This window comes from Rhodococcus aerolatus (assembly GCF_054783215.1).
Genome location: NZ_BAAGQZ010000025.1, coordinates 1 through 56,451 on the forward strand (window position 1 = coordinate 1; position 56,451 = coordinate 56,451).

The following is a 56,451-nucleotide window of genomic DNA, read 5'->3' on the forward strand; positions in this document are numbered from 1 at the left end:
CACCGCCGAACAACCATTCCCGGAAAGGGGACCCCACCACCAGGGGTCCCCTTTCCGGCGTTTCAGGGGCTTTTCGTCCAGGCGCCCTCCCGAGGGGGCCGGCGCCGCTCGTGCAGCAGCAGCAGGGCGTACGCGGCGAGGGACTGCGCGTCGCTGATGCGTCCGTCCGCGACCGCCGCCTCCACGTCGGCGCGCTCCCACCAGGCGCTGCGCATGTCCTGCTCCTCGACCTCCCGGGCGGGCTCGCCGTCCTGCACGTCGCGAGCCAGGAAGACGCGGCCGCGCTGGCTGCTCATGCCCGGCGCCACGTCGAGGGTGCCGAGCAGGGTGAACGTGCCTCCGTGCAGACCTGTCTCCTCGGCCAGCTCGCGGCGGGCCAGCTGCTCGGCCCCGGGCACGTCCGGCCCCGGGGCCGTCCCCTGCGGGAACTCCCAGCGCCGCCCGCCCAACGGGTAGCGGAACTGCTCGACGAGGTGCACCCGGGTGCCGCGCTGCGCGATCACCAGGGCGTAGTGCGGCTTGTCGATCACGCCGTACAGGCCGTCCGAGCCGTCGGCCCGGCGCACCCCGTCCTCCCGCACCGTCATCCAGGCGTTGCGGTACACCGTCTCGCTGCTCGTCTGCTCCACGTCCCCAGCGTGCCGGACGGGACGGACCCCGTGGTGCCCTACCCTCGCGGCGTGCGTCTCGTCATCGCCCGCTGCCAGGTCGACTACGTCGGCCGGCTGACGGCCCACCTCCCGCTGGCCACCCGGCTGCTGCTGGTCAAGTCCGACGGGTCGGTGAGCATCCACGCCGACGACCGCGCCTACAAGCCGCTGATGTGGATGAGCCCCCCGTGCTGGACGGTCGAGGAGCCGGCGAGCTGGACGGTGACCAACAAGGCGGGCGAGCAGCTGGTCATCGGCATCGAGGACGTCCTCAGCGACAGCCACCACGAGCTCGGGGTCGACCCCGGCCTGGTGAAGGACGGCGTCGAGGCGCACCTGCAGGAGCTGCTGGCCGAGCACGTGTCCACCCTGGGGGAGGGGTGGTCGCTGGTGCGCCGGGAGTACCCGACGGCCATCGGGCCCGTGGACCTGCTGTGCCGGGACTCCGACGGGGCGACGGTGGCCGTGGAGATCAAGCGCCGCGGCGACATCGACGGCGTCGAGCAGCTGACGCGCTACCTCGAGCTGCTCAACCGCGACCCCCTCATCGCCCCGGTCAGCGGGGTGTTCGCCGCGCAGCAGATCAAGCCGCAGGCCCGCACCCTCGCGGTGGACCGCGGCATCCGCTGCCTCACCGTCGACTACGAGGCCCTGCGGGGCACCGCGAGCACCGAGTTCCGGCTGTTCTGACCGAGCCCGCCCCGCCTCGTACCGCCGGTCGGCCACGCTGCGGGCCTGTGGCACGATCGGCGCAACCTACCCGGCGGTAACCACCCGTCGGACCCTCGGCGAAGCGGGAGCAGGACGTGGCTCGGGAGTTCTCCACCATCGGCGTTGTCGGACTCGGCACCATGGGCGCGGGCATCGCCGAGGTGATGGCCCGCTCCGGCCTGGACGTGATCGCCGCCGAGGGTGACGAGGCCGGCGCGCAGCGCGGCCGCGACCACCTGCGCCACTCCACCGACCGGGCCGTGGCGCGCGGCAAGCTCGACGCCGCCGAGGCCGAGGCCCTGCTGGCGCGCATCACCATCACCACCTCGCTGCAGGACCTGGCCGACGTCGACCTCGTGGTCGAGGCCGTGCCGGAGCGCATCGAGCTCAAGGCGCAGGTGCTCGGCACGCTCGACTCCGTGGTGCGCCCGGAGGTGATCCTGGCGTCGAACACGTCCTCGCTGTCGGTCACCGAGCTCAGCGTCAAGACCTCCCGGCCGGGCCGGGTGGTGGGGGTCCACTTCTTCAACCCCGCCCCGGTGCAGAAGCTCGTCGAGGTCATCCGGACCGTGGTGACCGAGCCCGAGGTCATCGACGACATCACCGGCTTCGTCGAGCAGCTGGGCAAGATGCCCGTGGTCATCGGCGACCGCGCCGGCTTCATCGCCAACGCGCTGCTCTTCGGCTACCTCAACCACGCGGTGCGGATGGTCGAGCAGAGCTACGCCAGCCGCGAGGACATCGACGCCGCCATGCGGTTCGGCTGCGGCTACCCGATGGGCCCGCTCGCGCTCGTCGACCTCATCGGCCTGGACACGGCTTACGAGATCCTCGACACGATGTACCACCAGTCGCGCAACCGGCTGCACGCCCCGGCGCCGCTGCTCAAGCAGATGATCACGGCCGGGCTCCTGGGCCGGAAGTCGGGGCGCGGCTTCTACACCTACGCCGGGCCCGACTCCAGCGAGGTCGTGGCCGACGCCGCCACCCCGGGGTCGCCCGTCGACGCCGGCGCCACGCTGCGCCCGATCTGGTCGGTGGGCGTGGTCGGCACCGGCACGATGGCCTCGGGCATCGTCGAGGTGTTCGCCAAGAAGGGCTACGACGTCCTCGTCCGCGGCCGCAGCGACGAGCGCAACCAGGCCTCCGTCGGCCTGGTGCGGAAGTCCCTGGAGCGCGCGGTGACCAAGGGCAAGCTGACCGAGGCCGAGCGTGACGAGGTGCTGGGCCGCATCACCGCGACCACCGCGCTGGAGGACTTCGGCTCGGTCGACCTGGTCGTCGAGGCCATCGCGGAGGACCTGGCCGTCAAGCGCGAGGTGTTCGCCACGCTCGACGCGGTCTGCAAGCCCGGCGCAATCCTGGCCACCACCACCTCGTCGCTGCCCGTCGTGGAGTGCGCGGCGGCCACCTCCCGGCCCGGCGACGTCATCGGCCTGCACTTCTTCAACCCCGCCCCGGTGATGAAGCTCGTCGAGGTCGTCCACACCATCGCCACCGACGCCGACGTCGTCGCCACCTCCCAGCAGCTGTGCCTGGACCTCGGCAAGCACCCGGTGACGTGCGGGGACCGGGCCGGCTTCATCGTCAACGCGCTGCTGTTCCCCTACCTCAACGACGCGGTGTCCATGCTCGAGGGGCACTACGCCAGCGCCGACGACATCGACACGGCCATGAAGATGGGCTGCGGGCTGCCCATGGGGCCGTTCCAGCTGCTGGACGTCGTCGGGCTCGACGTCTCGCTGGCGATCCAGCAGACGCTGTACCGGGAGTTCCGCGAGGCCGGGTTCGCCCCCGCGCCTCTGCTCGAGCACCTGGTCACCGCGGGGCGGCTGGGCCGCAAGACGGGCAAGGGGTTCCGCGACTACAGCTGAGCGCCGGCCCGGCACCGGGACGGCCCGCGCGACGTGCCACGACTAGCCTCGCTCGTCGTGGGACGACGCAACCGCCCCCGCCGGCGCACGGCGGTCACGCCGCCGCCCGCGGCGCTCTCGGGGGCGTTGGGCCGCACCGAGGACCACCCCGACGGCACCTGGGCGGTGCGCACGATCCCGGGCAGCCGGGCCGTGAAGACCTACCGGTGCCCGGGGTGCGACCACGAGATCGTGCCCGGCACGGCGCACCTGGTGACGTGGTCGGTCGACGACCCGCACGGGGACGAGGACCGCAGGCACTGGCACACCGGGTGCTGGCGCGGTCGTGCGACCCGCGGGCTCACCCGGCGCTGGAGCTGACCCGGTCCTCGACGTCGCGGGGCTCCGCCGTGGCCGCGCCGGCCGCCGGCGTGGCCCGCGGCTCGGGCCGGGACTGCTCGACGTCGCCCTCGGGGGAGACCACGAACGGCTGCTCGGTGCCGCTCGCTCCTGGGTCCGGGTCGGCGGACGGCACCGCGACCGTCGCGTCCGCGGACGGCTCCGCGGCGGTGAGGACGTGGTCGGCGTCGATCGGGGCCAGCTCGGCGTCCCCGGGCGCGAGCGCCACGGTGAGGTCGTCGAGCTGGGCCCGGACGGTGGCCAGCTGGGTGCCGATGCGGGCCCGTGCCTCGCGCAGCTCGTCGAGGCTGCGGTTGGCGGCGGCGATGCGCGAGGCGGCCTGCTCCGCGGCCCGGGTGAGCCGGCGCTGCGCCTCGGTGGTCGCGTCGCGCACCCGGCGCTCGGCCTCGACCTTGCTGGTGGCCTCCTGCGCCTGCACCGCCTCGATGGCCTCCGCGCGCCGGGCGCCCATCGCCAGCTCGAAGTCCTCCTCGACCGCGGCCCGGCGGCGCTCGCCCTCCTCGTCCAGGCGCTGCTGCTCGGCCCGGGCCGCCCGCAGCAGCTCCTCGGCCTCCTGCCGGACCCGCTCGCGCTCCGCCTCCGCCGCCGTGAGCCGCGCGGCGGCGTCGCGCTCGGCCTCCGCGGCGCGCGCGGCCTCCGCCTCGCGTGCCGCCTCCGCCTCGGCCCGCACGGCGGCGCGGACCTCCTCGGCCGCGGCCTCGGCGCGCGCCAGGATGCCGTCGTGGCTGTCGCGGAGCTGCTGCGCCTCGTCCTGCGCTGCGGCCACCACCGCGGCGCCCTCGGCCTCCGCCCGCGCCCGGACGGCCTCGGCCACCCGCTCGGCCTCGGCCATGCGGTCCGCGTGCGCCACCTCGAGCTCGTCGCGGCGGGCCTGCAGCGCGTCCAGCCGGCGCTGGTGCTCCGCGTCGGCGTCGGCTGCGTCCTGCTCGGCCACGGCCCGGACGTCGGCGGCCTCCTGCTCGGCCCGGGCCCGGATCTCCGACGCCTCGTCCTGCGCCAGCCGCAGCATGCGGGCCATGCGGTCGCTGAGGCCGTCGACGCTGGTCGAGCTGAGCGCGGCGCGGTCGGCCTGGCTGCGCAGGTCCTCCAGCTCTGCCCACGCCTGGTCCAGCCGCCGGCTGAGGTCCGCGGCCTGGGCGGCCGCGGCGTCCCGGTCGGCGGCGGTGACGCGCAGCTCGGCGTCGACCCGGGCCAGGTGGGTGCCCACCGCATCGCGGTCGTAGCCCTTGCGGACGATGGCGAAGTGCGCCCCGGGTGCTGGGTCTCGTCGCTCAGCGGCCATGGGCCCAGGTTACGTGCGGACCCACGGCCGCCGAGGCGACCCGGCCGGGGCTAGACGCCGCGGAACCGGTTGATCTCGGGGAGCAGCCGCTCGCGCATCGCGGTGTCCCGCACGCCGAGGCCCTCCTGCGGGGCCAGGCAGAGCACCCCGACCTTGCCCTGGTGCAGGTTGCGGTGGACGTCGTAGGCGGCCTGGCCGACCTCGTCGAGGGGGTAGACCCGCGACAGCGTCGGGTGCACCAGGCCCTTCTCGATGAGCCGGTTGGCCTCGAAGGACTCGCGGTAGTTGGCGAAGTGCGAGCTGACGATGCGCTTGAGGTTCATCCACAGGTAGCGGTTGTCGTACTCGTGCATGTACCCGCTGGTGGACGCGCAGGTCACGATCGTGCCGCCCTTGCGGGTGACGTAGACCGAGGCGCCGAAGGTCTCCCGGCCCGGGTGCTCGAACACGATGTCCGGGTCCTCGCCGCCGGTGAGCTCGCGGATCTTCTTGCCGAAGCGCTGCCACTCCTTGGGGTCCTGGGTGCGCTCGTCGGACCAGAACTTGTAGCCCTCCGCGCTGCGGTCGATGATGAGCTCCGCGCCCATGCGGCGGCAGATCTCGGCCTTCTCGGGGGAGGAGACGACGCAGACGGGGATGGCCCCGCCGTTGAGCGCCATCTGGGTGGCGTAGGAGCCCAGCCCGCCCGACGCGCCCCAGATCAGGACCGTGTCGCCCTGCTTCATGTCGGCGCCGTTGCGGCTGACCAGCTGGCGGTAGGCGGTGGAGTTGACCAGCCCGGGGGAGGCGGCCTCCTCCCAGGTGAGGTGGGCCGGCTTCGGCATGAGCTGGTTGGACTTGACCAGCGACAGGTGGGCCAGGCCGCCGAAGTTGGTCTCGAAGCCCCAGATGCGCTGCTGGTCGTCGAGCATCGTGTCGTTGTGCCCGTCGGGGCTCTCGAGCTCCACGGAGAGGCAGTGCGCGACGACCTCGTCGCCGGCCTTCCAGCGGCTCACACCCGGGCCGGTGCGCAGCACCACGCCCGCCAGGTCGGACCCGATGACGTGGTAGGGCAGGTCGTGGCGCTTGGAGAGGTCGTTGAGCCGGCCGTAGCGCTTGAGGAAGCTGAAGGTGGAGACGGGCTCGAAGATCGAGGTCCACACGGTGTTGTAGTTGATCGAGCTGGCCATGACGGCGACGATCGCCTCGCCCGGGCCGAGCTCGGGCACGGGGACGTCCTCCACGTGCAGCGACTCCCGCGGGTCCTTGTCCCGGGTGGCGCGGCCGGCGAACATCTCCGCGTCCGCGGCGTGGACGGTGACCGCCCGGTAGGACTCGGGGAGCGGGATCTCGCCGATCGAGCCGAGCTCGTCGGCCTGGATCGCGTCGAGGATCTTCTGCACTGGGGACACCTCCGTGCGCCCGGGGGCGCGGGTTCGTCGAGAGTGCGCTGGCGCGCGTCGTTGCGGTCAGTGGATGTTACTGGGCGGTAACCCCGGTCTCGGCGTGGCGGTGGTCACTCGTGCGGGGTCGAGGCGGGCTCGACGAGCTCCACCAGCACGCCCCCGGCGTCCTTGGGGTGGACGAAGTTCACCCGCGAGCCGGCGGTGCCGCGGCGCGGGGCGTCGTAGAGCAGCCGCAGGCCCTTGTCGCGCAGCTGCTGGGAGACGGCCTCGACGTCGGAGACGCGGTAGGCCAGCTGCTGCAGCCCCGGGCCGCTGCGGTCGAGGAACTTGGCGATCGTGGAGGTCTCGTCGAGCGGGGCGAGCAGCTGGACCTGCGCGTTGCCCACGCCGACCATGGCCTCCTCGACGCCCTGCTCGGTGTTGGTCTCCCGGTGGGTGACCTCCAGGCCCAGCACGTCGCGGTACCAGGCGATGGCGGCGTCGAGGTCGGGCACGGCGACCCCGACGTGGTCGACGGCCAGGACGAGGGCGCTCTCGGCGAGGGGGCTGCTCATGGGCGTCAACCTAGGCGACGGTCCCCGGCGGGGGCACCTGCCCGGACGGCGGGGCCGGGCAGGCGGCGCGTCCGGGGCGTTGACGCAGCGTGACGGGAGAGCGCTCGAGCGGCGGATGTTTCGTGAACGACACCTCCCGGCCCTGGGCAGCGCGTAGTTTGCTCGCGTCACGATCGTGCCCCCGGGGTGCCGAGCACCGGCTCCGGGTCGTTGAGGGGAACCCTGGATGCGTTGGTCTCGAGCTGGAACAACCGTGGCGGCGGCCGCCGCGCTGATGGTGGGGCTCGCGCCCGCCGCCCTCGCGCAGGAGGCACCGCTGCCCCCGGGGGTGAGCGCGGACGCGGTGCCCGAGGTGTCGGCCGCGGCGACCTGCTCGGCCTCGCCCCAGACCTACGTCACGCACCCCGAGTGGGGGGCGGTGCCGGGTGCGTGCGCCACCGGGCCGGGCACCGGGTCCACCGACAAGGTCTTCGTCGACTCCTCCGAGGGCGAGACCATCTTCGACAGCAGCGGCAGGCTGGTGTGGTTCAAGCCCGCCACGACCGGGCTGTCGGAGAACCTGCAGAAGTTCACCTACAAGGGCCAGCCGGTGCTCGTGTACTTCGCCGGCGAGGGCTCGGCGGTGCCCGGCAGCGGCGTGGGCGACTACATCATGCTCGACAGCAACTACAACGTGATCAAGACGATCTCGATGGGCAACGGGCAGCGCGCCGACATCCACGAGTTCCAGATGACGGCGGACGGCAACGCGCTGATGGGCTCCTACCCGACGAAGACGGTGGATGCCTCCTCCGTCGGCGGCCCCGCGAACCAGGTGATCGTCGACTACGTCGCGCAGGAGGTGAACATCGAGACGGGCGCCGTCCTCTTCGAGTGGCGGGCCTCCGACCACGTGGCGCTCACCGACTCGAACTTCCCGCGCGCCGGCTTCCTGCCCTGGGACTTCTTCCACGGCAACTCGATCGACGAGTCCGACGACGGCAACATCCTGATCTCGGGCCGGCACACCTTCGCCACCTACAAGATCAACAAGGCCACGGGGGCCACCATCTGGACCCTCGGGGGCAAGAGCTCGAGCTTCAACCCGATCCAGGTCGCGCCCGGCGTCCCCCAGAGCGAGGCCTACGGCTTCTGCTGGCAGCACGACTTCCGCGAGCAGCCCAACGGGACCTACAGCCTGTTCGACAACGGCAACGCCATCGGGCTCAACGGCCAGCGCTGCGGCCCGAGCCGGGGCCTGGACATCGCACTGTTCCCGGGCAACGGGACCGCCAAGGGCACCGCGTTCATCACCCGCGCCTACCACCACAGCCCGGACATCGACGCCGGCTTCGCGGGCAGCTACCAGCCGTTGCCCAACGGGGACCGCTTCCTCGGTTACGGCCAGTCGCCCACCGCGACCCGTCTCGCCGGCAACGGCACGACGCTGATCGACATGGGCCTGAGCGTGAACTCCTACCGGGCGTTCACCTACCCGTGGACGGCCACTCCCGCCGTCGCCCCCGTCTCCGTCGTGCAGAACGGGTCGGTCTACGCCAGCTGGAACGGGGCGACCGAGGTCGCGTCCTGGCAGGTCCTCGCGGGTGCGACCGACGCGACCGTGGTCCCGGTGGGCGGCCGCCAGCCCCGCACCGGGTTCGAGACCCAGCTGTCCCTCGCCGGGGCGGCGGGTGCGGCGGTGGTCAAGGTGCAGCCGTACGACGCGGCGGGCAACCCGTTGTTCGCGGTGACCAACGCCGTGACCGGCTCGACGTTCATCCAGGGTCTCGCGGTCACCGCTCCGGTCGGGCCCGGGTCGTTCGACGGGTCGACCCTCTCGCTGCCGCCGGTCAACGCGGACTTCCTGCTCTTCGGGTTCGCCCCGTCGCGGGCGACGTTCGCCTTCGACCCGGCCACCGCGATCCCGGTGACGTCGAGCACGTCGGCCACCGGGAGCACGTTCAGCTTCACCACGAAGCTGCGCGCGGCGGACTTCACCGTCGGTGGGTTCTCCCTGTCCGGTCTGCTGGGCCCGACGTGTGAGAGCGGGCCGATCAGCTTCTCGCTCTCCTCGACCGGGGACGCCAGCCAGGGCTCGCCGCTCACGGGGACGTACACGATCCCGCCGTTCACCGGGTGCGCCGGGACCGACGCCGGGCTGACCGCCGTGCTCTCGCGGCCGGGCAACACGATCAGCCTGACGCTGCCCAGCGGCCAGGACGTGACCGCCACCCCGGTGGGGTAGCCGGACAGCACGACCACGGGCGGGGGCCGTGCACCGGACGGGTGCACGGCCCCCGCGCTCGGGTGGGGTCCCGGCCCCCGGCCCGGCGCAGGTAATCTCCGTCCACATCACCGCCCCTGCACCGTCGCTGGAGGACCAACCGTGACCGGATCCGTCATCGTCTCTGGAGCCCGCACCCCCATGGGGCGCCTCATGGGCTCGCTCAAGGACTTCTCCGGGGCCGACCTCGGTGCCATCGCCATCCGCGGGGCGCTCGAGAAGGCGGGCGTCGAGCCCGAGCAGGTCGAGTACGTGATCATGGGGCAGGTGCTCACCGCGGGTGCGGGGCAGATGCCCGCCCGCCAGGCCGCGGTCGAGGCCGGCATCCCCATGACCGTGCCGGCGCTGACCATCAACAAGGTCTGCCTGTCCGGCATCGACGCGATCGCGCTGGCCGACCAGCTCATCCGCGCCGGCGAGTTCGACGTCGTCGTGGCCGGCGGCCAGGAGTCCATGACCCAGGCCCCCCACCTGCTGGAGAAGAGCCGCGGCGGCTTCAAGTACGGCGACGTGACCATGACCGACCACATGGCCCTCGACGGCCTGCACGACGCCTTCACCGACCAGGCGATGGGCAAGCTGACCGACGAGCGCAACGACTCCGACGGCCTCACCCGCGAGGAGCAGGACGCCTTCGCCGCCCGCTCCCACGAGCGCGCTGCCAAGGCGTGGAAGGACGGCCTGTTCGCCGACGAGGTCGTGCCCGTCTCGATCCCGCAGCGCAAGGGCGACCCGATCGAGTTCAACTTCGACGAGGGCATCCGCGGCGACACCACCACCGAGGGCCTGGGCAAGCTGCGGCCGGCGTTCCGCAAGGAGGGCACCATCACCGCGGGCACGTCCTCGCAGATCTCCGACGGCGCCTGCGCCGTGGTCGTGATGAGCAAGGCCAAGGCCGAGGAGCTCGGCATCACCTGGCTGGCCGAGATCGGCGCCCACGGCGTCGTCGCCGGGCCGGACTCCACGCTGCAGTCGCAGCCCGCCCGTGCGATCCAGAAGGCGTGCGGCAAGGAGGGCATCGACCCGGCCGACCTCGACCTCGTGGAGCTCAACGAGGCGTTCGCCGCCGTCGGCATCGTCTCCGCCCGCGAGCTCGGCATCGACGAGGAGAAGGTCAACGTCAACGGCGGCGCGCTGGCCGTGGGCCACCCCATCGGCATGTCCGGCGCCCGCATCACCCTGCACCTCGCCCTCGAGCTCGCCCGCCGCGGTGGCGGCACGGGCGCGGCGGCGCTGTGCGGCGGTGGCGGCCAGGGCGACGCGCTCATCGTGCGCGTCCCCGCCCGCAGCTGAGCCCCACCGCCGGCCGGGGGACCACCGTCGTGGCACCCCGGCGGGTGGATGTCGCGGACCTCGTCGCGCAGGCGCGCGACGGGGTGCCGCGGGCGGTGTCCCGGCTGATCTCGCTGGTGGAGGGCTCGAGCCCGCAGCTGCGCGAGGTGGCCGCGGCGCTGGCCCCCCACACCGGCCGCGCCCACGTCGTCGGCCTCACCGGCTCGCCCGGGGTGGGCAAGTCCACGTCCACCGCCGCGCTGGTGCGCCACCTGCGCGCCCGCGGCGACCGGGTCGGGGTGCTGGCGATCGACCCGTCGTCGCCGTTCTCCGGCGGTGCCCTGCTGGGCGACCGCATCCGGATGGGCGAGCACGCCACCGACGCGGGCGTCTTCATCCGGTCCATGGCCACCCGCGGGCACCTCGGCGGGCTGTCCTGGGCCACCCCGCAGGCGCTGCGCGTGCTCGACGCGGCCGGCTTCGACGTGGTGCTCGTCGAGACCGTCGGCGTGGGCCAGTCCGAGGTCGAGGTGGTGGGCCTGGCCGACACCACCGTGGTGCTGCTCGCCCCGGGCATGGGGGACGGCATCCAGGCGGCCAAGGCCGGCATCCTGGAGATCGCGGACCTGTTCGTGGTGAACAAGGCCGACCGGCCGGGCGCCGACCGCACGGCGCGGGAGATCCGCCAGGTCATGGCCCACGCCCGGCCGCGCGACGCCTCGGAGCGCTGGGACGTCCCCGTGCTGCGGACGGTGGCGACCGGGGACTCCGCGGGCGACGCCACCTCCGGGGTGGCCGAGGTGGTCACCACCCTCGACGCCCACCTGGCCTGGCTCACCGAGCACGGGGCGCTGGCCGCCCGGCGCCGCCACCGCGCGGAGGCCGAGGTCGAGGCCATCGCGCTGCGGGCGGTGCGGGAGCGGTGGACCGGCCGCGCCGGAGCGGCCGCGCTGGACGACCTCGCCGACGACGTCGTCGCAGGACGCACGGACCCCTACGCGGCCGCCGACCGGCTGCTGGCCGAGCACGACCGCTGAACCCGGGCCGGGGCCGCACCCGACGGGCCGGTGAGCGCGCTCACGTCGCACACTGGAGCCATGACCACGGTCCTGCAGCGCACCACCCCCGCCACCCGGTTCCGCGCGGTCGCGGTCGCCGAGGCCCTCACCTGGCTCGGCCTGCTCGTCGGGATGGTGTTCAAGTACCTGGTGGTGATGGACGAGGTGGGGGTCAAGATCTTCGGCCCGATCCACGGCGCGGTCTTCGTGCTCTACGTCGTCGTCGCCGTGCTGACCGCCCGCTCGCTGCGGTGGAGCCCGGGGGTGACGGTGTGGGCGCTGGTGGCCAGCGTGCCGCCGTTCGGCTCGGTCGTCTTCGAGCGCTGGGCCCGCACCCACGGCCGGCTGGGGGAGCTGTCGTGATCGTCGCGTTCAGCATCAGCCCGTCGGGCGGCGACGCCTCCGGCAGCGTCAGCGAGGCCGTGGCGGCCGCGGTGCGGGTGGTCCGGGAGTCCGGCCTGCCCAACGAGACGACGTCGATGTTCACCTCCGTCGAGGGGGAGTGGGACGAGGTGATGGACGTGGTCAAGCGCGCCGTCGCCGTGGTGTCGGAGTCGAGCCCGCGGACCAGCCTGGTGCTCAAGGCCGACATCCGGCCCGGCTTCACCGGCCAGCTCACGGCCAAGGTCGAGCGCGTCGAGGCGCACCTGCGCGACGACTGACCGGCGGCGCCGGCCGTCGGGGCGCCGTGCCAGGATTGGGGCCGTGACCCGTCCCGGCCCCCGCTCCCGTCCCCCCGTGCCCCCCGCCGCCGCCGCGGCGATGGCGGGCGCCGTCGACCTGTCCGGGCTCAAGGCGCGCGCCGAGGCGCCCCCGCAGCCGCCCGCCGGCGCCGCCGGCCCGGCCGGGGCGCCCAGCCCGTACGTCGTCGACGTCACCGAGGCCACCTTCCAGTCCGTGGTCGTCGACACCTCGATGACCGCGCTGGTCGTCGTCGACCTGTGGGCGACGTGGTGCCAGCCGTGCACCCAGCTCTCCCCGGTGCTCGAGCGGCTGGCCGACGAGTACCGCGGCCGCATCCTGGTGGCCAAGGTCGACGTCGACGCCAACCCCCGCATCGGCGAGGTGTTCGGCGTGCAGTCGCTGCCGACGGTCGTCGCCGTCGCGGGCGGTCAGCCGGTGCAGGCGTTCTCCGGTGCGCAGCCCGAGGCCCAGGTGCGGGCCTGGATCGACAGCATCCTGGCCCAGGTCGGGGACCAGCTGCCCGGCCTGGGGGCGCCCGACGACGGCGCGGAGCCGGCCCCGCCGCCGGAGGACCCGCGCGTCGTCGCCGCCGAGGAGGCGCTCGAGGCGGGGGACTACGCCGGCGCGGAGGCGGCCTACCAGGGCATCCTCGCCGCTGAGCCCGCCAACGCCGACGCCACGGCGGCCCTGGCCCAGGTGCGCTTCCTCGCCCGGCTCGAGCAGGTGCCCGCCGACGCCGTGGCCCGGGCCGACGCCGACCCGTCCGACGTGGACGCGCAGCTCGCGGCCGCGGACGCCGAGCTGGCCGGCCAGGAGGTCGAGGCGGCGTTCGCCCGCCTCGTCGCGACCGTCGCCCGCACGGCCGGGGACGACCGGGAGAAGGCCCGCGCCCGGCTGCTGGGCCTGTTCGAGCTGTTCGACCCGGCCGACCCGGCCGTCAGCACCGCGCGACGCAAGCTGGCCTCCGCGCTCTACTGACCCGGCCCGGGCCGGGAGGTCAGCGGGCGGTCAGAGGTAGGTCGAGAAGCACGCGTCGCGGCCCTGCAGCACCCCGGTGCGCAGCGCCTCGACGCGGGCGAAGCCGCTGCGCACCGCGTTGCCCCGGACGTCGCTGGCCCCGGTGGAGTCCGACAGCAGACCCGAGACCGCCTCGTCGAGGTCGCCGGGGGAGAGCCGGATCGACCCGGCGTCGCTGGTGGCCACGGCCCACGCCCCGGCGAGGCAGGCGCTGCGCAGCCCGGTGAGCGGGTCGTCCAGCGCCACCCCGGCGTCCTGCTGCACCGAGAGCATGTACCGCGACGCGAGCAGCACGAAGGCGCTGAAGTCCCCGCGGACCACGGGTGAGAACAGCTGGTCGCGGGGCTGCGAGACGGGGGTGCCCAGCGCGCTGAGCGCCGGCACCTCGACCGCGATGGTGCGGGTGGCGGGGCAGTAGGAGACCGGCGGGGTGTCCGACCCGTCCTGGCAGGCGCCGACCGCGCCGCTGAGGTCGACCTGCACGGGCGCCGAGGCGGCGGGCGGGAAGACCTGCTCCATGGAGTCGACGATGAGGCCGATGCTGCGGTCGTCGACGACGAGGTCCCCGGTGTCCGACGTCGAGCTCAGCTGCGTGGGCACGGTGAACACCCGCTGCGACACCTCGTCGGGGGTGATCTCCGCGCAGTGCGTCGGACCGTCGGTGAACCCGAAGGACAGCGCGGTCACGCGGTCGAACGAGGAGCCGTGGGCATCGCGCTCGCGGGGGTCGGTGCCGACGGGGTCGCGGATGGCGACGGCCGCGGCGAGCACGGTGTTCAGGCCCTGCGAGGTGTCGAGGGTGAAGAAGGTCGACGCGCCCTCCGCGACGTGGCGCAGGTAGGCCCCGGCCAGGCAGTCCGCCTGCTGCTCGAAGACGATGGTCGGGTCGTCCTCGGAGACGAGGCCGGCCTGGCGCTGCACCGAGTGGCCGTACTCGTGGGCCAGCACCAGCACCACCGACATGGGCGAGAACGTCTGTTCCACCACCGGCAGCAGCTCACCCCGGTCCCAGGCGATGAGGTCGTCGTCGTTGCAGAAGAACGCGTTGACGAACCCGGCGGTGTTCTCCCCGCACACCTCCTCCGACCGGGAACGCGGCAGGGTGGAGTCGTAGGACACCAGCCGGCTGACGGGGGTGAACGTCTTGCCCGGGAAGACCTGCGGGAACTCCTGGGCCCAGTAGTCCTGGACGTCGGCCACCGCGTCGGTGGCCAGGGTGTCGACGCCCTGGCCGGTGGTGCCCTCCACGGTGAGGTCCGCGGGACGCACCCCGGGCCGCTCACCGTTGGCGCCGTCGTAGATGGGCAGCCCGGCGATGACGTCCGGGTCGTAGCGCTCCGGGCCCGCGGTGCCCGCCACCGAGGAGGTGCACCCCGCGAGGGCGAGCACCACCGCGACGGCGGCGACCCACCGGCCGCCCGGGCCGCGAGCCCCCCGGTTCCGCAGGCCCCCGTGTCGTCCGTCCACCGCCACCAGCCCCCCGACCGTCCGCCCCGACCGTGTGCCTAGCCGGCCTCGGGGGCGAGCCACAGCACGCCCGCCGGCGGCAGGCGCAGGTCCACCGAGGCGGGCCGCCCGTGCCAGCTGCGGTCGCTCGCCTCGACGCGGCCGAGGTTACCCACCCCCGACCCGCCGTAGGCGGAGGAGTCGGTGTTGAGCACCTCGCGCCACGCGCCCGACCGGGGCAGGCCGAGGCGGTAGGACTCGTGCGGCGCGCCGGAGAAGTTGGCCACGCAGACCAGCTCCGAGCCGTCGGAGCCCACCCGGACGAAGCTGACCACGTTGTTGGCCGCGTCGTTGGCGTCGATCCAGGAGAAGCCCTCCGGCGAGGTGTCCAGCGTCCACAGCGCGGGGTGGTCGCGGTAGGCCCGGTTCATGTCGGTCACCGCCGCGGCGATGCCGCGGTGCAGCCCGCCGTGCTCCGGGTCGGTGAGCAGGCCCCAGTCCAGGCCCGCCTCCTCCGACCACTCGGTGGGCTGGCCGAACTCCCCGCCCATGAAGACCAGCTGCTTGCCGGGGTGCGCCCACATGAAGCCGAGCAGGCTCCGCACGCCCGCGGCCTTGTTCCAGGCGTCCCCGGGCATCCGGGTCCACAGCGAGCCCTTGCCGTGCACCACCTCGTCGTGGCTCAGCGGGAGCACGAAGTTCTCGCTCCACGCGTAGACCAGCGAGAACGTCAGCTCGTGGTGGTGGAAGCTGCGGTGCACCGGGTCGTGCGCGGTGTAGGCGAGCGTGTCGTGCATCCAGCCCATGTTCCACTTCATCCCGAAGCCGAGGCCCCCGAGGTGGGTGGGCCGGGTGACCCCGGGCCAGGAGGTGGACTCCTCGGCGATGGTGACCACGCCGGGGTGGTGCTTGTAGACGGTCGCGTTCATCTCCTGCAGGAACGCCACCGCCTCGAGGTTCTCCCGGCCGCCGTGGACGTTCGGCTCCCACTGGCCCTCCTCGCGGGAGTAGTCCAGGTAGAGCATCGAGGCGACGGCGTCGACGCGCAGGCCGTCGACGTGGAACTCCTCGAGCCAGTACAGCGCGTTGGCGACGAGGAAGTTGCGGACCTCGCTGCGGCCGAAGTCGAAGACGTAGGTGCCCCAGTCGCGCTGCTCGCCGCGGCGCGGGTCGGCGTGCTCGTAGAGCGCGGTGCCGTCGAACCGGGCCAGCGCCCAGGCGTCCTTGGGGAAGTGGGCGGGCACCCAGTCGACGAGCACCCCGATGCCGGCGGCGTGCAGCGCGTCGACGAGGTGGCGCAGCTCGTCGGGCGTGCCGAACCGGCTCGACGGCGCGTAGTAGGAGGTGACCTGGTAGCCCCAGGACCCGCCGAACGGGTGCTCGGCCACCGGCAGCAGCTCGACGTGGGTGAAGCCCATCTCGGTGACGTACTCGACCAGCGCGGTGGCCAGCTCGCGGTAGCCCAGGCCCGGCCGCCAGGACGCGAGGTGCACCTCGTAGGTGCTCATCGGCCGCGCGTGGGGCTGCTGCTGCGCGCGCTCGGCCAGCCACGCCTCGTCGGTCCAGGTGTACGCGCCTGCCGCCTCGGCGACGACCGAGGCGGTGGCGGGTGGGACCTCGGTGGCGAACGCCATCGGGTCGGCCTTGTCGACCACCGAGCCGTCGGCGCCGGTGACGCGGAACTTGTAGCGGGTGCCCAGGCCGAGGCCGGGGACGAAGACCTCCCACACGCCGGTGGCGCCGAGGCTGCGCATCGGGGTGGCGCGGCCGCTCCAGCCGTCGAAGTCGCCGACGACGGTGACGCCGCGCGCGTTGGGGGCCCACACCGCGAACGAGACCCCGGCGACGGTGCCGTCCGGGGTGTCGTAGCTGCGGGGGTGGGCGCCGAGGACCTCCCACAGCCGCTCGTGGCGGCCCTGGGAGAACAGGTGCTGGTCGACCTCGCCCAGGGTGGGCAGGAACCGGTAGCCGTCGGCGACGAGGTGCGTGTCCTCGCCGTAGGTGACGGCCAGGCGGTAGTCGGCCAGCCCGGTGAAGGGCAGGGCGACGCCCCACAGCCCACCCTCGAGGTGGGTCATCGGGTGCTCCTGGGACCCGACGACAGCCACCACCGACGCCGCGTCCGGCCGCAGCGCCCGCACCACGGTGGCACCGGCGACCTCGTGGGCGCCGAGGACCGAGTGCGGGTCGTGGTGGGTGCCCGACAGCAGCCGCCCGAGCTCGGCGGCGTCCGGGCGCAGCTCCGGCGGTGCGGCCGGGGCGGGTGCCGGCGCCGCGGCGGCGGTGGTGCCCGTGGGGGTGGTGGCTGCGGGGGTGGCGGCGGGGGTCGTGGCTGCCGGGGTGGTGGCGGCCGGGGTGGTCCCGGCGGGGGTGGGGCGCGGACGGGGCTCGGGGCTGGGCTTGGTCATCAGTCCTCCTCGGGGGTGGGCACGCGGACGGGGTCCCCGGTGAGGCCGGAGGTGACGCGGCGGATCGCGCGGAGCGGGATGTCGACCCAGTGCGGCCGGTTGCGCGCCTCGTAGACGCACTCGTACACCGCCTTGTCGACGACGTAGGCCTTGAGCAGCGCCGCCTGGGCCCGCGGGTCGGTGCCCGAGACCTCGGCGTAGCCGTCGCAGAACGCCTCGACGTTGCGCGCGGCCCACTCCCGGGCCCGGAAGGCCAGCTGCGGGCTGGGGTCGCCGCCGCCCTCGAGCAGCTGCTGGTGGGCGGCGTAGTCGAACGACCGCAGCATCCCGGCCACGTCGCGCAGCGGGGAGTCGGGCTCGCGGCGGGCGTCCAGCGGGGTCGCGGGCTCGCCCTCGAAGTCGATGACCAGCCAGCGGTAAGGCGTGCGCAGCACCTGGCCGAGGTGCAGGTCGCCGTGGACCCGCTGCACGAGCCCGCCGGGGCCGTCGGACACCGCGGCGGCGGCCTCGGCGTGCAGCGCGCGCAGCGCAGGCTCCACCTCGGCCAGCGCGGGGACCACGGTCAGCGCCTCGTCCAGGCGGGCGCCCATCCCGGCGGCGAGCTCCGCGCCGGAGGTGCGCTCACCCGTGCCGAGCTCGGCCGCCAGGCAGGCGTGGACCTCGGCGACCGCGGCGCCGATGCGGGTCGCCTCGCCCGCGAAGTCGGTGCCCACCTCCTCGGCGTGCAGGTCGGCCTCGGCGAACAGGTCCCGGACGCTGGTCAGCGCCATCTCCCAGCCGTCGGCGGAGTTGCTCGCGAAGTCCTGGGCCATGGCCAGCGTGCTCACCTCGCCCGCCAGCCGGGTCTCGACCCACGCGCGCACGGGCGCGACGGCCTCGCAGCCGGCGCCGCCGAGGGCGAGGTGCAGCTCGAGGTCCGGGCTGACCCCGGGGCTGACCCGGCGGAACACCTTGAGCAGGAGCTCCTCGCCGAGGACCACGGAGGTGTTGGACTGCTCGGCGCCCAGCACGCGGCCCGACGTGCCCACCGGCAGCGGGGTGGACTCGTCGACGACCCGGAAGTCCAGGCCGCCGTGGGTCTCGCGGCCGGCCAGCGCCCGGGCGTACACGGCGATGACGGCGGGGTCGCGCAGCCCGTCGTAGGCCACGGCCGCGTCGGGGGACTGCTCTCCGGCCGCGGGCAGCGCCCACCGGGCGAGCTCACCGGCCACGTCGGCACGGAAGCCCAGGGGCACCTGGTAGGTCGCGGCGGGCACGCCGTCGGCCTCGACGGCGACGAGGAGGTGCTCGACGCGGGGCTCGTCGCCGCCGCCCTCGGCGAGGACCTGGCGCTCGGCCACGTGCAGGGAGGTCACCGCGTGGCCCTTGGCCGCGTACCAGCGCTGGGTGGGGACCCAGGCGCGCAGCGCGGCCTCGAGCGCGGGGGTGTCGGGGAGCGCGGGCGTCACAGCCGGACCCCCGCCTGCGCGGCGGTGGGCGAGACCTCGTCGTCGCCGACCACCTCCGAGCCGGTGACCGGGGCGGGGTCGTGGGGCTGGCCCCGGTCCGCCTGCAGGGCGAACCAGTAGAAGCCGTGCCCGGGCAGGGTGATCATGTAGCTGCTCCCGTTCGCGTCGTCGATGCGGGGGAAGGGGACCGAGCCGGTCAGCTCGACCGGGGTGCGGCCCGCGAAGACGGAGAGGTCGACCTGTGCGGCCTGCGGGAACCGGGACAGGTTGTTGACGCAGAGGATGACGTCGCTGACCCGGCGCTCCGCCGTCGACGGCGCCAGCTCGCGCAGGAAGGTCAGCACCGACGAGTTCGAGGTGCCCAGCTCGGTGAAGGAGCCGAGGCCGAAGGCGGGGTGCTGGCGGCGGACCTCGATCATGCGACGGGTCCAGTGCAGCAACGTGTTCGTCGAGCCGGACTGCTGCTCGACGTTGACCGCCTGGTAGCCGTAGGTGGCGTCCATCGTCACCGGCAGGAACATCCGGGCCGGGTCCGCCCGGGAGAACCCCGCGTTGCGGTCGGGGGTCCACTGCATCGGGGTGCGCACCGCGTCGCGGTCACCGAGCCAGATGTTGTCGCCCATGCCGATCTCGTCGCCGTAGTAGAGGACCGGCGAGCCGGGGAGCGAGAGCAGCAGCGCGGTGAACAGCTCGAGCTGGTTGCGGTCGTTCTCCAGCAGCGGGGCCAGGCGGCGGCGGATGCCGATGTTGGCCTTCATCCGCGGGTCCTTGGCGTACTCGGAGTACATGTAGTCCCGCTCCTCGTCGGTGACCATCTCCAGGGTCAGCTCGTCGTGGTTGCGCAGGAAGATGCCCCACTGGGCGCTGGAGGGGATGTCCGGGGTCTGGGCCAGGATCTCCGAGATCGGGAACCGGCTCTGCCGGCGCACCGCCATGAAGATCCGCGGCATCAGCGGGAAGTGGAACGCCATGTGGCACTCGTCGCCCACGCCCGGCTCGCCGAAGTACTCCACGACGTCGGCGGGCCACTGGTTGGCTTCGGCCAGCAGCACCCGGCCGGGGTACTCGGTGTCGACGACGGACCGGCAGCGCTTGAGGAAGGCGTGGGTCTCGGGGAGGTTCTCGCAGTTCGTGCCCTCCCGGGCGAACAGGTAGGGCACCGCGTCGAGGCGGAAGCCGTCGATGCCGAGGTCGAGCCAGAACCGCAGCACGTCGATCATCGCGTCCTGCACGGCCGGGCAGTCGTAGTTGAGGTCCGGCTGGTGGGAGAAGAAGCGGTGGAAGTAGTACTGCTTGCGGACGGGGTCCCACGTCCAGTTCGAGTTCTCCGTGTCGACGAAGATGATCCGCGCGTCGGGGTAGCCCTCGTCGTCGTCGGCCCACATGTAGAAGTCGCCGTAGGGCCCGTCGGGGTCCGAGCGCGACTCCTGGAACCACTGGTGGGTGTCGGAGGTGTGGTTCATGACCAGGTCGGTGATGACCCGGATGCCGCGCCGGTGGGCCTGGTCGAGGACGTGGACGAAGTCGTCGACGGTGCCGAACTCGGGGAGCACGGCGCGGAAGTCGCGGATGTCGTACCCGCCGTCCCGCAGCGGCGAGTCGTAGAACGGCGGCAGCCACAGGCAGTCCACCCCCAGCCAGGCCAGGTAGTCCAGCTTCTCGGCCAGGCCGCGCAGGTCGCCCGTGCCGTCACCGTCCGAGTCGTGGAACGCACGCACCAGGACCTCGTAGAACACGGCGCGCTTGAACCACGAGTCGTCCACCCGCAGCTGGCGCGCGTGGGCGTAGTCGTCGGCGCTGGACTCGACGAGGTGCCCGTCGGGCGTGTGCTCGGCGTCGGTCTCGGTCTGCTCGGGGGAGCTCATCTCACCTCGGTGTCTCGGGGGGTGCGGGGCGGTGCGGCTGCGGGGTGGTGGCGGGACGGCCGGGGCCGGGTCAGGGCCGCCGGGCGACGCGGGTGCGGGCGGCCTCGTCGAGGTAGGGCAGCGCGAGCACGTGCGCCACGGCCTTCCACGGCTCGAGCCGCACGTAGTTCGCCTCGCCCCACTGGTAGATCTCGCCGGTGACCTCGTCGGTGACGGTGACCCGGTCGTGCCAGTCCAGGCCGAGGGCGGGCATGTCCAGCCACACCATCCCGTCCTGGGCGCCGAACGGGTCCAGCGACAGCACGACCAGCACCGCGTCGCCGGTGACGGGGTCGGTCTTGGAGTAGGCCACGAGGGCGTCGCTGCTGGTGGGGTGGAAGCGCAGGGTGCGCAGCTGCTGCAGGGACGGGTGCGCGCGGCGGATCTCGTTGAGCCGGGTGATGAAGGGCTCCAGGGACTCCCCGCGGGCCAGGGCGCCCTCGAAGTCGCGGGGCCGCAGCTGGTACTTCTCCGAGTCCAGGTACTCCTCGCTGCCCTCCCGCACCGCCTCGCCCTCGTAGAGCTCGAAGCCGGAGTAGACGCCCCAGGTGGGCGAGAGCGTCGCGGCCAGGGCGGCGCGGATCGCGAACATGCCCGGCCCGCCGTGCTGCAGGCTCGCGTGCAGGATGTCCGGGGTGTTGACGAACAGGTTGGGCCGGGCCTCGTCGGCGCGGGACGCGATCTCCTCGCCGAACTCGGTGATCTCCTGCTTCGAGGTCCGCCACGTGAAGTAGGTGTAGGACTGCGTGAACCCCAGGCGGGCCAGGCCGTAGAGCCGGGCCGGGCGGGTGAAGGCCTCGGCCAGGAACAGCACGTCGGGGTGGACGCGCTTGACCTCGGCGATGGCCCAGGCCCAGAAGTTCGGCGGCTTGGTGTGCGGGTTGTCGACGCGGAAGATGCGCACGCCGCGGCCGGCCCACAGCAGCAGGACGCGCAGCACCTCGTCGTAGAGGCGGGTGGGTGCGCCGGGCGTCGCCGCCGGGTCGCCGTCGAAGTTCACCGGGTAGATGTCCTGGTACTTCTTCGGCGGGTTCTCCGCGTAGGCGATGGTGCCGTCGGGCAGCACCGTGAACCACTCCGGGTGCGCGACCGCCCAGGGGTGGTCCGGGGCGCACTGCAGCGCGAAGTCCAGCGCCACCTCGAGGCCGAGGTCGGCGGCGGCCGCCACGAACGCGGCGAAGTCGTCCTCGTCGCCGAGCAGCGGGTGGATGGCGTCGTGCCCGCCCGCGGCCGAGCCGATGGCCCACGGGGAGCCGACGTCGTCGGGGCCCGGGGTCAGGGTGTTGTTGGGACCCTTGCGGTTGACCTCGCCGATCGGGTGGATCGGCGGCAGGTAGACCACGTCGAAGCCCATCCGCGCCACCCGGGGCAGCGCGGCCGCCGCGGTGGCGAACGTGCCGTGCACGGGCCGGCCCTGGGCGTCGCGGCCCCCGGTGGAGCGGGGGAAGAGCTCGTACCAGGCGCCGTCGAGCGCCCGGGTCCGGTCGACCCACACCCGGTAGGTCTGCCCGCGGGTCACCAGGTCGCGCACCGGGTTCGCGGCGAGCAGCTCGGCGACCTCGGCGGACAGCGCGGCCGCCACGCGCTCGGGCAGGACGGCGTCGGAGCGCAGGGCCGCGGCCGCACCCGTGAGCACGGCCCGCGCCGCGGCGGGGCCCTCGGCGGCGGCGCGGTCGAGCAGCCGGGCGCCCACCTCGAGGTCGTTGGCCAGCTCGGCCGGCCCCTGCCCGACACCCAGCTTCGCCTCCACGGCGTGGCGCCAGGTGGCGACCGGGTCCGACCACGCGTCGACGCGGAAGGACCACATGCCGGGACGGTCGGCGGAGACCAGCGCGTGGAACCGGTCCGGCTCCTCGCCCTCGGTCATCGTCACCGTGGTGGTGCGCGCCCCCGGGCTCGGCCCGCGCCAGACCAGGGTGGCGGCGACGGCGTCGTGGCCCTCGCGCCACACGGTGGCCGCGACGGGCAGCACCTCGCCGACGACGAGCTTGCCCGGGTCGCGGCCGCACGAGACCGCGGGAGCCACGTCGTCGATGCCGAGCCGTCCACCCATGCGTGCGCACGCTCCCTGTCCCCACGGCACCCGGGCGGCTCCCGGTGCACCTGCCCGACCCACCCTGCCGTGATCGTCCGGCCGATGCCAGACGGGCGCGCGGGTCTCGACGAGCACTGTCTGGATCGTTCCCGAAGTCGGTAGGCTCCCGCCCCGTGAGAGCCGTCCGCCGATTCACCGTCCGCGCCCACCTGCCCGAGCGCCTGGCCGCGCTGGGGCCCCTGTCGGCGAACCTGCGCTGGTCCTGGCACCCGCCCACGCAGGACCTCTTCGCCCGGATCGACCCGCAGCGGTGGGAGGCCGCGCGGCACGACCCGGTGCGGCTGCTCGGCGACGTGCCCGCCGCCCGGCTCGACGAGCTCGCGGCCGACGACGGGTTCACCGCCGCGCTGGACGAGCTGGCGGCCGACCTGCGGCGCTACCTCGACGAGCCCCGCTGGTACCAGCAGCGCGGCGACGACGACCTGCCCGTCGGCATCGCGTACTTCTCGATGGAGTTCGGCGTCAGCGAGGTGCTCCCCAACTACTCGGGCGGGCTCGGCGTGCTGGCCGGCGACCACCTCAAGGCCGCCTCCGACCTGGGCGTGCCGCTCGTCGCGGTGGGCCTGCTCTACCGCGCCGGCTACTTCCGGCAGTCGCTGTCCTCCGACGGCTGGCAGCTCGAGCACTACCCGTCGCTGGACCCGCAGGGCCTGCCGCTGCAGCTGCTCACCAGCGACGACGGCTCCCCGGTGCTGGTCCACGTGGCGGTGCCCGGGGACCGCGTGCTGCGGGCGCGGGTGTGGATCGCCCACGTCGGCCGGGTCCCGCTGCTGCTGCTCGACTCCGACATCGCCGAGAACGACCCCGAGCTGCGCGCGGTGACCGACCGGCTCTACGGCGGCGACCAGGACCACCGCATCAAGCAGGAGATCCTCGCCGGCATCGGCGGCGTGCGGGCGGTGCGGGCGTTCGTGGCCGCCACCGGCCGCCCCCAGCCCGAGGTGTTCCACACCAACGAGGGCCACGCCGGGTTCCTCGGCCTCGAGCGCATTCGCGAGCTCGTCACCGAGCAGGGGCTCGACGTCGACGCGGCGCTCGCCGCGGTGCGGGCGGGGACCGTGTTCACCACGCACACGCCCGTCCCCGCCGGCATCGACCGGTTCCCGCTGGCGCTGGTGCGGCACTACTTCGGCTCGCCCGCCGTCGACGTGCCCGACCACGGCAGCGAGGGCCGGGCCGGGTCCGGGGAGTCCGCCCTGCTGCCCGGGCTGACCCTGGACCGGGTGCTCTCCCTCGGGGCCGAGGTGGACCCGCAGATGTTCAACATGGCCCACATGGGCCTGCGGCTCGCGCAGCGGGCCAACGGGGTCTCCCGGCTGCACGGCGAGGTCAGCCGCGGGATGTTCGCCGGGCTGTGGCCGGGCTTCGACGCCGCGGAGGTGCCGATCTCCTCGGTGACCAACGGTGTGCACGCGCCCACCTGGGCCGCGCGGGAGTGGGCCGAGCTCGCGGAGGCCACCACCGGGGTGCCTGCCGAGTCGTCCGAGGCCGCGGCCTGGGAGGCCCTGGAGCGGGTGTCGCCGCAGGACGTGTGGGCGCTGCGCACCCGGCTGCGCGGCCAGCTGGTCGACGAGGTGCGCCGCCGGGTGCGGGCGTCGTGGATCGAGCGGGGCGCGACCGACGCGGAGCTGGGCTGGACCGGCGGGGTGTTCGACCCCGACGTGCTCACCGTCGGCTTCGCCCGGCGCGTGCCCACCTACAAGCGGCTGACGCTGATGCTGCGCGACCCGGACCGGCTGCGGCGCATGCTGCTCGACCCCGACCGTCCGGTGCAGCTGGTGGTCGCGGGCAAGTCCCACCCCGCCGACGACGGCGGCAAGGCCCTGATCCAGCAGGTCGTCCGGTTCGCCGACGCCCACGACGTGCGCCACCGGATCGTGTTCCTGCCCGACTACGACATGTCCATGGCCCGCTACCTCTACTGGGGCTGCGACGTGTGGCTGAACAACCCGCTGCGCCCGCTCGAGGCGTGCGGCACCTCGGGCATGAAGTCGGCGCTCAACGGCGGGCTGAACCTGTCGATCCGCGACGGGTGGTGGGACGAGATGGTCGACGACGAGAACGGCTGGCCCATCCCGACCGCCGACGGCGTCACCGACGAGACCCGCCGCGACGACCTGGAGGCCACCGCCCTCTACGAGCTGCTCGAGGGCTCGGTGCTGCCCCGCTTCTACGACCGCGACGAGACCGGCCTGCCCGCGCGCTGGGTGGAGATGGTGCGCCACACGCTGAGCACGCTGGGCCCCAAGGTGCTGGCCTCGCGGATGGTGCGCGACTACGTGCTCGACCACTACGCCCCGGCCACGGCGTCCTCGCGCCGGGTGGCGGCCGACGGCTTCGCCGGGGCGCGCGAGCTGGCCGCGTACCGCTCCCGGGTCAGCGCCGCCTGGCCGGCGGTGCGGGTGGCCTCGGTCGACGCCACCGGGGTGCCTGACGCCCCGGTCATCGGCGCCCGGATGTCGTTGCGCGCCACGGTGGACCTCGCCGGGCTGACCGGGTCCGACGTGGCCGTCGAGGCCGTGCTCGGCCGGGTCGACGCCGACGAGGAGCTCACCGACGTGGTGTCGGTGCCCATGACCCGCAGCGGCGAGGAGGACGGCCTGGCGGTGTTCGACGTGGACACCGTGCTGCCGCACTCCGGCTCGGCGGGCTACACGGTGCGGGTGCTGCCCCGCGACGAGCTGCTCGCCGGGCCCGCCGAGCTGGGCCTGGTCACGCTGGCGTAGCGCCGCCCCACGCCACCCGCAGCACGAGCAGCGTCGCGGGCCCGAGGGTGACGGTGCTGCCGCCGGGCACGGCCGCCGGGTCCTCGGGGACGCCGTCGGGGGTGGTCGTGGTGAGCACCGGCACCAGCGACCCCACGTCGGCCAGCACGACCTCGGCGGTCGGTCCGGAGTGGAGCACCAGCAGCCAGCTGGCGTCGGTCATGTGCTCCCCGTGCGCGTCCGGGGTGCGCACGTCGCTGCCGTCGACCCACATCTGCAGGGTGGTGCGGGTGTCGTCGTGCCAGCCGGCGTCGGTGAGCTCGCGGCCGTCCGCGCCGAACCACACGAGGTCCGGCCGCCCGCTGGGGGTGTCGCGGCCCTCGAAGAACTCCGGCTGCCGCAGCGCGGGCGCCGCGCGGCGCAGGGCGGCGGCCCGGGCGACGAACGCCGTCAGCGCGTCGTCCACGCACGCCCAGTCCAGCGACCAGGGCGCGTCGGCGCCGACCGGCGCGCAGTAGGCGTTGTTGTTGCCGCCCTGGGTGTGCCCGAGCTCGTCGCCGGCCAGCAGCATCGGGGTGCCGGTGGCCAGCAGCGTGGTGGCCAGCAGCGCCCGCACGTGGCGCGCCCGGGCGGCCAGCACCACCGGGTCGTCGGTGGGGCCCTCGACGCCGTGGTCGACCGACAGGTTGTTGTCGGTCCCGTCGCGGCCGTCCTCACCGTTGGCCTCGTTGTGCTTGCGGGCGTACGACACCAGGTCCCGGGCGGTGAACCCGTCGTGCGCGGTGACGAAGTTGACCGACGCCCACGGCCGCCGCCCGCCCGGCGCGAACAGGTCCGAGGAGCCGGAGAGCCGGGAGGCCAGCTCCCGCACCCCGGCCGGGGCGGCCCAGAAGGCGCGCACCCCGTCGCGGAACCGGTCGTTCCACTCCGTCCACATCGGGCCGAACCGGCCCACCTGGTAGCCCTCGGCGGTGGCGTCCCACGGCTCGGCCACGAGCTTCGCGCGGGACAGCACCGGGTCGACGGCGATCGCGGTGAGCAGGCCGGCGTGCGGGTCGAACGCACCCGCACCCGGTCGGCCCAGCGTGGGCGCCAGGTCGAACCGGAAACCGTCGACGCCCATCTCGGTGACCCAGTACCGCAACGAGTCCAGCACCAGCCGCGCGACGGTCGGCGAGCCGGCGTCGAGGGTGTTGCCGCACCCGGTCACGTCCCGCGGGCCGTGCGCGTCCCGGGCGTAGTAGGCAGGTCCGTCGAGCCCGCGGAAGCTCACCGACGGCCCGTCCGCGCCGCCCTCGCAGGTGTGGTTGTAGACGACGTCGAGCAGCACCTCCAGGCCCGCCCCGTGCAGCGCGGCGACCATGGTGCGGAACTCGGCCACCTCCTGGCCCGGCGTGGTGGCGTAGCCGGGGTGCGGGGCCAGGTACGCAGCCGGGGAGTAGCCCCAGTGGTTGCGCATCCCCCGCTCGCGCAGCGCGGGCTCGTCGAGGAACGCCTGCACGGGCAGCAGCTCGACCGCCGTCACGCCGAGGCGCTGCAGGTGCGCCAGCACCGCGGGCGCGGCCAGGCCCAGGTAGCGGCCGCGGTGCTCGGGGGGCACGTCGGGGTGGGTGGCGGTCAGCGACCCGACGTGCGCCTCGTAGACCACCGTGTCCTGCCAGCGGTGGCGCGGCGCGGTCCCGGTGGGCGGGCCGCCGGGCGCGGTGACGACCGAGAGCGGCACGTGCCCGAGGGAGTCGACCGTGCTGCGCGACCCGTCGGGTGTGCCGGGCAGCAGCGCCGCCGGGTCCCCGAGCCGGCCGGTCACCCGGCGGCACCACGGGTCCAGCAGCAGCTTGGCCGGGTTGGCGTGCAGCCCGCGGGAGGGGTCCCAGGGGCCGTCGACCCGGTAGCCGTAGCGCTGCCCGGCGCCGACGCCGGGCACCACCCCGTGCCACACGCCGTGGTCGCGCTCGAGGAGGTCCACGCGGCGCTCCACCGGGCGGCCGTCGAGGCCGTCGGACACCAGGCAGACCTGCACCCGGGTGGCGCTCGCGGAGGCGACGGCGAACCGGGTGCCGCCCGGCCCGGGGTGGGAGCCCAGGGGGAACACCTCGCCGGGGACCAGGGCGGGGGGCGCGGGCGACACGCGAGCATCCTGCCCCCCACCGCACCCCCGCCGTGCGGGAGGATGGCGGCCGTGGCTGCCCCGGACCCGGACCTGTTGGTCGAGCTCGACTCCGTCAGCGTCCGGCGGGGCGGGACCACCCTGGTCGGCCCGCTGGACTGGCAGGTGGAGCTCGACGAGCGCTGGGTGGTGCTGGGGCCCAACGGTGCGGGCAAGTCGACGCTGCTCGCCATCGCCTCGGGCCAGCTGTTCCCCACCACCGGGACGGCGCACGTGCTGGGGGAGACCCTCGGCCGCGTCGACGTGGCCGAGCTGCGGCCGCGCATCGGCGTGAGCTCCGCGTCGTTCGCCGCGCGGGTCCCCGCCGACGAGCGGGTCTCCGACGTGGTCGTCTCCGCCGGGTACGGCGTCGTCGGGCGCTGGCGCGAGCGCTACGACGCGGTGGACACCGACCGCGCGGTCGAGCTGCTCGAGGAGATGGGCGTGGCGCCGCTGGCCGACCGCGCCTTCGGCACCCTGTCGGAGGGGGAGCGCAAGCGGGTGCTCGTCTCCCGCGCGCTCATGACCGACCCCGAGCTGCTGCTGCTCGACGAGCCCGCCGCCGGCCTCGACCTCGGCGCCCGCGAGGACCTGCTCTCCCGGCTGAGCACGCTCGCCCTGGACCCCGACGCGCCGGCCACCGTGCTCGTCACCCACCACGTCGAGGAGATCCCGCCCGGCTTCAGCCACGTGCTGCTGCTGCGCGACGGCGAGGTCGTCGACGCCGGGCTCGTCGACCAGGTGCTCACCGCGGAGGCGCTGGGGGAGACCTTCCGGGTGCCGATCGCGCTCGACCGGCTCGGGGACCGGTGGTTCGCCCGTCGAGCGCCCGCGCGGTAGACCTGACACCGTCGTCCCCGTCACCCACCCGCCGTCCGGCCGCCCCGGACACCCCCCACCGAGAGGACCCCCCATGAGCTCCCCGCAGTCGTCCACCCCCACGACCGACGCGTCGTCGACCACCGCGAGCGCCCCGGCCAAGCCGACGGAGTCGAGCCTGGTCAAGCGGGACGGCGGGCAGGCCGTGGGCTCCTCGAGCAAGACCACGATCGCCGACACCGTCGTGTCCAAGATCGCCGGCATCGCGACCCGCGACGTCGCCGGCGTGCACGCCCTCGGCGGCAGCACCACCCGCGCGGTCGGTGCGCTGCGCGAGCGCATCCCCGGCGCGCGCACCAACCACTCCCAGGGCGTGACGGTCGAGGTGGGCGAGCGGCAGGCCGCCATCGACGTCGACATCATCATCGACTACGGCGTCGCGATCGCCGAGCTCGCCGGCGGCATCCGCCGCAGCGTCATCGAGGCCGTCGAGCTGATGACCGGCCTCGAGGTCACCGAGGTCAACATCACCATCCACGACATCTTCATCGAGGGCCCCGAGTCCGAGAACGAGGCGCCCACCTCCCGCGTGCAGTGACCGCGTCCCCCGGGTCGACGCCGCCGAGCGGGCCGTCCACCTCCACCGCCGCCACGGCCGACGCGGTGGCGGCGGCGGTGCTCGGCGTGGACGGGGTGGTGGCCCTGCACGGCGGCGCGCTCGGTGGGCTCGCCACGTACCTGCCGGGCCGCCGGGTCAGCGGTGTGCGGCTGCTGCCCGGCGGGGCCGAGGTCGGCGTCGTGGTGCGCTTCGGCACGTCGATCCCCGACCTCTCCCGGCAGGTCCGGGCGGTGCTGACCCCGATCGTCGGCCCCGCCGTCACCGTGGCCGTGGGTGACCTCGTGGCCGCCGACGAGTCCTACGGTACGGACGGGGCGGAGCCCGGTGACGACGCCGTCGGGTGACGCGGCCGTCGCCGACGAGCTCGCCCGCTGGCGGGCCGAGCGCCGGCGGCTGGTGCGGACCCACCACCCCGACGCGGGCGGCTCGGCCGAGGCCCTCGAGCGGGCCCTGGCCACGCACGACCGCGACCGCCCGGCCGCCCACCCCGGGCCGGCCCCGGCGCCACCCGCCCGGGCCGAGGTCGGGGACATCGTGTTCGTCTCCACCCGCCGGGGCCGCTCCCCGGTCCGCCGCGCGGTCCGGCGGGTGGTGGACGCCGCCCGCGACCACGCCCCCCGACGGCTGCCCGGTGCCCGCCGCTCGGCCCGCTACTGACCCGACCCGCCCGACGACCCACCCTGGGAGCACCCATGACCAACGCCACGACGTTCACCCTGGCCGGGCTGCTGCTCGCGCTCGCCGCGACCACCGGCGGGTTCGGCGGCTTCCTGCTCGCCCTCGTCCTCGGCGCGGTCGGCGCGCTGCTCGGCCTGCAGCGTGACGGCGCGATCGACCTCGGCGCCCTGCTGCGGGGGCGCAACCGTGGCTGAGGGCACGGACCTGCTGCCCGCCGACGCACCCCGCTCCCGGCGCGCGCTGGCCGCCCGCCCCCCGCGCGGCGACCTCGACCCCTACGAGGGCCGCGGGACGGTGGTGGTGCGCGACCGCGCCGTCCAGCGCATCGCCCGCGCCGCGGCCGGTGAGGTCGGCGGGGTGCACGAGCACGGCAGCCGGCTCGGCATGCTCGGGGGCCGCTCGCTGCCCGCCGTCGACGTCGAGGTCAGCGACGGCCAGGTCCGGGCCCGGGTCGAGCTCGCCGTCGCCTGGCCCCGGCCCTGCCGGACCGTCGCCGCCGGGGTCCGCGAGCACGTGCGCTGGGCGCTGCGCGAGCTGGCCGGTCTCGGCGTCGACACGGTGGACGTCACCGTCAGCACGGTCCTCACCCCGGACCAGCTGCCCGCCCCCGAGCGGCACCTGCGGTGAGCGAGTCCCAGGTCTCGCCGCGCACGGACGGCCCGGACGACCTCGACCTCGTCGAGGACACCGCCCCCGCCGCCACCGCCGAGGTCGACCCCGCGTCCCGGTCCCGGCCACTCGGTGCCGCGCGCCGACCGCGGCCCGCGCCGTCCGCGACCACCCCGGCCGCGCTGCTGGTGGTGCTGCTCGTGGCCGCCGGCGTCGTCGGGATCCACGACCTTCTGGTCCACCTCGGCGCCGTGCCCGGCTCGTCCTGGACGGCCGCCGTGCTGTCCGCGCTCGACGGGAAGCAGCGGCAGCCGTGGTTCGTCCCCGCCGGGATCGCCGTGGCCGTCGTCGGCCTGCTCGTGGTGCTCACCGCGCTGCGGCCGCGCCGGCGCACCCACCGGCAGGCGGTGGACGACCCCACGCTGTGGCTGCGGCCCGTCGACCTCGCCCGCACCGCCTCCGCGGCCGCGCTCGGCACGGCCGACGTGGCCACCGCCACCAGCACCGTGCGCCGGCAGAAGGTGAGGACGAAGGTGGTGTCGCACCCCAACGCCGAGACCGACGTGGTGCACGACGCGGTGACCGCCGCCGTCGGTGCGGCCGTCGACCCGCTCATCGGCACCGTGAAGGTCGTCGTCAAGGTCCGGCGCGCCGGGGGTGCCCAGTGACGCGCGGGGTGGCCGCGGTCGACCGCGTGCTGGCCCTGCTGCTGGGGCTGCTCCTCGTCGCCGCGGGCCTCGGCGCCGCGGCCTGGCAGCGCGACCTCGTGCCCGGCGCCTCGGACCGCACCCGGCTCGGCCCGGTGCGCTCCGCGGCCGAGCAGCCGTGGTGGCCCTGGGCCGTCGGCCTCGGCGGGGTGGTGCTCGTGCTGCTGGCCCTGTGGTGGCTGCTGGCCCACCTGCGGCGACGCCGGGTCCGCGCGATCCGGCTGGCCGGCTCGGACGGCACCGGCGTGATGCGGCTGCACGTGGGACCGGTCGTCGAGGCCGCCGGGCACCAGCTGCAGCAGCGGCTCGGTGTCACCTCGGTGCGCACCTCCGTGACCCGGGAGCGCGGCGCCCCCGTGGCCGAGCTGGTGGTCACCACCGAGCACGGGGCGGACCTGGGCCGCATCACCACCGACGTGCGTCACACGTGCCGCGAGCTCGCCACCGCGCTCGACGGCGAGCCGGTCTCGGTGCGGGTGCTGCTGCACGCCAAGCCGGCCCCGCGCGGCGACGTCTAGTCACCGGAGCCGCTGCGGCCCTAGTAGGTTGCGGTCATGGCTGAGCACGTGAGGTTCGAGGTCGACGGCGGTATCGGCACCATCCGGCTGGACAGGCCGCCGATGAACGCCCTCAACCGGCAGCTGCAGGAGGAGATCAAGGCCGCCGCCGAGGAGGCGAGCGCCCGCGACGACGTCCGCGCGGTCATCGTCCACGGCGGGGAGAGGGTGTTCGCCGCGGGTGCGGACATCAAGGAGATGGCGAGCAAGAGCTACGCCGACATGACCACCCTCGCGGTGGCCCTGCAGCGCTGCTTCATCGCCGTCGCCCAGATCCCCAAGCCCACCGTCGCGGCCATCACCGGCTACGCCCTCGGCGGCGGCATGGAGCTCGCGCTGTGCTGCGACCGGCGCATCGCCGGGGACAACGCCAAGGTCGGCCAGCCCGAGGTGCTGCTCGGCATCATCCCCGGGGCCGGTGGCACCCAGCGGCTCTCGCGGCTGGTCGGGCCGAGCCGGGCCAAGGACATCGTGTTCACCGGCCGCTTCGTCGACGCCCAGGAGGCGCTCGCGATCGGCATGGTCGACGAGGTCGTCCCGGCCGACGACGTCTACGAGGCCGCCCGGCGCTGGGCCGGGCAGTTCACCGGCGCCGCCGCGGCCGCGCTGGCCGCGGCGAAGGCCGCCATCGACGGCGGTCTGGACGTGGACCTCGACAACGGCCTGAAGCTGGAGAGCCACCTGTTCGCCGGGCTGTTCGCCACCGACGACCAGACGATCGGCATGGAGTCCTTCATCGCCAACGGCCCGGGCAAGGCGGAGTTCACCGGCCGGTAGGGCCCCACCTAGGGTGGCGGCCATGACCGCGAGCCCCGACCCCGGCACCCTGCCCACCGCTGCCCCGGCCCCGACGCGCCACGCCTCGGCCGAGCAGGTCGAGGCCGCCTTCTCCGACAACCACCTCGCCCAGGTGCTCTACCACGACTGGGAGGCGGGCACCTACGACGAGAAGTGGTCGATCTCCTACGACCAGCGGTGCATCGACTACGCGCGCGGCCGGTTCGACGCCGTGGCCGGGGACGTCGCGGACCTGCCCTACGAGCACGCGCTCGAGCTGGGCAGCGGCACCGGGTTCTTCCTGCTCAACCTGATGCAGGGCGGCGTCGCCCGCCGCGGGTCGGTGACCGACCTGTCCCCGGGCATGGTCGAGGTGGCGCTGCGCAACGCGGAGTCGCTCGGCCTCGACGTGGACGGCCGGGTCGCCGACGCCGAGACCATCCCCTACGACGACGACACCTTCGACCTCGTCGTCGGCCACGCGGTGCTGCACCACATCCCCGACGTCGGCCAGGCGCTGCGCGAGGTGCTGCGCGTTCTCAAGCCGGGCGGCCGCTTCGTCTTCGCGGGCGAGCCGACGACGATCGGCGACTTCTACGCCCGCTGGCTCGGCCGCATCACCTGGGAGACCACCACGCGGGTGACGCGGCTGCCGGTGCTGTCGAGCTGGCGCAAGCCGCAGGGCGAGCTCGACGAGTCCTCCCGCGCCGCCGCCCTCGAGGCCGTCGTCGACCTGCACACCTTCGACCCCACGGACCTCGAGCGGACGGCGCTGGCCGCGGGGGCCGTGGACGTCCACGCCGCCACCGAGGAGCTCGCCGCCGCCCTGCTCGGCTGGCCGGTGCGCACCTTCGAGGCCGCCGTGCCCGCGGGCAAGCTCGGGTTCCGGTGGGGCATGTTCGCCTTCACCGGCTGGAAGCGGCTGTCCTGGCTGGACGAGAACGTGCTCACCAAGGTGCTGCCCCGCAACCTCTTCTACAACGTCATGATCACCGGCGTGAAGCCGGCCGCGCCCGACGAGCTCTAGGCGCCCGTGGCCCTGGAGCTGACCGGGGACGACGTGCGGTGGCTCCGGTCCGGCGCCGGGCAGGACGCGCTCGCCGTCGCCGACGGCTGGGAGCTGACGCCGGCCAGCCTGCTGGCCGACGTGGGTGCGGCGCGGTCGCTGGCGGGCGGGCGCGGTGCGGCGCTGCTGGAGACCGCCCGGCTGCGGCGGCGCGCCGTGGGCAAGCTCGCCGACCCCGGGCGCTGGCTGCTGACCGAGGACGCGCTGGCCCAGGCCACCCCGGCGCCGGTCGCACGCCACCGGGCGGCGCGGCTCACGGGCAGGCGGGTGCACGACGTCACCTGCTCGGTGGGGGCCGAGCTGGGCGCCCTGGCCGCGACCGCGGAGCACGTCCTCGGCTCCGACCTCGACCCGGTGCGGCTGGCCATGGCGGCCCACAACGCGCCCGGGGTGGCCCTGGCGCGCGCGGACGCGCTGAGCACCACCAGCCGGGGCACGGTGCTGGTCGCGGACCCGGCGCGGCGCAGCGGGGGCCGGCGCACCCACGACCCGGCCGCCACCGCACCGCCGCTGCCCGCGCTGCTCGCCGCCCACGCCGGCCGCGACCTCGTCGTGAAGTGCGCCCCCGGGCTCGACCCCACCCGGCTCGGCTGGGACGGCGAGGTCGAGCTGGTCTCCCTCGACGGGGCCGTGCGCGAGGCGTGCCTGTGGTCCCCGGCCCTGGCCACCGCGCGGCGACGCGCCACCGTGCTCAGCTCGACCGGGCCGGGCTGGGCGGTGACCGACGCCGACCCCGACGACGCCCCCGTGCGCGAGCCGGGCCGCTACCTCGTCGAGCCCGACGGCGCCGTCGTGCGGGCCGGCCTCGTCCGCCACCTCGCCGCCCGCCACGGCCTGGGCCTGCTCGACCCGCGGATCGCCCACCTCACCGGCGACGTCGCGCCCACCGGGCTGCGCTCGTTCGCCGTGCTGGAGCAGGGCCGGTTCAGCGAGAAGGCGCTGCGCCGCGCGCTCACCGCCCGGGGGGCCGGCTCGGTGGAGGTCCTCGTGCGGGGGGTCGACGTCGACCCCGCGGTGCTGCGCCCCCGGCTGGGGCTGCGCCGCGGCGGGGCCGCCCTGGCCGTCGTCATCACCCGCATCGGCACCTCCCCGCAGGCGTTCGTGTGCGAGCCGGGCCGGACCGCGCCGTGAGCCCGCTGCCGGGCTGGGCGCAGGGCCTGGGGCTGGCCCCCCACCCCGAGGGCGGCTGGTACGTCCGCACCTGGGCCAGCGACGTGGAGGTCAGCACCGCGGGCGGCCCGCGGCCGGCGGGCACGGCCATCCTGTACCTGCTGCTGCCGGGCGAGGTCTCGGCCTGGCACGTGGTGGCCTCGGCCGAGCTGTGGTGCCACCACCGGGGCAGCCCGCTGGCGCTGGGCCTCGGCGGGGCCGATCCGGCCGGGCCGGCGCAGGCCTGCGAGCTGCTGCTGGGCGGCGACGTCGCGGTCGGGCAGCACCCGCAGCTGCTGGTGCCTGCGCGGACGTGGCAGACGGCGCGGCCGCTCGGCGACGAGCCCGCGCTTCTCAGCTGCGTGGTGGTGCCCGGCTTCGACATGGCCGACTTCCGGCTGGCCTGACGCCCTCCCGGGCCGTGCCGGGGCCGTCCGTAGGGTGGCGGCCCATGACGAGCATGTGGGGAGCGCCGCTCGCCTCCCGCTGGCGTGACCGCGCCGGCCGCGACCCGGACCAGGTCCGCTTCCTCACCCGGGACTCGCTGCGGTGGGTGCGCCGCAACAAGGCGTGGACCCCGTGGTACCTGGTGCGCTACTGGCGGCTGTGGCGGTTCCGGGCCGCGAACCCGCACGTGGTGCTGCGCGGGATGGTGTTCCTGGGCAAGGGCGTCGAGATCCACGCCACCCCCGGGCTGGCCCGGATGGAGATCGGCCGCTGGGTGCACGTCGGCGACGGCAACGCGCTGCGCTGCCACGAGGGCTCGCTGCGCATCGGCGACAAGGTCGTGCTGGGCAAGGACAACGTGGTCAACACCTACCTCGACATCGAGATCGGCGCGTCCACCCTCGTCGCGGACTGGGTCTACATCTGCGACTTCGACCACCGCTACGCCGACGTCGGCATGCCGATCAAGGACCAGGGCATCGTCAAGACGCCGGTGCGGATCGGCCCGGACTGCTGGATCGCCACCAAGGTGACGGTGCTGCGCGGCACCCGGGTGGGCCGGGGCTGCGTGCTCGGCGCGCACGCCGTGGTCAAGGGCGACGTCCCCGACGGGTCGATCGCCGTCGGGTCACCCGCCCGGGTGGTGCGGGACCGCCGCGCCGACTGGGAGGCCGCCGCGGCCGAGCGGGCGCGCCAGGAGGCGGCCGTCGCGGACATGGCCCGCAAGATCGCCCGCGGCACCGACCACTAGGTCGGCCTCAGGCGCCCCCGCCCGCGACGGCCTGCCCGGCGGCGAGCATCGCGGCGATGGTGGGCTCGTCGTAGCCGAGCTCGGCGAGCACCTCGGCGGTGTGCTCGCCCAGGCCGGGGGCGTGCCGGCGGATCGACGTCGGGGTCGCCGAGAACCGCAGCGGCGAGCCGATCCGGCGGTAGCGGCCCTCGGTGGGGTGCTCGTCGGTCTGCAGGATGCCGCCGGCCGCGAGGTAGGGGTCGTCCTCGGCGGTCTCGATCTCCAGCACGGGGGCGAACGGGATGGAGTGCTCCGCGCACAGCTCTTGCCACTCCGCGGTGGTGCGGGTGCGCGCCACCTCGTCGAGGGTGTCGTAGAGGTCGCCCCAGTGCGCGGCGCGCTGGGCGTAGTCGACGAACATCGGCTCGCCCGCGAGGTCGGGACGGCCGGCCGCGGTGAAGAAGTCGACGATGTTGGCGGTGGTGTAGGGCAGGATGCACGCCCAGCCGTCGGCGGTGCGGGCCGCCCGGTGCCCCGGGGTGATGGAGCGGTTGAACCCGGTGGGGCCCTCGGCGGGGACGTAGGTGTGCCCCGCCAGGTGCTCGACCATGAGGAACGACACGAGGGTGTCCACCATGGGCACCTCGACCTGCTGGCCCTGCCCGGTGGCCCGCTGGTGCACCAGGGCGGCGAGCACCGAGTACACGATGGTCAGCGCGCACACCTTGTCGCCCAGGATCGTCGGCACGTAGGTGGGGGTGCCCGCGCCGCGGCGCATCAGGTCGACCATGCCGGAGGCGGCCTGCACGATCTCGTCGTAGGCGGCCAGCCCGGCCTTCTCGGAGTCCCCGCGGAAGCCCTGCGCGTTGCAGTAGACGAGCGCCGGGTTCACCGCGGCCAGCTCGGGGTAGGACAGGTGCAGCCGGGCCAGCGCACCGGGACGCATGTTGGTCACCAGCACGTCCGCCGTGCGGAGCAGGGCGAGGAAGGCCTCCCGGCCCTCGGCGGCCTTGAGGTCGAGCGCGACGGCCCGCTTGTTGCGGTTGACGTTGAGCGACAGCGAGCCCATCCCGGGGTTGCGCTGCGGCAGGGTGAGCCGGGTGAGGTCGCCGGCGGGCGGCTCCACCTTGACGACGTCGGCGCCGAGGTCGCCGAGGATCTGCGCGGCGAACGGCCCCATCACGACCGACGAGAGGTCGACCACCCTGACCCCGTCGAGCGGGCCCGCGGTGCCCCCCGCCGTGCCGCCCGCCGCCGCGTCCGTCCCGTCCGTGGTCACCACCGGCGCACCGCCTCCCGCGCGTGGCCGTCCCCTGTGGGCGGCGCGGGGGCGACGGTAGCGAGTGGCCGCGGGACGGCGGGCCGCGGGCCCGGCGCGTCCGTTGGGCACGACCGGTTCCCGCTGCCTACCTTGACCACCAAGATCACCGACGATCGACGGAGGAGCCCCACCATGACCACCCCCACCACCTCGGGACCGACGCCGTGAGCACCCGCGACGAGTCCGGGCGCAGCGGCGCCGCCCGCTCCGGCGCGACGCCCGCCGGACGCGGCGACGGCGTCACCCGGGACAGCGGTGCCCGGGACGACACCGCCACCCGCGAGATCCGCGACGACGGCGGACGCCACGGCGGCACGGACCGCCGCGACGACGTCACCACCCGGCACGACACCGACCGCCGCGACGACGTCACCACCCGGCACGACACCGACCGGCACGACGCCGTGACGGGCCGCCACGGCGACGACCGCACCGACCGGCACCGCCCGCTCGACGACGACCGGTCACGCCTCGACCCGGCCACCGCCGCCGTGCCCGTCGACCGGCACGAGGCCACCCGCAGGCAGAAGGAGCAGTACGGCGGGGTCAAGGTCGGCTCCGCCTTCTTCGGCTTCCTCACCGCCACCGGCATGGCCGTGCTGCTCACCGCGCTGCTCGCGGCCGCGGGCGCGGCCGTCGGGGTCAGCACCGGCACCTCGCTGGACGAGGCCACCAACCAGGCCACCCAGGGCGGCACCGTGGACCAGACCGTCGGCCTGGTGGGCGGCATCGTGCTGCTGGTGATCCTGTTCCTCGCCTACTACGCGGGCGGCTACGTCGCCGGGCGCATGGCGCGGTTCAACGGGCTGCGCCAGGGCATCGCGGTGTGGCTGTGGGCGGTCGTCGTGGCCGCGGTCGTGGCGATCGTCGCGGCCACCGCCGGGCAGCAGTACGACGTCCTCGGCCGGCTCAACAGCTTCCCGCGCATCCCCGTGGGCGGGGACCTGACCACCGCCGGGATCATCGCGCTCGTCGCCGTTGCCGTGGCCGCCCTCGTCGGGGCCGTCCTCGGTGGTCTGGCCGGGATGCGCTTCCACCGCAAGGTCGACCGGGCGGCGTTCGAGCCCGTCGTCGACTGAGCCGACACCCCCGCCCCGCGGCCGCTCACCCCTCGGGGTGGGCGGCCGCGCCCGTTCGGCTGTCGCCTACCCGTCGTCCTTGCCGGGCTTCGGCTCCTTCGTCGGCTTGCCCCCGCCGGGGCCCCCGCCACCGTTCCCGTTCCCGCCGCCCCCGTTCCCGCCCCCACCCGGTGCGGGGACGGGGGCGACGGTGGTGGTCGGGTCGGTGGTGGTCGGGTCGGCGGGCGTCGTCACCGGGGTGGTCGCGGGCGCGACCGGCCCCGTCGTGGCCGGGACCGGTCCGGTCGTGGGCGCGGGGACGGCTGGGTCGGCCCCGGAGCCGGCCCCGGCCAGCAGCACCACCGCCCCCAGAACCAGCGCGGCGAGCGCGGCCAGCCCCCACAGCCAGCCCCGGCCCAGGCCGCCCGCGAGCCGCGCCCCGCCCGGCCCCCCGGCCGACCGGGCGGCCGGTGCCACGGCGGTGGCGGGCCCCGCGGGCAGCACCCGGGTCACCGGGCGCGTCGCGGCGCCCGCCGCAGCGCCGGTCCCGCCCGCCAGGACGGCCAGCGCGGCCCGGGCCTCGGGGTACCGGCGGGCGGGCTCGCGCTCGAGCAGGCGGTCGACGACGGCGGCGAGGTCCGGGTCGAGGTCCGGCCGGGCCGAGCCCACCGGCGGCGCGGGGTGGTCGGAGATGGCCCTGGCCAGGGCGAGCAGGTTGTCCCCGGCGAACGGACGGTGCCCCACCGCGGCCTCCCAGCCCAGCACCCCCGCGGCCCACAGGTCGTCCGACACCGTCGCCGGGGCCCCGCGCAGCCGCGACGGGCTCAGGTAGGCCACGGTGCCCAGCACCATGCCCGTCGCGGTGTGGTCGGTGGTCGCCGCGCTCTTCGCGATGCCGAAGTCGGTGACCTTGACCGCGCCGTCCGCGCCGAGCAGCACGTTGCCCGGCTTGACGTCGCGGTGCAGGATCCCGCGGTCGTGCGCGGCGGCCAGCGCCGCGAGCGCCCCGGTCAGCGTCGCCCGCAGCCGGGCCGCGGGCAGCGGGCCGTCGGCGAGCAGCTCGGCCAGGGACGGCCCGGGCAGCCGCTCCATGACGATCCACGGCACCCCGTCGTCCTCGCCCGTGTCGTGCACCGACACCACGTGCGGGTGGGTCAGCGTGGCCGCCGCCCGGGCCTCGGCCTCGAAGCGGCGGCGCACGTCCGGCTGCCCGGCCAGCTCGGCGCGCAGCTCCTTGACCGCCACCGCGCGGTCGAGCCGGGTGTCCCACCCGTCGTGCACCACGCCCATGCCGCCGCTGCCGAGCGCGCCCCGCAGGGCGTAGCGCCCGCCGAGCACCCGCGGCCCGGGGCTCACCGGCCCGGCAGCGGGTTGTCGACCACGACGGGCCGGCCCAGCGGGACCCGCTCGGCCCGCTTCGCCCCGGCGTAGACCTCAGCGGTGGCCGCGGCGATCGTGGGCCAGCTGAAGTCCACCGCCAGCCGCTCCCGGGCCGCGGCGGCCCGCGTCCGCGCCGCGGCGGGGTCGTCGAGCACCGCCCGGACCGCGGCCGCCAGCCCGGCGACGTCCCCGGGGGCGAAGGACAGCCCGGTCACCCCGTCGACGACGGCCTCGCCCAGCCCGCCCGCCGTGGAGGCCACCAGCGGCGCGCCCGCTGCCGCCGCCTCGAGCGCCACGATGCCGAAGGGCTCGTACCGGCTGGGCAGCACCACTGCGTCGGCGCCCGCCAGCACCGGGGCCAGCGCGTCGTGCTCGAGGTGGCCGAGCAGCTCCACGGCCCGGCTGACGCGGTGCGCGCGGGCCCGCTCCCGCAGCCAGCCGCGCTGCGAGCCCTCGCCCGCCACCAGCAGGCGGGTGCCGGGGTGCGAGCGGCGCAGCCGCGGCAGCGCGGCGATGGCGTCCTGCACGCCCTTCTCCCACTCCAGCCGGCCCAGGAACAGCAGCGTGGGCGGGGCCGCGGCGTGCCGGGGTGCGGCGGGGGGATTGCCGGCGGGCGCCCACGGCTCGGGGCGGATGCCGTTGTGCAGCACGGTCACCGGGGCCAGGCCGGGGCCGAAGAGCGCCGTCACCTCCTCGCGCATCGCCGCCGAGCAGGTGATGAGCTCGTCCGCGCTGCGCGCCAGCCACCACTCCACCGAGTGGACCTGCCGGTTGAGCACCCCGGGCAGCCAGCCGCTGTGCCTGCCGGCCTCGGTGGCGTGCAGGGTGGCCACCAGCGGCACGTCGTGGTGCTCGGCCAGGGCGACCGCCGCGTGCGCGACCAGCCAGTCGTGGGCGTGCACCACGTCGGGCCGCCACCCCAGCGCGAGCCCGGCGCGGACCATCGCGTGGCCCACCCCGAGGGTCCAGGCCAGCAGGTCCTCGGTGAACACCAGGTGCGCGGGGTCCTCGGCGACCGCGACCACCCGCACCCCCTCGACCACCGCGTCGGTGCCCGGGTGGGTCAGCGCGTCGGTGCCCGTGGGCCGGCGGCACAGCACCACCACGTCGTGGCCGGCCGCGGCCAGCGCGGTGGCGAGCTGGTGGACGTGGCGGCCGAGCCCGCCCACCACCACCGGCGGGTACTCCCAGGACAGCAGCAGCACGCGCACCGGGCTCAGCCCCCGTCGCCGGGCAGGGTGCGGGCGTCGAGGCCGGCGAAGGGCCCGTCGGCGCGGCGCCACCGCGCGGCCAGCTCGGCCGCGGCGTGCTCGGCACCGCGCTCGACGGCGCCGGCGATCTCGCGGGTGGCGTGCGCGTGGGTCCAGGCGCGGGTGCGCGCGTACTCGGCGGCCGAGTCCTTGCTGACCATGAAGGCCCAGTCGCTGGACGTGGTCAGCAGGGCCTCGCGGAGCAGCTGGTCGGAGACCGGGTCGCGGGTGGTGCCGGGCTTGCGCGCGTCCACCGCCGCCAGCGCGGTGGCCACCACGTCGGCCCCCAGCTCGACCAGGTCGGCCACGGCGGGGCCGTCCCACACCCGCCAGTCCTTGCCCGAGCCCCAGGACGACGCGGGCAGGTCCACGGGCGCGCCGACGTGGCCCCGCGCCACCGCACCGGCCAGGGTCGAGACGGTGACCCCGGCCTCGGGCAGCAGCCGCAGCACCGCCTCCAGCCACGCCGGGCCCTCGTGCCACCAGTGCCCGAACAGCTCGGTGTCGTAGGCGGCCACGACGAGGGCGGGCGCCCCGGTGCGGGCGCCCTGTTCGAGCAGCCGGCGCCGGACGACGTCGACGAAGTCCGCGGCGTGCCGGGCCACGGCGGCCGCGGCGCGGTCGGGGTCGTAGGGGGCCTTGTCCTGCGGGGCCACGCTGCGCCCCGTCACCCGCGCGGGCTTGAGGCCGCTGGGGTGGTCGAAGGTGTGGAAGTCGCGGTAGGCGGCGTGGCCGGGGTAGCCCGAGCGGGGCGACCACACGCGGTAGGACACCTCGAGGTCGCGGCCGAAGGCCACCACGTCGGTGTCGCCGAGGGTGCGGGCGCTCGCGGTGTCCCCGTGCAGGGCGGGGCCGTCGACCATGAGGTGGGTGACCCCGGCCGCGGCGTACCCGCGCTCCATGCCGGGGGAGTAGCCGCACTCGGGGGCCCAGATGCCCGCGGGCCCGCGGCCGAAGCGGCGGCGGCCGTCCTCGAGCCCCTGCTCCAGCGCGAAGCGGCGCAGCCGGGGGTCGAGCAGCGGCTGGAAGGGGTGCGTCAGCGGCCCGCCGAGCAGCTCGACCGCGCCCGCGTCGGCCAGGCCCCGCAGCACCGGGGACCCGCCGTGGCGCCAGTGGGCCTCGAAGTCCGCGATCGCCGCGGTGGCGAGCCGGTGCTCGCGCGCCCCGGTGTCGCCGAGCTCGCCGCGGCGCACCCCCGCGGTCTGCGCGCGCAGCGCCCAGCCCCCCAGCCAGGCGTGCGCCGAGGCCAGGCAGTGGGGGTCGTCGAGCTGCTCGGCCAGCACCGGGGTGACCCCGAGGGTGAGCAGATCCCTGCGGCCCTCGTCGGCCAGGCGGCGCAGCACGGCGGTGACCGGCAGGTAGGAGGCCGCCCACGACTGGTGCAGCCACTCCTCGCCCACCGGCCAGCGACCGTGGTGGGCCAGCCACGGCAGGTGGCTGTGCAGCACCAGGGCGAACGTGCCGGGGACGCGCTCAGCCACCGGTGGGCCCCGGTGGGCGGGTGGCCACGGCCACGAGGTCCAGGCTCGCGTCCACGTCGGCCTCCCGGGCGTCGAGCAGGTCGAAGTCCGCGGTCGCGACACCGGCGACGTCGGCGGCGAGCCGGGCCGGCCACGGCTGCCCGGCCAGCGACCGCGTCAGCTGGGCGTCGACGATCGACCCCCCGTGCGCCGCGTCGAGCTCGTGCAGCCGGGCACCGTGGTGCACCCCGGCCAGCAGCTCCACCTCCAGGCCGGCGCCGACGAGCAGCTCGACCAGCTCGTGCCCGGCCAGCTCACGGGTGTGGAACGGGTTCAGCGGGGTGTCGCGGCCGGGGGAGAAGGTGATGCGGTTCGGCGTGGAGACGAGCAGCGCACCGCCGGGGCGCAGCACGCGGGCGCACTCGGCGAGGAACCCGGGCTGGTCCCACAGGTGCTCGATGACCTGGAGGTTGACCACGACGTCGACCGACCCCGACGCGACGGGCAGGGCGGCGAGGTTGCCGCGCAGCGTGACCAGCGCCGGGTAGCGCCGGGCGACGTGCGCGGTGGTGTGCGCGTCGTAGTCCAGGGCCAGCACGCGGTCGGCGGTGCGGGCCAGCAGGTCGGCGCCGTAGCCCTCGCCGCAGCCCGCCTCGAGCACCACCGCCCCCGCGCAGCGCGGCGCGAGCGCGGTGTAGACGACCTCGTGGCGGCGGAACCAGTAGTTCTCCTCCGGGATGCCGGGCACGGTGCGCTCCCCGGTCAGCGGCAGCACCTCGGCCGCGGGCGGCAGCACGCGTCCGGCGTCGCTCGTGGTCATCTCCGCCGCTCTCCTCCCGTCGGGCCCGCCCGCCGCCGGGCACGGTGGGCCACCGTATCGCCGTGGGGCAGGCCCCCGGCGCGGCCCGGGCGGCCCGGGTCGGTGGTCCCGGTCCGTGCCCCCGGTCCGTGCCCCCGGCCGACGCCCCGGTGTGGCGCGGATCGCGCGGCCACGGACTCGCCGGTCGGGTTACCGGCCGGTAACCTGGGCCTCGACGCAGGGTAGACCGCTGTGCGTGCGACGCTGGACCGTCCGGTCGTGGCGCCCGCCCCACTCGTAGGAGGTCGAAGAAGACCCATGAACATCGCTGTGCTGATCAAGCAGGTCCCCGACACGTGGTCCGAGCGCAAGCTCTCCGACTCCGACCACACCCTCGACCGGGACGCGGCCGACGCCGTGCTCGACGAGATCAACGAGCGCGCGGTCGAGGAGGCCCTGCAGCTCAAGGAGTCCGGCGACGGCGAGGTGACCGTCGTGACCATGGGTCCCGACCGGGCCACCGACGCCATCCGCAAGGCCCTCTCGATGGGCGCGGACAAGGCCGTGCACCTCTCCGACGAGGCGCTGCACGGCTCCTGCACCGTCCAGACCGCCAAGGCGCTGGCCAAGGTCATCGGCACCCTCGGTGACGTCGACCTGGTCATCGCGGGCAACGAGGCCACCGACGGCCGCTCCGGCGCCATCCCGGCGATGCTCGCCGAGGTGCTGGGCCTGCCGCAGCTGACCCACCTGCGCAACCTCGAGGTCGACGGCACCACCATCAAGGGCGAGCGCGAGACCGACGAGGGCCTGTTCTCCGTCGAGGCCACGATGCCCGCCGTGGTGAGCGTGACCGAGAAGATCAACGAGCCGCGCTACCCCTCGTTCAAGGGGATCATGGCGGCGAAGAAGAAGCCCGTGGAGACCCTGACCCTGGCCGACGCCGGGATCGACGCCTCCGAGGTCGGCCTCGGCAGCGCGACCTCCGCCGTGCTCAGCGCGGCCCCCAAGCCCCCCCGCACCGCGGGTGAGCGCGTCTCCGACGAGGGCGACGGCGGCGAGAAGATCCTGCAGTACCTCGTCTCCCAGAAGATCGTCTGAGCCGGCCCGAAGCGAACAGGAGAAACGACATGGCTGAAGTCCTGGTCCTCGCCGAGCACGTCGAGGGAACCCTCAAGAAGGTCACCGGAGAGCTCGTCACCGCGGCGCGCGCGCTCGGTGAGCCCTCCGTCGTGGTGACCGGCCCGTCCGGCACCGCCGCCGGCGTCGCCGAGGCGCTCGCCGCCGCCGGCGCCGCCAAGATCTACGTCGCCGAGTCCGACGACGTCGACGGCTTCCTCGTCACCCCCAAGGTCGACGTCCTCGCCGCCCTGGTCGAGAAGGCCTCCCCGGTCGCGGTCCTGACGGCCGCCAGCGTGGAGGGCAAGGAGGTCGCCGGCCGCCTCGCCGTCCGGCTGGGCTCCGGGCTGCTGACCGACGTGGTCGGCGTCGCCCTCGACGGCGACACCGTCACCGCGACCCACTCGATCTTCGGTGGCGCCTACACCGTCGAGGCGAAGGCGAACGGCTCCGTGCCGGTCGTGACCGTGCGCCCGGGCTCGGTCGACGCCGAGCCGCAGGCCGGCGCCGGTGAGCAGGAGACCGTGGAGGTGCCCGCGCAGGACGCCGCCAAGGCCACGCGCATCACCGCGCGCAACCCGATCGTCGGCGGCGACCGGCCCGAGCTCACCGAGGCCACCGTCGTGGTCTCCGGTGGCCGCGGCGTCGGCTCCGCGGACAACTTCTCCGTGGTCGAGACCCTGGCCGACTCCCTCGGTGCGGCCGTGGGCGCCTCCCGCGCCGCGGTGGACTCCGGGTACTACCCGGGCCAGTTCCAGGTGGGCCAGACCGGCAAGACCGTCTCCCCGCAGCTGTACCTGGCGCTGGGCATCTCCGGCGCCATCCAGCACCGGGCCGGCATGCAGACCTCGAAGACGATCGTCGCCGTGAACAAGGACGAGGAGGCGCCGATCTTCGAGATCGCCGACTTCGGCGTCGTCGGCGACCTGTTCAAGGTCGCCCCGCAGCTCAGCGACGAGGTCGCCAAGCGCAAGGGCTGACACCCGCTCGACCCCACGACGGCGGGCACGGACCACGGGTCCGTGCCCGCCGTCGTGCGACGGCTACCCTGGGAAGGCCATGAGCGCACACCCCACCCACTACCTCGACCACGCCGCGACCACGCCGGTCCTGGCGGAGGTGGTCGACGCCGTCGCCGCGGCCATGCGCACCCCCGGCAACGCCGCGTCGCAGCACGGCTCGGGCCGGGCCGCGCGCCGCGCGGTGGAGGAGTCCCGCGAGGCCGTGGCCGCGGCGCTGGGGGCGCGTCCCTCCGAGGTCGTCTTCACCGCGGGCGGCACGGAGAGCGACAACCTCGCCGTCAAGGGCATCTTCTGGGCCCGCCGGGCCGCCGACCCGCGCCGCACCCGGGTCGTCACCAGCACCGTCGAGCACCACGCCGTGCTCGACGCGGTGGCGTGGCTGGTCGAGCACGAGGGCGCCCGGGTCAGCTGGCTGCCGGTCGACGCGGACGGGGTCGTCGACCCGGCCGACCTCGCGGCCGTGCTGGACGCCGTGGGCGACGAGGTGGCGCTGGTCAGCGTCATGTGGGCCAACAACGAGGTCGGTGCGGTGAACCCCGTGGCCGCGCTGGCCGAGGTGGCCCACGCCCACGGGGTCCCGCTGCACACCGACGCGGTGCAGGCCGCGGCGCAGCTGCCCGTGCACTTCGCCGACTCCGGCGTCGACGCGCTCACCGTCACCGGGCACAAGCTGGGCGGGCCGTTCGGGGCCGGCGCGCTGCTGCTCGGCCGCGACGTCGCCTGCACCCCGCTGCTGCACGGTGGCGGCCAGGAGCGCGACGTGCGCTCCGGCACCCTGGACACCCCGGCGCTCGTCGGGTTCGCCACCGCGCTGCGGCTCTCGGTCGCCGACCGCGACCGCCGCGCCACCGAGCTGGCCCGGCTGCGCGACCGGCTCGTCGCGGGGGTCGTCGCCCTCGTCCCCGACGTGGTGCTCAACGGCCCCGACCCGGCCCGTCGCGACCGGCTGCCCGGCAACGCCCACCTCAGCTTCCGCGGCTGCGAGGGCGACTCGCTGCTCATGCTGCTCGACGCCCGCGGCATCGAGTGCTCCACCGGCTCCGCCTGCACCTCCGGGGTGGCCCGGCCCAGCCACGTGCTGCTCGAGATGGGCGTCGCGCCGTCCGAGGCCCGCGGCTCGCTGCGGTTCTCCCTCGGCCACACCTCGACGGACGAGGACGTCGACGCGCTGCTCGAGGCCGTCGTGCCCGTCGTCGAGCGCGCCCGCGCCGCCGGCATGGCCGCCGCGCGCTAGAGACCCGCCGGACCGCTCCGCCCGCCGGTATCCGTCAGGCCGCCGGGGCGGCGCCGTCCCGCTCGGCGAGGCCGCCCAGGGTGCGCAGCTGCTTGTCGACCATCACCGCGTCCCCGACGGGCAGCAGCGCGGCCAGGGCGCGGCCCAGCGGCCCGCCGGGGTAGCCGCAGCGCACCTTGACCACCAGCCGGCTGCCCCGCGGGTGGGGCAGCACCCGGTAGGTCATGGCCATGCTCACCGCACCGCGGTGCAGCACGGTGAGGTGGTCGTCGACGGCGAACGACGCCACCGCGAACACCAGCAGCGCCCGCTGCCCGACCGCGAGCGGCGGTGCGTCGGGGTCCACGGTCCGCGGGCTGCGCCGGCCCAGGTTGTCGACGAGGTCCCAGCTGTAGGGCGCGACGCGGAGCTGCGGCAGCCACCGCCACACGGCCGCGGGGGAGGCGCGGACCGTCCGGGCCCGCCACAGCTGCTGGCCCAGGTCGGGGGCGACGTCGTCGCACGCGTAGTGCAGGCCCCGCTCGGCGGCCGTGCTGCCCGCGGTCCGGCCCCAGCCGCCCACCCGTGCCCCGACACCCACGGCGACGATCCTGCGCCGGACTACCCTGGCCCGCTGTGCGGGTGCTGGCGGCGATGAGCGGTGGGGTGGACTCGGCCGTGGCGGCCGCCCGCGCCGTCGACGCCGGCCACGACGTCACCGGCGTGCACCTGGCCCTGTCCACCGCACCGGGCACGCTGCGCACCGGCTCGCGGGGCTGCTGCTCGAAGGAGGACGCCGGGGACGCCCGGCGGGCCGCCGACACCCTCGGCATCCCGTTCTACGTGTGGGACTTCGCCGAGCGCTTCGCCGCCGACGTGGTGGACGACTTCGTCGCCGCCTACGCCGCGGGGGAGACCCCGAACCCGTGCGTGCGGTGCAACCAGCAGATCAAGTTCGCCGCCCTGGCCGACCGCGCGGCCGCCCTCGGCTTCGACGCCGTCGCCACCGGGCACTACGCCCGGCTGGCCGACGGGGTGCTGCGGCGCGCGGTCGACGCGGGCAAGGACCAGTCCTACGTGCTGGCCGTGCTGCGGCCCGACCAGCTGGCCCGGGCCCTGTTCCCCCTCGGTGACACCCCGAAGTCCGCGGTGCGGGCGGAGGCGGCCGCCCGGGGGCTCGCGGTGGCGGACAAGCCCGACAGCCACGACATCTGCTTCATCCCCTCCGGCGACACCCGGGCGTTCCTCGGCGGGCGCATCGGGGTGCGCCCCGGACCGGTCGTGGACGGCCGCACCGGGGTCGCCCTCGCCGAGCACGCCGGGGTGCACGGCTTCACCGTCGGGCAGCGCAAGGGCCTCGGGGTCGACGCGCCCGCCGCGGACGGGCGCCCGCGCTACGTCACCGGCATCGACGTGGCCACCGCGACGGTGACCGTCGGTGCCGCCGAGGACCTCGACGTGCGCGGGCTGACCGCACGCGACCCGGTGTGGACCGGCGGTGCCCCCGCGGGGCCGTGCGTGGTGCAGGTGCGCGCCCACGGCGGGCTCGCCCCGGCCACCGTCGCCGTGGCGGACGGGTCGGTCGAGGTGGTGCTGGCCGAGCCGCTGCGCGGCGTCGCCCCCGGGCAGACGGTGGCGTTCTACGCCGAGGACCCGGGCGGCGACGTCGTGCTCGGCAGCGCCACGATCGCCGCCACCCGCGGCTGAGCCCGGCTCAGCCGTAGGGCGTGCTGGCCGACACCTCGTGCACCGTGATGACCGGGGGCGCGGTCACCATGTCGGGCAGCGCGCCCAGCAGCTGCTGGGTGTGCGCCTGGCCCATGTGCGCGTCGAGGTGGGCCTTGGACTCCCACGTCTCGATCGAGCAGAAGCGGGTCGGGTCCTCGACGTCGCGGAGGAACGAGTAGGACAGGCAGCCCTCGTCGCCGCGGGACGAGGCGGCCGTGGTGGCGAGCAGGCCCGCCACCTCGTCCGCCTTCTCGGGCTTGGTGGTGGCCTCGGCGATGACGACGATCACGGGTGCTCCCGGGGGTCAGGGGGCCGTCGTCGGTGACGGCCCGCACCGCTGAGCCTGCCCCGCCGCCCCCCGCGGGGCCAGGGGCGGGGTAGACACGCGCCATGGCCGCCGAGAGCACCGCCCCGCCCGTGCCCGAGGCGGGGACCGCGCTGCCCACCGCGGTGGGCTCCTGGCCGGGGGTGGACGCGCTCGCCGCCGCCACGGTCGTCACCGGTGAGCTGGGGGCGCTGCCGCACCTGGTGGAGCTGCCCGCCCGCGGGGTGGGGGCGGACCTGGTGGGCCGGGCCGGCGCGCTGCTGGTCGACCTGCCGCTGGAGGTGGTGGCCTCGGGGTGGCGCACCGCGGAGCGGCCCGGGCGCGACGGCCGCCGGGCGCACGCCCTGCTGCGGGAGGACCTCGACGCGCTCGAGGAGGCGCTGGAGCGCGGCGGCCACACCCCGCCCGCCGTCAAGGTGCAGGCGGCCGGGCCGTGGACGCTGGCGGCGGCCGTGGAGCTGCGCACCGGGCACCGGGTGCTCACCGACCCCGGTGCCGTCCGCGAGCTCGCGGCGTCGCTCGCCGAGGGGGTCGCCGGCCACGTCGCCGAGGTCGCCCGCCGGGTGGGGGCGCCGGTGGTGCTGCAGCTCGACGAGCCCGGGCTGCGGGCGGTGCTCGACGGCACCGTGCCCACCGTCACGGGGATGGGGAACGTGGGGGCGGTCCCCGACGGGCGCGTGGTCGAGGTGCTGCGCACCGTCGTCGACGCCGCCACCGCCGCGGGGGCGAGCGTGGCCGTGCACAGCTGCGCCGGGCCGGTGCCGCTGGGGCTGCTGCGGGCCGCGGGCGCCGCCGCGGTGGGCCTGGACCTCACCACCGGGCGCACCCTCGCGGCCGCGGAGCTCGACGGGGTGGGCGAGGCGCTGGAGGCCGGCACCGCGCTGGTGCTCGGCCTCGTCCCCCCGCTGGCCCCGACCGCCCCGCCGGGCCTCGCCGAGCTGGCCGCCCCGGCGCTGCGGCTGCTCGACGGCCTCGGCATCGACCGCGCCGTGCTGGCCCGGCAGTGGGTCAGCCCGGGGTGCGGCCTGGCCGGGGCGAGCCAGGAGTGGGCGCGGCGCGCGCTCGGGCTGACCGTGGAGCTGGGCCGGGCACTGGCGGAGCCGCCGGAGGCGTGGGCGCGGGACTGATCGGCGACCCCGCGGGGGTCGGGGGTGCTCGGTAGCCTCCACCGGGTGACCGACTCGACCGAGACCACGCCGGGGGACGTCCCGCAGGAGGACCCCGCCCCGGGGGCGACGCCCGCCGACGCCGCGACCCGGGAGCGGTGGGCGGCGCTGGCCGAGGAGGTCCGCGGCCACCAGTTCCGGTACTACGTGCGCGACGCCCCGGTCGTCTCCGACGGCGAGTTCGACGCCCTGCTCGGCGAGCTGACCGCCCTGGAGGAGGCCCACCCCGAGCTGCGCACCCCCGACTCGCCGACCCAGCTGGTGGGCGGCGGCTTCGCCACCGAGTTCACCGCCGTCGACCACCTCGAGCGGATGCTGAGCCTGGACAACGCCTTCGACCCCGAGGAGATGCGCGCCTGGGACGACCGCGTCGTCGCCGAGGTGGGCCACCAGGTCGACTACGTGTGCGAGCTGAAGATCGACGGCGTGGCGCTGAACCTGGTCTACGAGCGGGGCCGGCTGGTGCGGGCCGCCACCCGGGGCGACGGGCGCACGGGGGAGGACGTGACGCTCAACGCCCGCACCATCGCCGACGTCCCCGAGGTCCTCACCGGCACCGACGAGCACCCGGTCCCCGAGCTGCTCGAGGTGCGGGGCGAGGTGTTCTTCCGCCTCGTCGACTTCGCCGCGCTCAACGCGTCGCTCGTCGAGGCGGGCAAGCCACCCTTCGCCAACCCCCGCAACTCCGCGGCGGGCTCGCTGCGGCAGAAGAACCCGGCCGTCACCGCGTCGCGGCGCCTCGGGATGATCTGCCACGGGCTCGGCCGGCGCACCGGGTTCGACCCGACGGAGCAGTCGCAGGCCTACGCGGCGCTGGCGGCGTGGGGGCTGCCCGTGTCGCGGTACACCGAGCGGGTCCGCGGCATCGACGCCGTGCTGGAGCGGATCACGCACTGGGGCGAGCACCGCCACGACCCCGAGCACGAGATCGACGGGCTCGTCGTCAAGGTCGACGCCGTCTCCGACCAGCGCCGGCTCGGGTCCACCTCCCGCGCGCCGCGCTGGGCCATCGCCTACAAGTACCCGCCGGAGGAGGCCACCACCCGGCTGCGCGACATCCGGGTCAACGTCGGCCGCACCGGGCGGGTCACCCCGTTCGGGTTCATGGACCCCGTCCTCGTCGCCGGGTCGACCGTGTCGCTGGCCACGCTGCACAACGCCAGCGAGGTCGTCCGCAAGGGCGTGCTCATCGGCGACACCGTCACCATCCGCAAGGCGGGTGACGTCATCCCCGAGATCCTCGGCCCGGTGGTCGACGCCCGGGACGGCACCGAGCGGGCGTTCGTCATGCCCACCGAGTGCCCGGAGTGCGGCACCACCCTGGCCCCGGCCAAGGAGGGCGACGCCGACCTGCGCTGCCCCAACTCCCGCAGCTGCCCCGCCCAGCTCCGGGAGCGCGTCTTCCACGTCGCCGGCCGCGGCGCCTTCGACATCGAGGTGCTCGGCTACGAGGCCGCGACCGAGCTGCTGCGGTCCGGGGTGATCACCGACGAGGGCGACGTGTTCTCCCTGACCGAGGACGACCTGCTGCGCACCGAGCTGTTCCGGACCAAGGCGGGGGCGCTGAGCGCGAACGGGCGGCGGCTGCTGGCCAACCTCGACGCCGCCAAGGACCGGCCGCTGTGGCGGGTGCTGGTGGGGCTGTCGATCCGCCACGTCGGGCCCACCGCCGCCCGGCTGCTGGCGCGGGAGTTCGCCTCCCTCGACCGCATCGAGGCCGCGTCGGAGCAGGAGCTGGCCGACGTCGACGGGGTCGGCCCGACGATCGCCGCCGCGGTGGTCGAGTGGTTCTCGGTCGACTGGCACCGGGAGCTGGTGGCGAAGTGGCGGGCCGCGGGGGTGCGCACGGTCGACGAGCGCGACGCCTCCGTGCCCCGCTTCCTCGAGGGGCACTCCGTGGTGGTGACCGGCTCGCTCACCGAGTACTCCCGCGACGAGGCGAAGGAGGCCATCCTCGCCCGCGGCGGGAAGGCGGCCGGGTCGGTGTCGAAGAAGACGTCGTTCGTGGTGGTGGGGGAGAACCCCGGCTCGAAGCACGACAAGGCGCTGGCGCTCGGGGTGCCGGTGCTCGACGGGGCGGGCTTCACCGTCCTGCTCGAGCAGGGTCCGGAGGCGGCGGCGCCGCTCGCCCAGGTGCCCCCCACCCCCGAGCCGGAGGCGGAGCCGGGGCCTGCGCAGGACGGGGCGTCCGCCGACCCGGTCGAGGAGGTCCCGTCGTGAGCTGGGTGGACGTGCGGCCCGCGGAGGGCGACGAGCTCGACCGCGCCGACGGGGTGCTGCGCGAGTCCGCGGCGGGTCTCGGCGGGGACGTCGACGCCGCCGACGTCGTCGCCGGCGAGCTCGGGCCCGCCCGGGACCGGGCGGCGACGGGCACGGTGCTGGTCGCCGTCGTCGACGGCGAGGTGGTGGGGACGGTCACGGTGTGCCTGCCCGGGACCCCGCTGGCCGGGGTGGCCGGGCCCACCGAGGTCGAGCTCGGCGCGGTCGCGGTGCTGACGAGCGCGCGCGGGCACGGGGTGGGGGAGGCGCTGGTGCGCACGGTGCTGGCCCACGGCATCGAGCTCGGCCTGACCGGCGCGGTGGTCGCCACCACCCCGCCCATGGTCGAGGGCCGGGCGCTGCTGGCCCGGCTGGGCTTCGTCCGGGTCTCCGCCCGGGACCGCACCACGGCCGACGGCGTGCCGCTGCAGGTGATGGCCCGGTCGCTCTAGGCCCCGGGGCCGGTCAGCGCAGGACGGTAGCGACGATGCCCGCCAGGTGGCCGAGGCGTGCGACCTCCGAGGGCCGGAACTCCGGGCCGCCGGGGCGGCCGAGCAGCAGCGCCGACCCGCGCTCGCCCAGCGGTGCGGCGGCCAGGGCGGTGTCGCGCTCGCGCCACGCCGCCGGCACCCACTCCGCCTGCGGGTCCAGCGCGAGCGGCCCGGTCAGCGGCAGCCACGGCACCCCCACGGCACGGGTCTCCGGGGCGGCCGGGCTGCCCACCACGCGGTACGCGCCCCGCGGGCCGGCGTCGACCACGGTCGCCCACCCCACCCGCAGCACCCGGGGGATCCCGTCGACGAGGACCTGCAGCCGGTCGCCGATCGTCGCGGCGACGTGGTCGACCAGGGCCAGCTCGCCGTGGGTGTCGAGCACCCCGGTGTAGGGCCGCACCGAGACCACCCGCACCCCGGGCAGCACCTCCGCCGCGGTGATGAGGGTGTCGGCGGGGGCACCGCGCGGCAGGTCGACCACCAGGTCGTCGGTGGCGTGGTCGCCGCCGCGCTCGACCACGTCGACGGAGAGGATGTCCGCACCGGCGGCACCGAGCGCGGTGGCCAGCGCGCCGAGGCTCCCCGGCTGGTCGGGCACCTGCACGCGGAGCAGGAACGACACGTGCCCACCCCCACCGTCGTGCGCCGGACCGGTGCCCGCCGTCGCCGAGGATCCTCGCACCCCGCGGTGGCACGACCGCGGCACCGCGCAAGTGACACCCTGCACACCGGTTGGTGACGCCGCGCAGTGACACCGTGCACACCCCCTCGCGTGCGGGGCCGGTGCTCCCACACCATGGGACGGGTGAGCACCGCGACGGGCGACCCCGTGACCACCGCCGTCGTCCGGCGCGTCGTCGACGGTCGTGAGTCGGAGTTCCGGGCCTGGGCCGACGAGGGCATGGCCGTGGTCCGGCGCCACCCCGGGTTCCTCGGCGCCGGCTGGCTGCGCTCGGGCACCGACGACGAGGAGTGGCACGTCGTCCACCGCTTCGCCGACGACGCCAGCCTGCAGCGCTGGCTCGACTCCCCCGAGCGCACCGCCTGGGTCGAGCGGGGCACCGGCACCGCCCTCGACGCGGCCTGGCACCGGCTCTCCGGGGTGGAGGGCTGGTTCGCGCCCCACGGGGCCGGTGCGCCCGAGTCGCCCGTCGCGGCGGTCACCCCGCCGCCGCGGTGGAAGCAAGCCGTGACGATCTGGCTCGGCTTCTTCCCCATCAGCCTCGTGCTCGCGGTCGTCGTCGCGCCGCACCTGTCCGGCCTCGACGTCGTGCTGCGCACGCTGGTGACGACGGTCGTCACCACCCCGGTCATGGTCTACGTCGTGCTCCCGCTGGTGACCCGGCTGGTCGGGGGCTGGCTGGCCGGCGGGCGAGCGGGGTCGCCGGGGCGCGGCGCCCGATAGGCTCGGCCGACGCCTGCGTGCGCCCCTCCGGGCGGCACCGCCCACCCACCGAGCCAGGGGAGACCCCAGCACCGTGCCCGCCATCACCCGCGACGAGGTGGCCCACCTCGCCCGCCTCGCCCGGCTCGCCGTCACCGACGACGAGCTCGACGCCTTCGCCGGGCAGCTCGAAAAGATCCTGGAGCACGTCGCCACCGTCTCCGAGGTCGCGGCGGACGACGTGCCGCCCACCTCGCACGCCGTGCCGCTGACCAACGTGGTGCGCCCCGACGTCGTCATCCCCGGCCTCGACCAGGACCAGGCGCTCTCCGGCGCCCCGGCCGCCGAGCAGGGCCGCTTCCGCGTCCCGCAGATCCTGGGCGAGGAGCAGTGACCGCCGCGACCGACCTGACCACGGCCAGCGCCGCCGAGCTGGCCGGGCTGGTGCACCGCCGCGAGGTGAGCTCCGTCGAGGTCACCCGTGCCCACCTCGACCGCATCGACGCCGTCGACGGCCGGGTGCACGCGTTCCTGCACGTCGACGCCGACGGGGCGCTGGCCGCGGCCGCCGCCACCGACGCCGCCCTCGACGGCGGCGCGGAGCCCGCGTCCGCGCTGGCCGGGGTGCCGCTGGCTCTCAAGGACGTCTTCGTCACCACCGACATGCCCACCACCTGCGGCTCGCGGATCCTCGAGGGCTGGGTCTCGCCCTACGACGCCACCGTCACCCTCGCGCTGCACGCCGCCGGCATCCCCGTCCTGGGCAAGACCAACATGGACGAGTTCGCCATGGGCAGCTCGACGGAGAACTCCGCCTACGGCCCCACCCACAACCCCTGGGACCTCGACCGGATCCCCGGCGGCTCCGGCGGCGGCTCGGCCGCGGCGCTCGCCGCCTTCCAGGCGCCGCTGGCCATCGGCACCGACACCGGCGGCTCCATCCGCCAGCCCGCCGCGCTCACCGGCACGGTCGGGGTCAAGCCGACCTACGGCACGGTCTCGCGCTACGGCCTCATCGCCTGCGCGTCCTCGCTGGACCAGGGCGGACCCTGCGGGCGGACCGTGCTCGACACCGCCCTGCTGCACCAGGTCGTCGCCGGGCACGACCCCCGCGACTCCACCTCGGTGGACCAGCCCGTGCCCGACGTCGTCGCCGCGGCCCGCGAGGGCGCCCGCGGGGACCTCAGCGGGGTGCGGGTCGGGGTGGTCCGCGAGCTCGCCGGCGACGCCTACGCCCCAGGCGTGCTCGCCTCCTTCGAGGCGGCGGTCGAGCAGCTGCGCGGCCTGGGCGCGGACGTCGTCGAGGTGAGCTGCCCGCACTTCACCCACGCGATCGCCGCCTACTACCTCATCCTGCCCAGCGAGGTGTCGTCCAACCTGGCCCGGTTCGACGCGATGCGCTACGGCCTGCGCGTGTCCGACGACGGTGAGCACTCGGCCGAGGAGGTCATGGCCCTGACCCGGGAGGCCGGCTTCGGCCCGGAGGTCAAGCGCCGCATCATGCTCGGCACCTACGCGCTCTCCGCCGGCTACTACGACGCCTTCTACGGCCAGGCCCAGAAGGTGCGCACCCTGATCACCCGGGACTTCGCGGCGGCCTACGAGAGCGCCGACGTGCTCGTCTCGCCGACCACCCCGACGACCGCGTTCGCGCTGGGGGACAAGGTCGACGACCCGCTGGCCATGTACCTGCAGGACCTCGCCACCATCCCGACCAACCTGGCCGGGGCGTGCGCGATGTCGCTGCCCAGCGGGCTCTCCGCGGACGACGGGCTGCCGGTCGGCCTGCAGCTCATGGCCCCGCCGCTCGCGGACGACCGGCTCTACCGGGTCGGGGCGGCCTACGAGACCGCCCGCGGCCCGGCGCCCACCCCGCCCCCGCTCTGACCCCCTGCCCGTCCCAGGAAGGCCTGCCATGCGCATCGGAGTGCTCACCGGTGGGGGCGACTGCCCCGGCCTCAACGCCGTCATCCGCTCGGTCGTCCGGACCGCGGCGGTGCGCCACGGCAGCCGGGTCGTCGGGTTCCAGGACGGCTGGCGGGGCCTGCTGGAGGACCGCAAGATCCAGCTGCGCGACGACGACGCGATCGACCGCATCCTGACCCGCGGCGGCACCATCCTCGGCTCGGCCCGGGTCAACCCGGACAAGCTGCGCGCGGGCCTCGACGACGTGCGGGAGACGTTGGACAAGAACGGGATCGACGTCCTCATCCCCATCGGCGGCGAGGGCACGCTCACCGCGGCGCACTGGCTCAGCGAGTCCGGGGTGCCGGTGGTGGGGGTGCCCAAGACCATCGACAACGACATCGACTGCACCGACGTCACGTTCGGCTTCGACACCGCCCTGTCCATCGCCAGTGACGCCATCGACCGGCTGCACACCACCGCGGAGTCCCACCAGCGGGTGCTGCTCGTCGAGGTCATGGGCCGGCACGCCGGCTGGATCGCCGTGCAGGCGGGCATGGCCACGGGCGCGCACATGACCCTGGTGCCGGAGGAGCCCTTCGACGTCGCCGCGGTCTGCGAGCGGGTCAAGGCCCGGTTCCACGAGGGCTACTCCCACTTCATCGCCGTGGTCGCCGAGGGGGCGACGCCGCAGGCCGGCTCGATGGAGATCCGGGACGGCGGCATCGACGAGTTCGGCCACCGCCGCTTCACCGGCGTCGCCCAGCAGCTCGGCCACGAGATCGAGCGGCGCATCGGCAAGGAGGTGCGCACCACGGTGCTCGGCCACGTCCAGCGCGGCGGCACCCCCACCCCCCACGACCGCGTGCTGGCCACCCGGTTCGGGTACCACGCGACCCTGGCCGCGCACGAGGGCAGGACCGGGAACATGGTCGCGCTGCACGGCACCGACATCGACCTGGTGCCGCTGGCCGACGCCGTCCGCCAGCTCAAGCGCGTGCCCGAGGCCCGCCTCGCCGAGGCCGAGGCGTTCTTCGGCTGACGCCGGTACGGTCGGGTCCCCCGGGGCTGACCCCGGGGGACGACGAGCAGGGAGCACACGTGGCGCA

The 56,451-nt window shown here is 75.5% G+C and carries 54 protein-coding genes (1 of these 54 only partly in view); 36 read left to right on the forward strand and 18 right to left on the reverse strand.

Translation table 11 applies throughout. The features are described from left to right. Window positions 1-62: 62 nt before the first annotated feature. Complete coding sequence (locus tag ACYVOF_RS09935) at window positions 63-587, reverse strand: NUDIX domain-containing protein (protein WP_460866202.1); 525 nt, start codon at window positions 585-587, stop codon at window positions 63-65. Between the two features lie 93 nt (window positions 588-680). Between ACYVOF_RS09935 and nucS the strand changes: the two genes are divergently transcribed. The 3 genes from nucS to ACYVOF_RS09950 all read left to right on the forward strand — a co-directional run bounded on the left by nucS (window position 681) and on the right by ACYVOF_RS09950 (window position 3,595). Further along, the gene (gene nucS / locus ACYVOF_RS09940; RefSeq protein ID WP_460866058.1) at window positions 681-1,340 is read left to right on the forward strand and encodes an endonuclease NucS; all 660 of its coding nucleotides are present in this window, start codon (window positions 681-683) and stop codon (window positions 1,338-1,340) included. Window positions 1,341-1,456: 116 nt separating this feature from the next. Next, entirely contained in the window at window positions 1,457-3,235 is a 1,779-nt protein-coding gene (locus ACYVOF_RS09945) for a 3-hydroxyacyl-CoA dehydrogenase family protein (RefSeq protein ID WP_460866060.1), read from the forward strand. 57 nt (window positions 3,236-3,292) lie between these two features. Next, window positions 3,293-3,595, forward strand: coding sequence for an ATP/GTP-binding protein (locus ACYVOF_RS09950; RefSeq protein WP_460866062.1), 303 nt, complete (start codon window positions 3,293-3,295; stop codon window positions 3,593-3,595). On the opposite strand, the gene ACYVOF_RS09955 is transcribed toward ACYVOF_RS09950, so the two are convergent. The 3 genes from ACYVOF_RS09955 to mce all read right to left on the reverse strand — a co-directional run bounded on the left by ACYVOF_RS09955 (window position 3,576) and on the right by mce (window position 6,855). After that, a complete protein-coding gene (locus ACYVOF_RS09955; protein WP_460866064.1) occupies window positions 3,576-4,916 on the reverse strand; it encodes a hypothetical protein in 1,341 nt (446 codons plus the stop codon). The genes ACYVOF_RS09950 and ACYVOF_RS09955 overlap by 20 nt on opposite strands. A gap of 50 nt (window positions 4,917-4,966) precedes the next feature. Continuing rightward, on the reverse strand, window positions 4,967-6,307 hold the full coding sequence (gene ccrA / locus ACYVOF_RS09960; protein ID WP_460866066.1) for a crotonyl-CoA carboxylase/reductase: 1,341 nt from the start codon (window positions 6,305-6,307) through the stop codon (window positions 4,967-4,969). Window positions 6,308-6,411: 104 nt separating this feature from the next. After that, window positions 6,412-6,855 (reverse strand): methylmalonyl-CoA epimerase, encoded by a 444-nt coding sequence (gene mce, locus ACYVOF_RS09965; RefSeq protein ID WP_460866067.1) that lies wholly within the window; start codon window positions 6,853-6,855, stop codon window positions 6,412-6,414. A gap of 253 nt (window positions 6,856-7,108) precedes the next feature. Here mce and ACYVOF_RS09970 point away from each other — a divergent pair, with 253 nt between their 5' ends. From ACYVOF_RS09970 to ACYVOF_RS09995, 6 genes are all read left to right on the forward strand, one after another. Next, complete coding sequence (locus ACYVOF_RS09970) at window positions 7,109-9,079, forward strand: arylsulfotransferase family protein (protein WP_460866069.1); 1,971 nt, start codon at window positions 7,109-7,111, stop codon at window positions 9,077-9,079. Between the two features lie 141 nt (window positions 9,080-9,220). Further along, window positions 9,221-10,411: an acetyl-CoA C-acetyltransferase gene (locus ACYVOF_RS09975; RefSeq protein ID WP_460866071.1), complete on the forward strand. Its 1,191-nt coding sequence runs from the start codon at window positions 9,221-9,223 to the stop codon at window positions 10,409-10,411. A 44-nt stretch (window positions 10,412-10,455) separates the two neighbouring features. Next, window positions 10,456-11,427: a methylmalonyl Co-A mutase-associated GTPase MeaB gene (gene meaB / locus ACYVOF_RS09980; RefSeq protein ID WP_460866073.1), complete on the forward strand. Its 972-nt coding sequence runs from the start codon at window positions 10,456-10,458 to the stop codon at window positions 11,425-11,427. A 60-nt stretch (window positions 11,428-11,487) separates the two neighbouring features. After that, window positions 11,488-11,811 carry a DUF3817 domain-containing protein gene (locus ACYVOF_RS09985; RefSeq protein ID WP_460866075.1) on the forward strand — a complete coding sequence of 108 codons (324 nt, stop codon included), beginning with the start codon at window positions 11,488-11,490 and terminating at the stop codon, window positions 11,809-11,811. After that, window positions 11,808-12,110 carry a thiamine-binding protein gene (locus tag ACYVOF_RS09990; RefSeq protein ID WP_460866076.1) on the forward strand — a complete coding sequence of 101 codons (303 nt, stop codon included), beginning with the start codon at window positions 11,808-11,810 and terminating at the stop codon, window positions 12,108-12,110. Before ACYVOF_RS09985 ends, ACYVOF_RS09990 begins: the two co-directional genes overlap by 4 nt. A 100-nt stretch (window positions 12,111-12,210) precedes the next feature. Beyond that, window positions 12,211-13,110: a tetratricopeptide repeat protein gene (locus ACYVOF_RS09995; protein WP_460866204.1), complete on the forward strand. Its 900-nt coding sequence runs from the start codon at window positions 12,211-12,213 to the stop codon at window positions 13,108-13,110. A 30-nt stretch (window positions 13,111-13,140) separates the two neighbouring features. On the opposite strand, the gene ACYVOF_RS10000 is transcribed toward ACYVOF_RS09995, so the two are convergent. The 5 genes from ACYVOF_RS10000 to ACYVOF_RS10020 all read right to left on the reverse strand — a co-directional run bounded on the left by ACYVOF_RS10000 (window position 13,141) and on the right by ACYVOF_RS10020 (window position 22,408). Continuing rightward, a complete protein-coding gene (locus ACYVOF_RS10000; RefSeq protein WP_460866078.1) occupies window positions 13,141-14,538 on the reverse strand; it encodes a neutral zinc metallopeptidase in 1,398 nt (465 codons plus the stop codon). Window positions 14,539-14,654: 116 nt separating this feature from the next. Further along, the gene (gene glgB, locus ACYVOF_RS10005; RefSeq protein WP_460866206.1) at window positions 14,655-16,835 is read right to left on the reverse strand and encodes a 1,4-alpha-glucan branching protein GlgB; all 2,181 of its coding nucleotides are present in this window, start codon (window positions 16,833-16,835) and stop codon (window positions 14,655-14,657) included. 167 nt (window positions 16,836-17,002) lie between these two features. Then, on the reverse strand, window positions 17,003-18,451 hold the full coding sequence (locus ACYVOF_RS10010; protein WP_460866079.1) for a maltokinase N-terminal cap-like domain-containing protein: 1,449 nt from the start codon (window positions 18,449-18,451) through the stop codon (window positions 17,003-17,005). Continuing rightward, window positions 18,448-20,316 carry a maltose alpha-D-glucosyltransferase gene (treS, locus tag ACYVOF_RS10015; RefSeq protein WP_460866081.1) on the reverse strand — a complete coding sequence of 623 codons (1,869 nt, stop codon included), beginning with the start codon at window positions 20,314-20,316 and terminating at the stop codon, window positions 18,448-18,450. The genes ACYVOF_RS10010 and treS overlap by 4 nt, the downstream gene beginning before the upstream one ends. A 70-nt stretch (window positions 20,317-20,386) precedes the next feature. Next, entirely contained in the window at window positions 20,387-22,408 is a 2,022-nt protein-coding gene (locus ACYVOF_RS10020; protein ID WP_460866083.1) for a maltotransferase domain-containing protein, read from the reverse strand. 155 nt (window positions 22,409-22,563) lie between these two features. Between ACYVOF_RS10020 and glgP the strand changes: the two genes are divergently transcribed. After that, window positions 22,564-25,176, forward strand: a complete 2,613-nt coding sequence (gene glgP, locus ACYVOF_RS10025) for an alpha-glucan family phosphorylase (RefSeq protein WP_460866084.1) — start codon at window positions 22,564-22,566, stop codon at window positions 25,174-25,176. On the opposite strand, the gene glgX is transcribed toward glgP, so the two are convergent. Further along, a complete protein-coding gene (gene glgX / locus ACYVOF_RS10030) occupies window positions 25,163-27,283 on the reverse strand; it encodes a glycogen debranching protein GlgX (RefSeq protein WP_460866086.1) in 2,121 nt (706 codons plus the stop codon). The two genes, glgP and glgX, sit on opposite strands and share 14 nt — an antisense overlap. A gap of 42 nt (window positions 27,284-27,325) precedes the next feature. On the opposite strand from glgX, the gene ACYVOF_RS10035 reads away from it, so the two are divergent. The 13 genes from ACYVOF_RS10035 (at window position 27,326) to ACYVOF_RS10095 (ending at window position 35,480) form a co-directional block, all read left to right on the forward strand. Further along, window positions 27,326-28,141, forward strand: a complete 816-nt coding sequence (locus tag ACYVOF_RS10035) for an ABC transporter ATP-binding protein (RefSeq protein WP_460866087.1) — start codon at window positions 27,326-27,328, stop codon at window positions 28,139-28,141. Window positions 28,142-28,214: 73 nt separating this feature from the next. Further along, complete coding sequence (locus ACYVOF_RS10040) at window positions 28,215-28,718, forward strand: Asp23/Gls24 family envelope stress response protein (RefSeq protein ID WP_460866090.1); 504 nt, start codon at window positions 28,215-28,217, stop codon at window positions 28,716-28,718. Then, a complete protein-coding gene (locus tag ACYVOF_RS10045; RefSeq protein ID WP_460866091.1) occupies window positions 28,715-29,083 on the forward strand; it encodes an Asp23/Gls24 family envelope stress response protein in 369 nt (122 codons plus the stop codon). Before ACYVOF_RS10040 ends, ACYVOF_RS10045 begins: the two co-directional genes overlap by 4 nt. Next, window positions 29,064-29,396: a hypothetical protein gene (locus ACYVOF_RS10050; protein WP_460866093.1), complete on the forward strand. Its 333-nt coding sequence runs from the start codon at window positions 29,064-29,066 to the stop codon at window positions 29,394-29,396. The genes ACYVOF_RS10045 and ACYVOF_RS10050 overlap by 20 nt, the downstream gene beginning before the upstream one ends. A gap of 35 nt (window positions 29,397-29,431) precedes the next feature. Continuing rightward, complete coding sequence (locus ACYVOF_RS10055; protein ID WP_460866095.1) at window positions 29,432-29,611, forward strand: DUF2273 domain-containing protein; 180 nt, start codon at window positions 29,432-29,434, stop codon at window positions 29,609-29,611. Beyond that, complete coding sequence (locus ACYVOF_RS10060) at window positions 29,604-30,044, forward strand: Asp23/Gls24 family envelope stress response protein (RefSeq protein ID WP_460866096.1); 441 nt, start codon at window positions 29,604-29,606, stop codon at window positions 30,042-30,044. The genes ACYVOF_RS10055 and ACYVOF_RS10060 overlap by 8 nt, the downstream gene beginning before the upstream one ends. Further along, window positions 30,041-30,694 carry a hypothetical protein gene (locus ACYVOF_RS10065; protein WP_460866098.1) on the forward strand — a complete coding sequence of 218 codons (654 nt, stop codon included), beginning with the start codon at window positions 30,041-30,043 and terminating at the stop codon, window positions 30,692-30,694. The genes ACYVOF_RS10060 and ACYVOF_RS10065 overlap by 4 nt, the downstream gene beginning before the upstream one ends. Continuing rightward, entirely contained in the window at window positions 30,691-31,251 is a 561-nt protein-coding gene (locus ACYVOF_RS10070; protein WP_460866099.1) for a hypothetical protein, read from the forward strand. Before ACYVOF_RS10065 ends, ACYVOF_RS10070 begins: the two co-directional genes overlap by 4 nt. A gap of 36 nt (window positions 31,252-31,287) precedes the next feature. After that, window positions 31,288-32,067, forward strand: coding sequence for an enoyl-CoA hydratase/isomerase family protein (locus ACYVOF_RS10075; RefSeq protein WP_460866101.1), 780 nt, complete (start codon window positions 31,288-31,290; stop codon window positions 32,065-32,067). A gap of 22 nt (window positions 32,068-32,089) precedes the next feature. After that, window positions 32,090-33,094 (forward strand): class I SAM-dependent methyltransferase, encoded by a 1,005-nt coding sequence (locus ACYVOF_RS10080; RefSeq protein WP_460866102.1) that lies wholly within the window; start codon window positions 32,090-32,092, stop codon window positions 33,092-33,094. 6 nt (window positions 33,095-33,100) lie between these two features. Next, window positions 33,101-34,264 (forward strand): THUMP-like domain-containing protein, encoded by a 1,164-nt coding sequence (locus ACYVOF_RS10085; RefSeq protein WP_460866104.1) that lies wholly within the window; start codon window positions 33,101-33,103, stop codon window positions 34,262-34,264. After that, complete coding sequence (locus ACYVOF_RS10090) at window positions 34,261-34,689, forward strand: cupin domain-containing protein (protein ID WP_460866105.1); 429 nt, start codon at window positions 34,261-34,263, stop codon at window positions 34,687-34,689. The genes ACYVOF_RS10085 and ACYVOF_RS10090 overlap by 4 nt, the downstream gene beginning before the upstream one ends. Window positions 34,690-34,733: 44 nt before the next feature. Further along, window positions 34,734-35,480 (forward strand): acyltransferase, encoded by a 747-nt coding sequence (locus tag ACYVOF_RS10095; protein WP_460866107.1) that lies wholly within the window; start codon window positions 34,734-34,736, stop codon window positions 35,478-35,480. A gap of 7 nt (window positions 35,481-35,487) precedes the next feature. On the opposite strand, the gene ACYVOF_RS10100 is transcribed toward ACYVOF_RS10095, so the two are convergent. Next, window positions 35,488-36,741: a CaiB/BaiF CoA transferase family protein gene (locus ACYVOF_RS10100; RefSeq protein ID WP_460866108.1), complete on the reverse strand. Its 1,254-nt coding sequence runs from the start codon at window positions 36,739-36,741 to the stop codon at window positions 35,488-35,490. A gap of 203 nt (window positions 36,742-36,944) precedes the next feature. Between ACYVOF_RS10100 and ACYVOF_RS10105 the strand changes: the two genes are divergently transcribed. Next, window positions 36,945-37,859 (forward strand): hypothetical protein, encoded by a 915-nt coding sequence (locus ACYVOF_RS10105; RefSeq protein ID WP_460866110.1) that lies wholly within the window; start codon window positions 36,945-36,947, stop codon window positions 37,857-37,859. Between the two features lie 66 nt (window positions 37,860-37,925). On the opposite strand, the gene ACYVOF_RS10110 is transcribed toward ACYVOF_RS10105, so the two are convergent. The 4 genes from ACYVOF_RS10110 to ACYVOF_RS10125 are packed head-to-tail and all read right to left on the reverse strand — an operon-like array spanning window position 37,926 to window position 42,748. Next, window positions 37,926-39,194: a serine/threonine-protein kinase gene (locus ACYVOF_RS10110; protein WP_460866112.1), complete on the reverse strand. Its 1,269-nt coding sequence runs from the start codon at window positions 39,192-39,194 to the stop codon at window positions 37,926-37,928. Then, window positions 39,191-40,429 carry a glycosyltransferase family 4 protein gene (locus ACYVOF_RS10115; RefSeq protein WP_460866114.1) on the reverse strand — a complete coding sequence of 413 codons (1,239 nt, stop codon included), beginning with the start codon at window positions 40,427-40,429 and terminating at the stop codon, window positions 39,191-39,193. The genes ACYVOF_RS10110 and ACYVOF_RS10115 overlap by 4 nt, the downstream gene beginning before the upstream one ends. 5 nt (window positions 40,430-40,434) lie before the next feature. After that, window positions 40,435-41,949, reverse strand: coding sequence for a 1,4-alpha-glucan branching protein domain-containing protein (locus ACYVOF_RS10120; RefSeq protein WP_460866116.1), 1,515 nt, complete (start codon window positions 41,947-41,949; stop codon window positions 40,435-40,437). Then, the gene (locus ACYVOF_RS10125; protein ID WP_460866118.1) at window positions 41,942-42,748 is read right to left on the reverse strand and encodes a class I SAM-dependent methyltransferase; all 807 of its coding nucleotides are present in this window, start codon (window positions 42,746-42,748) and stop codon (window positions 41,942-41,944) included. The genes ACYVOF_RS10120 and ACYVOF_RS10125 overlap by 8 nt, the downstream gene beginning before the upstream one ends. 297 nt (window positions 42,749-43,045) lie before the next feature. On the opposite strand from ACYVOF_RS10125, the gene ACYVOF_RS10130 reads away from it, so the two are divergent. The 3 genes from ACYVOF_RS10130 (at window position 43,046) to ACYVOF_RS10140 (ending at window position 46,102) form a co-directional block, all read left to right on the forward strand. Further along, window positions 43,046-43,828, forward strand: coding sequence for an electron transfer flavoprotein subunit beta/FixA family protein (locus ACYVOF_RS10130; RefSeq protein ID WP_460866119.1), 783 nt, complete (start codon window positions 43,046-43,048; stop codon window positions 43,826-43,828). A 29-nt stretch (window positions 43,829-43,857) separates the two neighbouring features. Next, the gene (locus ACYVOF_RS10135; protein ID WP_460866121.1) at window positions 43,858-44,826 is read left to right on the forward strand and encodes an electron transfer flavoprotein subunit alpha/FixB family protein; all 969 of its coding nucleotides are present in this window, start codon (window positions 43,858-43,860) and stop codon (window positions 44,824-44,826) included. Window positions 44,827-44,905: 79 nt separating this feature from the next. Next, window positions 44,906-46,102 carry a cysteine desulfurase family protein gene (locus tag ACYVOF_RS10140; RefSeq protein ID WP_460866124.1) on the forward strand — a complete coding sequence of 399 codons (1,197 nt, stop codon included), beginning with the start codon at window positions 44,906-44,908 and terminating at the stop codon, window positions 46,100-46,102. A 34-nt stretch (window positions 46,103-46,136) separates the two neighbouring features. Here the strand turns inward: ACYVOF_RS10140 and ACYVOF_RS10145 are convergent, their stop codons facing one another. Then, entirely contained in the window at window positions 46,137-46,682 is a 546-nt protein-coding gene (locus ACYVOF_RS10145; protein ID WP_460866126.1) for a hypothetical protein, read from the reverse strand. A gap of 35 nt (window positions 46,683-46,717) precedes the next feature. Between ACYVOF_RS10145 and mnmA the strand changes: the two genes are divergently transcribed. Next, window positions 46,718-47,788, forward strand: coding sequence for a tRNA 2-thiouridine(34) synthase MnmA (gene mnmA, locus ACYVOF_RS10150; protein WP_460866128.1), 1,071 nt, complete (start codon window positions 46,718-46,720; stop codon window positions 47,786-47,788). A 7-nt stretch (window positions 47,789-47,795) separates the two neighbouring features. Here mnmA and ACYVOF_RS10155 read toward each other — a convergent pair whose 3' ends face one another. Beyond that, the gene (locus ACYVOF_RS10155) at window positions 47,796-48,098 is read right to left on the reverse strand and encodes a putative quinol monooxygenase (RefSeq protein WP_460866131.1); all 303 of its coding nucleotides are present in this window, start codon (window positions 48,096-48,098) and stop codon (window positions 47,796-47,798) included. Between the two features lie 101 nt (window positions 48,099-48,199). Between ACYVOF_RS10155 and ACYVOF_RS10160 the strand changes: the two genes are divergently transcribed. From ACYVOF_RS10160 to ACYVOF_RS10170, 3 genes are read left to right on the forward strand one after another with little or no spacing between them, the layout of a single operon-like run. Continuing rightward, window positions 48,200-49,261 (forward strand): uroporphyrinogen decarboxylase/cobalamine-independent methonine synthase family protein, encoded by a 1,062-nt coding sequence (locus ACYVOF_RS10160; RefSeq protein WP_460866133.1) that lies wholly within the window; start codon window positions 48,200-48,202, stop codon window positions 49,259-49,261. 45 nt (window positions 49,262-49,306) lie between these two features. Beyond that, on the forward strand, window positions 49,307-51,520 hold the full coding sequence (gene ligA, locus ACYVOF_RS10165; protein ID WP_460866135.1) for an NAD-dependent DNA ligase LigA: 2,214 nt from the start codon (window positions 49,307-49,309) through the stop codon (window positions 51,518-51,520). After that, a complete protein-coding gene (locus ACYVOF_RS10170) occupies window positions 51,517-52,011 on the forward strand; it encodes a GNAT family N-acetyltransferase (protein ID WP_460866138.1) in 495 nt (164 codons plus the stop codon). The genes ligA and ACYVOF_RS10170 overlap by 4 nt, the downstream gene beginning before the upstream one ends. Window positions 52,012-52,024: 13 nt before the next feature. Here the strand turns inward: ACYVOF_RS10170 and ACYVOF_RS10175 are convergent, their stop codons facing one another. Next, the gene (locus tag ACYVOF_RS10175) at window positions 52,025-52,675 is read right to left on the reverse strand and encodes an ACT domain-containing protein (protein ID WP_460866141.1); all 651 of its coding nucleotides are present in this window, start codon (window positions 52,673-52,675) and stop codon (window positions 52,025-52,027) included. A 183-nt stretch (window positions 52,676-52,858) separates the two neighbouring features. On the opposite strand from ACYVOF_RS10175, the gene ACYVOF_RS10180 reads away from it, so the two are divergent. The 5 genes from ACYVOF_RS10180 to ACYVOF_RS10200 form a co-directional block, all read left to right on the forward strand. After that, entirely contained in the window at window positions 52,859-53,458 is a 600-nt protein-coding gene (locus ACYVOF_RS10180; RefSeq protein WP_460866143.1) for an antibiotic biosynthesis monooxygenase, read from the forward strand. 73 nt (window positions 53,459-53,531) lie between these two features. Beyond that, on the forward strand, window positions 53,532-53,831 hold the full coding sequence (gatC, locus tag ACYVOF_RS10185) for an Asp-tRNA(Asn)/Glu-tRNA(Gln) amidotransferase subunit GatC (protein ID WP_460866144.1): 300 nt from the start codon (window positions 53,532-53,534) through the stop codon (window positions 53,829-53,831). A gap of 14 nt (window positions 53,832-53,845) precedes the next feature. Next, on the forward strand, window positions 53,846-55,324 hold the full coding sequence (gatA, locus tag ACYVOF_RS10190) for an Asp-tRNA(Asn)/Glu-tRNA(Gln) amidotransferase subunit GatA (RefSeq protein WP_460866208.1): 1,479 nt from the start codon (window positions 53,846-53,848) through the stop codon (window positions 55,322-55,324). Window positions 55,325-55,352: 28 nt separating this feature from the next. Next, window positions 55,353-56,384, forward strand: coding sequence for an ATP-dependent 6-phosphofructokinase (locus tag ACYVOF_RS10195; RefSeq protein WP_460866146.1), 1,032 nt, complete (start codon window positions 55,353-55,355; stop codon window positions 56,382-56,384). A gap of 59 nt (window positions 56,385-56,443) precedes the next feature. After that, window positions 56,444-56,451: the beginning of a PspC domain-containing protein gene (locus ACYVOF_RS10200; protein ID WP_460866148.1), read on the forward strand. Its footprint extends 172 nt past the window's final position; the window shows 8 of its 180 coding nt (coding positions 1-8); the start codon lies at window positions 56,444-56,446; the stop codon falls past the right edge of the window.

What these genes read in the sequence shown, in the direction of transcription:
- ACYVOF_RS09935 (WP_460866202.1), bottom strand. Translation starts at nt 587, where the DNA reads ATGACGGTGCGGGAGGACGGGGTGCGCCGGGCCGACGGCTCGGACGGC.
- ACYVOF_RS09955 (WP_460866064.1), bottom strand. Translation starts at nt 4,916, where the DNA reads ATGGCCGCTGAGCGACGAGACCCAGCACCCGGGGCGCACTTCGCCATC.
- mce (WP_460866067.1), bottom strand. Translation starts at nt 6,855, where the DNA reads ATGAGCAGCCCCCTCGCCGAGAGCGCCCTCGTCCTGGCCGTCGACCAC.
- ACYVOF_RS09985 (WP_460866075.1), top strand. Translation starts at nt 11,488, where the DNA reads ATGACCACGGTCCTGCAGCGCACCACCCCCGCCACCCGGTTCCGCGCG.
- ACYVOF_RS09995 (WP_460866204.1), top strand. Translation starts at nt 12,211, where the DNA reads ATGGCGGGCGCCGTCGACCTGTCCGGGCTCAAGGCGCGCGCCGAGGCG.
- treS (WP_460866081.1), bottom strand. Translation starts at nt 20,316, where the DNA reads ATGAGCTCCCCCGAGCAGACCGAGACCGACGCCGAGCACACGCCCGAC.
- ACYVOF_RS10020 (WP_460866083.1), bottom strand. Translation starts at nt 22,408, where the DNA reads ATGGGTGGACGGCTCGGCATCGACGACGTGGCTCCCGCGGTCTCGTGC.
- ACYVOF_RS10035 (WP_460866087.1), top strand. Translation starts at nt 27,326, where the DNA reads ATGGCGGCCGTGGCTGCCCCGGACCCGGACCTGTTGGTCGAGCTCGAC.
- ACYVOF_RS10040 (WP_460866090.1), top strand. Translation starts at nt 28,215, where the DNA reads ATGAGCTCCCCGCAGTCGTCCACCCCCACGACCGACGCGTCGTCGACC.
- ACYVOF_RS10055 (WP_460866095.1), top strand. Translation starts at nt 29,432, where the DNA reads ATGACCAACGCCACGACGTTCACCCTGGCCGGGCTGCTGCTCGCGCTC.
- ACYVOF_RS10075 (WP_460866101.1), top strand. Translation starts at nt 31,288, where the DNA reads ATGGCTGAGCACGTGAGGTTCGAGGTCGACGGCGGTATCGGCACCATC.
- ACYVOF_RS10080 (WP_460866102.1), top strand. Translation starts at nt 32,090, where the DNA reads ATGACCGCGAGCCCCGACCCCGGCACCCTGCCCACCGCTGCCCCGGCC.
- ACYVOF_RS10095 (WP_460866107.1), top strand. Translation starts at nt 34,734, where the DNA reads ATGACGAGCATGTGGGGAGCGCCGCTCGCCTCCCGCTGGCGTGACCGC.
- ACYVOF_RS10125 (WP_460866118.1), bottom strand. Translation starts at nt 42,748, where the DNA reads ATGACCACGAGCGACGCCGGACGCGTGCTGCCGCCCGCGGCCGAGGTG.
- ACYVOF_RS10130 (WP_460866119.1), top strand. Translation starts at nt 43,046, where the DNA reads ATGAACATCGCTGTGCTGATCAAGCAGGTCCCCGACACGTGGTCCGAG.
- ACYVOF_RS10135 (WP_460866121.1), top strand. Translation starts at nt 43,858, where the DNA reads ATGGCTGAAGTCCTGGTCCTCGCCGAGCACGTCGAGGGAACCCTCAAG.
- ACYVOF_RS10140 (WP_460866124.1), top strand. Translation starts at nt 44,906, where the DNA reads ATGAGCGCACACCCCACCCACTACCTCGACCACGCCGCGACCACGCCG.
- ACYVOF_RS10160 (WP_460866133.1), top strand. Translation starts at nt 48,200, where the DNA reads ATGGCCGCCGAGAGCACCGCCCCGCCCGTGCCCGAGGCGGGGACCGCG.
- ACYVOF_RS10195 (WP_460866146.1), top strand. Translation starts at nt 55,353, where the DNA reads ATGCGCATCGGAGTGCTCACCGGTGGGGGCGACTGCCCCGGCCTCAAC.